Source organism: Streptomyces sp. NPDC017936, from assembly GCF_044328485.1.
GTDB lineage: Bacteria > Actinomycetota > Actinomycetes > Streptomycetales > Streptomycetaceae > Streptomyces.
The window spans coordinates 788,593-845,139 of sequence record NZ_JBIRHK010000001.1 but is presented as its reverse complement, the minus strand read 5'-3'; the positions used below and the strand labels follow the sequence as shown (position 1 = coordinate 845,139).

Genomic DNA, 56,547 nt, shown 5'->3' with positions numbered 1-56,547 from the left:
CCGGCCTCCGCCCCGTCGCCCCACCCGTACGCCGGCCCGTCGCCCCACCGTCCTGTCGGCCCACCTGCCCGCCGCCCCACCGGCACGGTGCTCCACCGATCCACCTGCTCGCCCGCCCGTTCCGAGGAGCCGTCATGACACCGGTCCTGCACACCGAACGACTCACGTTCCGGCCCTACCGCCCCGAGGACGAGGACGTCTTCGTGACCCTGCTGCGCGACGAGGAGGTCTGCCGCTGGATGGGCCAGGAACGCGTGCCCGAGGCCGACATCCGCACGCTGTTCCGCGCCATCCTCACCGACGTCTACCCCCGGCGCAGGTTCGACGTGTGGGGGCTGTGGCGCGAGGAGGTCTACGTCGGCCACGCGGAGGTGAAGAGGACCGGCAACGTCGACGGCCACGAACTGATCACCGCCCTCGCCCCCGCGTACTGGGGCGAGGGCCTGGGCACCGAAGCGGTCCGCGGCCTGCTCCGCCACGCCGCCGACGACCTGGGCCTGAAGGAGGCCTACGGCATGGTCGGCGCCGGCAACACCGCCAGCCTGGCACTCTGCCGCCGGCTCGGCTTCCGCCACGTGCGCGACGTGACCGGCGACGACGGCACCGTGACCAGGATGATGGTGATCTCCACGACGGACCCGGCCTGACCCCGGGAGCGGCTCCGGCGACGTCACGGCGCCCTCCCCGGCCGTGGCCGGACCGGGGAGGCGTCCGGGGGCCGGCCGCGTGACCGGCCGGCCCCCGTCCACCCGGTCACGTGACCGGCCGGCCCCGTGGAGCGGCAGTGGAGGCCGGGCGTCCGGTCAGTCCGCGTCCGTGGCCACGACTCCCGCACCGGGTGGTGCCCCGACACGTCGGAGCCGCGCACCGGCCACGCCTTGTACGGGACGCGCCAGCCGGTGGACGGGTGGGTGAACGGACCCTCGACCTCATATAGCGTTGATAATGCCCGTTCAGGCTCCCTGGGTAATTCCATGTATCATCGCTATATGGCGAAGGAGGCTTCAGCGACCCGGCGAACCCGCGCGCTGATCATCGACGCAGCTGCCGATCTCCTGGCGGCATCGGCCGGCGGAGAGTTCTCGACCCGCGAAGTGTGCGACGCGGCCGGCGTCGCGGCGCCGACCCTGTACCACCACTTCGGCGACAAGGACGGACTGCTGCGGGAGGTGGCGGCGGACAGGTTCAGCCGCTACCTGGCCCGCAAGCAGGCCCTGGAGACGACCGGGGATCCGGTCGAGGACTTTCTTCGCGGCTGGGACATGCACGTGGAGTTCGGGGTGACCAACCCCGCGCTCTACACCATCATGTACGGCCGCCCGATGGACGGCCGTACGGTCCCGGCGGATCACGCCCACGCCGTTCTCGTGACGATGATGCGCGACCTGGAGAGAGCCGGACGACTGCGCATGCCGGCCGGGACGGCCGCGGACGTGGTGGCATCGGCCGCGGTGGGGGTCACCCTGCATCTGATCCGGACCCGCGCGGCGGCCGACGACCCCCTGTCGGCCCTCGTGCGTGACGCCGTCACCGCGGCCGTCATCGGCCCGCCGGCCGTCCCCGGAGCGCCTCCGGTGACGCGGCGGCTTGCGCAAGCCGCCGCGCAACTGGAAGCGGAGATGCCCCACGGCCCCGTCGGCACGCTACGTGCCTCGGAGACCGCCCTGCTGCGCGAATGGCTGCTCCAACTGTCCGTGCCCGGCCGCGCGGCAGGTGGCGACCCGTCCTGAGGGAGCTCTCCGGAGCGACCGGCCGCACCACCGGCCAGTCCCCTCGACCCGCAGGTTCGACATGTTCGACTTGAAGGAGGAGCACGTGAGCACCGTCCCTCAGGAACAGACCCCCGGCGAAGAGGAGATCCAGGGCATCCTGGACGGCATCGCGCAGGGCTTCGGCCGCCCCATGCGCTCGCCGATCCTCAAGACCCCGGGCGACTACGGCCTGGCCTACCAGGAGGTGTCCTTTCCCTCCATGGACGGTGTGCCGCTGGAAGCCTGGTACATCCCCCGCGACGGATCGGACAAGCTGATCATCGCCAACCATCCCCTGTGGTTCAACCGCTACGGCCTCCCCGCCCACCTGGAGCCCTGGAAGTCGATCGGGGCGAGCACCGGCAACGACTTCGAGGTCGACTTCGTGCCCGACTACCGCATCCTGCACGAGGCCGGCTACCACGTCCTCACCTACGACATGCGCAACCTCGGCCACAGCGGAACCGGCAACGGCGGCATCGGCAGCGGTGGCCGCTTCGAAGCCCGCGACGTCGTCGGCTCCCTGCAGTACGTACGCGCCCGCGACGACCTCAAGGACATGACCATCGGCCTGTTCAGCCGCTGCCAGGGCGCGAACGCGACCATGTTCGCCCTGCAGATGTACCCCGAGCACTTCGACGGCGTGCGCTGCGTCGTTTCCCCGCAGCCACTGTCGGTCGGCGTCACCATGCAGCGCGCTCTGGAGAGGCTGGGGCTGCCCGAGCGCGTCGCCGAGCTGGAGGAGAAGGTCCGCCTGATCGTCAGCTTCCCCTTCTCCGAGATGTCGCCGGTCGAGGCCGCCAGGAGCGTCACCGTCCCCACCTTCCTCTACCAGGTCCACGACGACCTGATGACGCGCCCCGACGACGTCCAGGCGATGTTCGACAACATCCCGATCGAGGACAAGAAACTCGTCTGGATCCACGGAACCACCGCCCGCTGGGACGGCTACCTGCACTTCCAGCGCGAGCCCGAGGAAATGCTGGACTGGTTCGCCACCCACATGAAGTAACCCCGGCCCGCGACGGCCGCACCACGGAGGGGGCGGGGGTGAAGCCGTGCGCGCCAGGCTTCGACCGGTGTCGTCAGCACCGTCCGGACGGTCTTGCCGCTGGGCGGGTAGGGGACGCAGTCCCCGTGGTCGGCGAGGGCGGTGACGAGGGCCAGGCCGCGTCCGCCGGTGGGGAGCGGGTCGGGCGCGGTGTCCGTGGGGCGGGGGTGCGGGCGGAGGACGTGAGGCGATCGGCGAGCGCGACGACGAGGTCGCGGAGTTCATCGGGGCGCTCGATGACGAACGGCCGGTCGAGTGAGGCGAGTACCGGCGGCAACCAGTCGAGCCGCTCCGCCCGCAGCTCGACGCGCCGCCAGTGCCCGGCCGCCGGGTCCTGGCCGGCCGCGGGCTCGTGCTCCTCCAGGCTCGCGACGCCGGCGGGCAGGTGCGCGCGGATCTGCTCGACCGTCCCGTGGATCCGCAAGGTCACCTCATGCCGGTACTCGGCCGTGGCGAATCCCGACAGCACGCGCTGTGCCGGGCCGGGACCCGCGGGCGCTTCGAACGAGCCGGCCAGGGTCCGCGCGTCCGCGATGCGGTCGAGCCGGAAGGTCCGGTCCTCGCCGATCCGGGCGTCCTTGCCCGTGACATACCACCGGCCCGCGTGGGCGACGATCCCGTAGGCGTGGAATGTGCGTTCGCTGCGCCGTCCGTCGCGGTCGGTGTAGCGGATCGAGACCGGTCGGCGGTGGCGCACCGCGTCGGCGAGGGTGAGCAGGAGCCCGGCGTCCGGGTGGTCCAACTCGCCGGGCTGATCGGTGAAGGCGAGAGCTTCCAGGAGCGTGTCGAGCCGGCGGGCGATGTGCCTGGGCAGCACCCGCCGGATCTTCGCCGACGCCGTCTCGTTCGCCGTGCGCTCCGTCGTCGTCAGCCCTGCCCGGCGGCCGGCGACCAGGCCGAGCAGCACGGCCAGCGCCTCGTCGTCGCTGAGCATGAGCGGAGGCAGGCGGTACCCGGGAGCGAGCCGGTACCCGCCGTAGCGGCCGCGCACCGATTCCACGGGCACGTCCAGGTCGATCAGCTGGTCCACGTACCGCCGCACGGTGCGCCCTTCGACGCCGAGCCGGTCGGCGAGTTCGGCCACCGTCCGGGTGCCGCCCGACTGCAGCAGCTCCAGGAGGGTCAGCACGCGGCCGGTGGGTCGAGACATATGCGCAGCCTAACGCGCATACAGGACCGATTCTGTCCACTATTTCTCCTAGCCTGCGACGTGCACGCTTCCAGCACAGCCAAGGGGAATTCCATGGACTTCGTCTCGATCCGCATCATCACCGGCGACGTGGCGCGTCTCGTCGAGTTCTACGAGCGGGCCACAGGGGCGCGGGCGACGTGGGCCACCGAGGACTTCGCCGAACTCAGGACCGCGGGCGCCACCCTCGCGATCGCCGGCACCCGCACGGTCCCGCTGTTCGCCCCGGGCTCCGCCCGCCCGGCGGACAACCACAGCGTGATCACAGAGTTCCTCGTCGACGACGTGGACCGCGTTCACCGGAACCTGACCGGCTTCGTCACCGACTTCGTCAACGGGCCCACCACGATGCCCTGGGGCAACCGGTCGCTGCTGTTCCGCGACCCTGACGGCAACCTCGTCAACTTCTTCACCCCCGTCACCCCGGCGGCCGTCGAGAAGTTCGCACGCTGACGCCACGCACAGCCGCTCACGGGGGAGCCCCGAGATCCCAGGGCTCCCCCGAGCACCCGCACACCGACCTGCGCGCGGTCCACCCGCGCATCGACCTCCTGATCAACAACGCAGGGGTGATGCACACCCCGCGGCAGACCACCGCCGACGGCTTCGACCTGCAGTTCGACACCGACCACCTCGGCCACTTCGCCCTGTCCGGCCTGCTGCTGCCCGTCCCCGGCTCCCGCGTCGTGGCGGCCAGCAGCACCGGTCACCGCATCCGGGCCGCCATCCACTTCGACGACCTCCAGTGGGAGCGTTCCTACGGCCGCGTCGCCGCCTACGGCCAGGCCAGACTCGCCAATCTGATGTTCACGTACGAACTGCAGCGCCGGCTCGCGGCGCACGGCACCACGATCGCGGTGGCCGCCCATCCCGGCGTCTCCAACACCGAGCTCGCCCGCAACATGCCCGCCCCGCTCCGCGCACCCGTCACCTTGCTCGCGCCGCTGCTCACCCAGAAGCCCGAGATGGGCACCTGCCCACGCTGCGTGCCGCCACCGATCCCGCGGTCGTCGGCGGGCAGTACTACGGCCCCGGCAACCGGAGCGAGACCCGGGGCTGCCCGAAGCTGGTCACTTCCGGCCCCGAGTCCCATGACCAGGCCGTTCAGCAGTGCCTGTGGACCGTCTCCGAGGAGCTCACCGGGGTGACGTTCCCCGTGCGGTGAAGCGATGGCCCCACGGCGGAGGGATTCCTGGGGCCGCAACCGGACGCGAACCGGTGTGCACCGCTTTGCGGGCGGTTCCCTGACTGCTCGGCCGGCGGGCGGCGTGCTTCCGGAACGGGGATTCCCAAGGGGCTGGGGAACAGGGCCGTGGACCGAACGGGCCGCACCCCGGAGTGGAGTGCGGCCGGGTGCGCGCCCTTGGTGTCAGTCGGCCGAGGACCCGGGGTCCGTCGGTCCTTGGCCGGGGACCGCGGTGTGCTCCGGGCTCTGGGCGGGGGCGGGGACGCGCTTCGTGGAGGAGGGGGCGGCGAAGATCTCGTCGAGGGTGGTGGCGTCGATGGCGCGGTCGAACCAGAGATCCAGGAGCGGCACGTCCGTGCAGGTGGTGACGCGCTGTCGGGTCTCATCCGTCAGAGGGAAGCCGCGGCGCTCCATCAGGCGCAGCAGTCGCTCGGCCTTTTCTTTCACGCGTCCTTCCTCGCGGCCTTCTTCCCGTCCTGCGAGGCGGGCGTCGCCCACGATGGTGCCTCGCCTGGGGGTGAAGCGGGTTTCCATCAGGTTCCTCCAGATTTTCCGGGCGTGTTCGCTGCCCAAGCCGTCCTCGACCAGCCCCGCCAGGTCGTCCCGCGCTTCGCGGTCGGCCGGAGGCGGGGAGGGCGGGGCGAGAGCGAGTGCCGGGTCTGCTCTACGCGCACGGGCAGGGGAGTTCGGGGGCCGCGCGGTTGGGGGAGCACGTGACCACGGCGAGGGAGAGGTACGCGGGGCGTTCGAGGTAGCAGCCGTACGAGACGTCGGCGCCCGCGCGCAGGTGTTCGGCGGCGGCGTCCACCAGGCGGGCCAGGCGTACGGTGTCCCGGTCGGCCTCCGCCGCGAACCGCGGGGCGTACTCGGCCAGTCGCTCGCCGAGCCAGGCCGCCGCCTCCTTCGCCTCGCCCCACGTGCCCCGGACCAGGGAGCGGGGCTTGACGAGCCAGTACGCCGTCTCCAGGGGCGGGAGGTCCGACGTGCGGAACTCCGCGGCGACCTGGCGGTAGCGCTCGATCAGTTCCGGCCTGCTCCCGGCCGGGGGCGGGTCGGGGTGCGGGGGCCGCCGCAGCGCCTCGTCGTCGAAGCGTTCCTTCGGGCCGGTCCAGAGGTAGGCGTGGTGGTGCACGTGCTGCTCCCGCTTCGAGGAGTGCCGGCCGGACGCGGGAGGGCCCGGTCCGGCCGGCGGTGGGGAAGGGAGGGGGAGGGGAGGGTCAGGCGCCGAGGCCGAAGCGCGCCGGGTCGATGCCGGCCGCGTCGAGCTCCTCGGTGGTGAACCGCAGCGGCTGCGCGTCCGGCCGCTTGCTGTCCCCGAGGGCCCAGGCGTCCTCGCCGATCCGGGCCAGGGTCACGCACCCCTCGGTGCAGGGGCCGCCGCACGCCTTGGTGAACGAGGCCCCGCTGATGTCGAGTGCGTAGAGGTGGGTTCCGTTCTGCATGACTGCACCTTCCGGTTCGTCCGATGCGGCCGGGTCCGGCCGCCGCCGCCCGTGGTGGGCGGGAGTGCACGGGAGGGGAGACGGCCGCCCGGGTGTTTCCGCAGGTGAGCGGTGGACGGGGGGCGGTTTCTCCTGGCTCTCCGTGACCTCAGGGTGGCGGTCGGACGGGGGCGGGGACGAGTGTGGCACCCCGTACGCTGAGTCAGCGTACGGACACGAAGAGTGGACGGTGCGTCCGATTCTCCGTCACGCTGAGCGGTGAACGCGGAGCGGCGTGAGGAGCCGTCGCCGGGGGGTCCGGAGGAGAGGAAAGGGGCGGCGGATGGACGTGGTCGGGGTCGAGGGGGAGGCGGCCGGGAGCGCCGGCGCGCGGGCGGTTCCGGCGGGGGAGTGGGAGCGGGAGCCGCATCCGTCGGACAGCCTGCGGACGTTCGGGGCCGTCGTCCAGGCACTGCGCGAGCACGCGGGGCTCAGCCGGGTCGACCTGGGGGCCCGGGTCCAGTACTCCAAGCACACGGTGGAGTCGGTGGAGTTGGGTCGGCGGATGCCGGACGAGGCGTTCGTGGAGCGGGCGGAGGAGGCGCTGGGCAACACGGGTGCGCTGCGGAAGGCCGCGCGGCATCTGACGCGGGGGGAGGCGGGGCTGGCGGCGTGGTTCCGGCGGTGGGCCCGGCTGGAGCGGGAGGCGGTGAGCCTGTGCACGTACGAGTGCCGGTTGGTTCCGGGGCTGTTGCAGTCGGATGGCTATGCGCGGGCGGTGTTCGAGGGCACGATCCCGCTGCGGACCGATGACGAGCTGGAGGTGCAGCTCGCGGCGCGGATGGAACGGCAGGTGATGATGCGGGAGCGGCCGACGGTGCCGTTCAGCTTCATCGTCGAGGAGCACGTGTTCCGGCGGCAGTTCGGGGACGCGGAGGAGATGCGCGGGCTGGTGGACCATGTCCTTGAGCTCACCGCCCCGCGTAACGTGACGCTTCAGGTGGTGCCGGTGGAGGCTCGGTTGCACGCGTGCCTGGATGGGCCCCTCCAGATCCTGGAGACCTCGGAGGGGCGGCGGCTCGGGTACTCCGAGGGACAGAAGAACGGGCGGCTGATCTCCGACGCGAAAGAGGTAACTGTGCTCTGCCAGCGCTATGACACACTGCGCTCGCAGGCCCTGAACCCGACAGAATCCCGGGACCTGCTGGAGCGACTGCGAGGAGAGCTATGAGCAGCGGTACGTCGGAACTCGCCTGGTTCAAGTCCAGCTACAGCGGCAGCGAGGGCGACAGCTGCGTGGAGGTCGCGATCGCCGAACAGGCCGTCCACGTGCGGGACTCCAAGGACGTGACCCGCCCGGCCTTCGCCGTCGGCCGCGAAGGCTGGGGGCAGTTCGTACGGTTCGCGTCGGAGCGCTGAGCGACTTGAGGGCGTGCCGTCCGCTGGAGTGGTGGATGGCACGCCTTCACTGCGTTCTGGAGTCCTTGATCTAGTCCGTGGGGCCGTAGCCGAGAGCGGCGCGGTTGATGAAACGGTCACCGAGGTCGCGCACAGGCGCGGGCTTCGGCTTCTGCGCGGCGCTCTTCGCCGTGGACTTCTTCGGGGCAGGCTTCTTGCCGTCCGCACGCTTGGCCGGTGCCGTCTTCGCCTGCTTGGCGTTCTTCGCGGCCGGCGTGTTGCGCGCCGCGTACTTCTTGCGGAGCGCTGAGAGCTGCTCGCGTTCTTGCAAAGCCACGTTGAGGGGGAGGGCGTTGGCGAGGGCCCGAGCACGGCTGAGTGCGTAACGCGCCTCGTTCCAGTGCTTCGTGCTGATTGCTGCGCGGGCCACCTTGATGGTCTGCTGCAAAGCCTTGATCTTTGCGGGCTGCCGCTTGGGTATGGGGGACTCGGCCCCGCTGCTCCGCCGCTGCCCGGCGGCACGGGTGCCCCAGTCCGTACCCGAGGTCAGGACGACGACCGAACGAGGATTGCTGCTCTGGCTTCGACGTACCACGTGCGTTGTTCCTTGGCTGAACGGTGGGGCATGCCCTGAGGCGGCCACCAGGTGGGACCACCCTACGGGCAGATCAGTCGTGTCGGGGACCCTGACCGGGGGCGGGGTGAGGGTGGGGCGGCAGGGACCGGACTCGCCCTCGGTGAGCGGGTTCTCCAGGGTCAGACCGGCGGAGGCCGTACGGTCGTACTCGGCGAGGATCAGATTCTTGGAGTGGTACTCGCTGTGAGCCTTCATATCGTTGTCGCGGGTGACGATGAAGGTGTCCAGGATGTAGGCGGCATCGTCGCGATCGATCCCGTAGAGGTGGAAGAAGAGGGTGTCCAGTTCGGCGCGGATGACGGTGCGGCGGGTTTCGTCCCAGCGGAACGGGGGGCCGAGGTCGCGGGCGAAGGGAGACATGTCGTGTGCGGTTGGTCCGCGCGAAGTGCCTCGCCGCTTCGTCCGCCCCACCGTTCGCGGACGTCACCGTGAAGCCGGACGTCACCGTGAAGCCGGACGTCAGCAGTGCAACGGCGGTGAGGGCCACCGTCCGGCGCCCCGCGATGACCGGGGAAGAGGGATGCGCGTGCGCATCCCCGAGGTCCGGGCGCAAGGTATCGCGGAAGGGATCGGGGAACGCTCCCGATCCCCGGGACGGGGCTCCGGGCGCGCCGGAGCCCCGCAGGGGTCAGCCGGTGGGGAAGCTGTCGGCGGTGCTGATCCGGCTCTTGACCAGCGCCCCGGACTCGGTCAGCACACCGCTGCTGCGGTAGTCGCCGCCGTTGCAGGTCCCGGGCTTGAACGCCGCGCTGCCCTCGTCGGCGTCGGAGTAGGTCCAGTTGGCATAACTGATCTTCAGCCGGTCGAGCAGGTCCAGCCAGGCGATGCTGCTCGTCCGGTCCACCGCTCCGCCACCGGTGGCGCTCACCGTGCCGAACTCGGACACGAAGAGCGGAAGCTGCGAGGCCGCCCGACTCACCGCGGTGCGGTAGGTGTCCTTGTGGCTCGCGGCGTAGAAGTGGAACGCGTACATGATGTTGGTCGCGTTCACGGGGTTGTTGACGATCTCGCTCTCGTTGGAGCCGTCCGAGACGCCGAGCGAGGACCAGCCGCGGGTGCCGACGATGACGACGGCGTCCGGGTCGGCGGCCCGGATCACCGGGATGACCTGCTCGGCGTAGTTCTTGACGGCCGACCAGCTCACGCCGTTGGGCTCGTTGGCGATCTCGTAGATGACGTTCTTCTTGGCCGCGTTGCGGGCGGCGACGGACGCGAAGAAGGTCTTGGCGCGGGCGAGGTTGTAGTTCGGGTCGCCCGGCGTCAGCGTGTGGAAGTCGATCACCGCGTACATGCCGCGTGCCTCGGCCATGTCGACCAGGCTGTTCACCCGATCGGTGAAGCCGGCCGGGTCGGTCTCGTAGCCCTGCTCCTGCACGTACATGGCGACCCGGAGCAGGTCCGACTTCCAGTCCTCGGCCAGCGCGTCCAGGGACGCGCTGTTGTAGCACTTGCTGAACCACTGGATGCCGTGCGTGCTCATGCCCCGCAGCTGGATGGGGCGGTTGTACTGGTTGCACAGGTTCACGCCGCAGACGTGCAGTTGTCCGTTGACGCTCACGGGGGTGCCGGTGCCCGGGTCGGGCGGCGGCTCCTCCCCGCCGACGGAGCCCGTGCAGGCGACGCCGTTGAGCGCGAACGCCGTGGGCTTCGGGTTGGCGCCCGTGAAGGAGCCCACGAACCCCACGTCGGTGGACGCGCCGGTGGCCAGCGTGCGGTTCCAGTCGACGCCGACGGCGGTGACCGTGGGACCGGAGGACGACCACGTGGCGTTCCAGCCCTGGACGACCTTCTGTCCCGCGTCCGGCAGGGTGAACCCGAGCGTCCATCCGGTGAGGGGGTCGCCCAGGTTGGTGATCTTCACTGCGGCCTGGAAGCCGCCCTGCCACTGGCTGGTGACCGTGTAGTCGACCCTGCAGCCGGTGGCGGCCACCGCCTGGGGGCTGACCAGCGCCGTGAGACCCAGCACCGTCGCGCAAGTCGCCAGTAAGGCCAAAAAGCGTTTCAAGTGTTCCTCCTCGTGCGAACTCGTGCGAAGCGGGAACAGTGCGATGGGAGCGCTCCCAAGGCCCATCGGCCCGAGACCGTACACCGGGGTACCGATGCGCGTACAGGCATCCGACGGCCGGACGATGCGGCGGTACGGCCGACCGTGGCCCGGGCGGACGCCGTCGGGGCCCGCCGGAAGAGAACCGAGCGGCGAACCGGGCCGACCGCCTCGAGCGCCGTCGCCGCGGGAGCGCCGACGTCGTCGCCCGGACCGGCGGGCTCGGCCTTCCGCCGAGCCCGCCCGGGCCGGCACCCTGCCGGGGCCGGACCCGTGTCAGGCCGTCAGCGCTGCAGGGTCAGCAGACCCGGACGGTAGGGCAGGAGGCCGTAGTCGCCGCCCGAGCTGGGGCTGCGCCCCTGGTAGAGCAACTGCAGGTTGCAGGGGTCGACGGTCATGGTCTGATCGGCGCTGGTGCGGATCAGTTCGCCGTGGCTGATGTCGTTGGTCCAGGTGGCGCCGCTGTTGGCCTTGCCGGCGAAGGGATTGCTCTCGGTGGCGGCCTGGGGCGTCCACGAGCCGTTCAGGCTGGTGGCCGTGAACGAGCGGAAGTAGCGGCCCTGCGAGCCGATCGCCTCGACGATCATGAGGTAGCGGTTCTGGCCCTGCAGCTTGTAGACCTGCGGGGCTTCGAACAGGTTGTTCGTCGTGTCGCTCATGACCACGGTCGAGGTCGAGCCGAAGCTGCCCGGGAAGTTCCCGATCGGCATGCTGGCCCGGTAGATCTTGCCGTTGTCGCCGGCGAAGAACAGGTACATGTTCGTGCCGTCACCGATGAGCGTCTGGTCGATGGGCCCCGTTCCGGAGCCGGAGATGCTTCCGGAGAAGAGCACCTGTGGGGACGACCAGCCGTTCGGGTTGGTGGGGTCGCTCGACGTCCGGTAGGAGAAGGCGGTCCCGCCCCACTGGTAGGCGAGCACCCAGATGTTCTTCGGCGCGAAGTAGAAGAGCGTGGGCGCGACGGTGGAGGCCGACATCGTGTTCTGACTGGCCGAGGCCATCTCCGACCAGTTGCCGAACAGGCCGAAGTTCATCGAACCCCAGCTCGTCCCCGTGTCGTGCGTCGTCGCGTAGACGAGCTGCTTGCCGTTGTAGGGGGCGACGGTGAAGTCCTTGAGCGAGACCCACCCCGACTTGGGCTGCGCCAGCGCGCCCGTCGACGTCCAGCGGTAGGCCGACGGAAGGTCGCACGCGCCGGGGGTGTCGGCGCCGACCTTCACGAGCTGCCACTGCTGGTTGGTGCCGCCCCAGTCGTCGTACTGGACGACGTTCGCGTTGTCGGCGGTGGAGGCGCCCTGTACCTCGAGGGCCTTGTTGCTGTGGCGCGAGACGAGCCTCACGTAGCCGTCCGAGCTGTCGGCCAGCCGCCACTGCTGGTTGGTGGCGTTCAGGTCGGTCCACTGGACGATCGAGCCGCCGTTCGCGGTGGACCAGTTGTAGACGTCCAGCACCTTGCCCGAGTGGCGGGACTTGATGCGGTAGTAGCCGCCCCCGGCATCGACGAACTGCCACTGCTGCTGGTTCTGGTCGTTCCTGGTCCACTGGGTGATGCGGGCGCCGTCGCCGGTCGCCATGTTGTAGACGTCCAGGGCTTTGCCGCTGTTGCGGTTGACCAGCACATAGGAGGCGCTGGGGTCCACGGTCGCCGCGGCGGCGGGCTGTGCGCCGAGGAAGGAAGTCACGAGCAACAGGGGCGCGAGGGCGGCGAGCAAGCGTTTCAGACGGACCGGGGACGGGTGGCGAAGCCACATCAGAGGGCCTCCTTGGGGGGCGGGGGTGGGGGACGCCGATGAACCGCGGAGCGGTCGCGCCGGAGGACAGGGGCAATCTCGAAACATTCGAGGTTTTCCCGGAATCTTCGACGCCACAAGCTAGGAATGCGGGGCCCTCCGGTCAAGGTCTGTCGCCGATCTGTCCACAAACAGTTCCTCCCCTTCGGGCTTGACGAGCTGTCACGCCGACCGGGAAGACTCCGGAAAGTCGCGATACGGCTCACCGGCCCAAGAGTTCGTGCGGGAGAGGGAAGCCGGGTGAGCAGCGCCTGCGCACTCCTCCTGCTCCCCGAACCGGGCCCTGCGGCATTTGCCGGTGACGGCGCCGAGAGGCCGACGCCCGGCTCGACGGAATCTCGAAAGTTTCGAGCAAAGAGCAGAAACTTTTCCTGTGAGTAGTGTTGACGATCCACCGTCAATCCCTCAATCATCCCTGTCTGAGGAGCCAACCATGGGCCGAGATTTCGAACCATGCCAGTCCTGAGCACATGACCGCGGTATCCGGTGATGCCGTGCTGCCCGGGTTCCGGCCCGCCCCGTCCGTCTGCCGAGGAGGAGCGGACGACGCTTCTCCTCGCGCTCCGGTCATTCCGTGACGTCTACCTTGGAGGCACAGTCATGGGCTTGTACGCCCTTCCCGGACCCGTTACCCGCGGGAGGATCCGCGGTCTGCTGTTGACGCTGCTCGTCGGCGTCCTCGGCGTGGTCACCGCACTGGTCACGCCGCCGGCCGCACACGCCGCCGAGAGCACGCTCGGCGCCGCGGCGGCGCAGAGCGGCCGCTACTTCGGCACCGCCATCGCCTCGGGCAAGCTGGGCGACTCGGCGTACACGACGATCGCGGGCCGTGAGTTCAGCATGGTGACGGCCGAGAACGAGATGAAGATCGACGCCACCGAACCGCAGCGGGGCCAGTTCACCTTCACCGCCGGCGACCGCGTCTACAACTGGGCGGTGCAGAACGGCAAGAAGGTGCGCGGTCACACCCTGGCCTGGCACTCCCAGCAGCCCGGCTGGATGCAGAACCTCAGCGGCAGCGCACTGCGCCAGGCGATGATCGACCACATCAACGGCGTGATGGCCCACTACAAGGGCAAGATCGCCCAGTGGGACGTCGTGAACGAGGCCTTCGCCGACGGCAGTTCGGGAGCCCGGCGCGACTCCAACCTGCAGCGCACCGGCAACGACTGGATCGAGGTCGCCTTCCGCACCGCGCGCGCCGCGGACCCGGCCGCCAAGCTCTGCTACAACGACTACAACGTCGAGAACTGGACCTGGGCCAAGACCCAGGCCATGTACAACATGGTCCGCGACTTCAAGCAGCGCGGCGTGCCGATCGACTGCGTCGGCTTCCAGGCGCACTTCAACAGCGGCAGCCCCTACAACAGCAACTTCCGCACCACCCTGCAGAGCTTCGCCGCCCTCGGCGTCGACGTGGCCGTCACCGAACTCGACATCCAGGGCGCCTCGTCCTCGACCTACGCCGCCGTGACCAACGACTGCCTGGCCGTCGCGCGCTGCCTCGGCATCACCGTCTGGGGCGTGCGCGACAGCGACTCCTGGCGATCGCAGGACACGCCGCTGCTGTTCAACAACGACGGCAGCAAGAAGTCCGCCTACACCGCCGTCCTCAACGCGCTCAACGGCGGCTCCACCACGCCCACGCCCCCCACGGGCGGCCAGATCAAGGGCGTCGGTTCGGGCCGCTGCCTGGACGTGCCCAGCTCCAGCACCACCGACGGCACCCAGCTCCAGCTGTGGGACTGCAACAACGGCACCAACCAGCAGTGGACGTACACCGACGCCGGCGAACTCAGGGTCTACGGCAACAAGTGCCTGGACGCCGCCGGCACCGGCAACGGCACCAAGGTCCAGATCTACAGCTGCTGGGGCGGCGACAACCAGAAGTGGCGCCTCAACTCCGACGGTTCCGTCGTCGGTGTCCAGTCCGGCCTCTGCCTCGACGCCGTCGGGGCCGGCACCGCCAACGGCACCCTGATCCAGCTCTACTCCTGCTCGAACGGCAGCAACCAGCGCTGGACCCGCACCTGATGAGGCCCGCCACGGACGAAAGGGCGCATCGATGACGGCCCACGGCGCGGATTCCCCCGTCCCTCCACGAGGACATCGCTGATGGTCCCGGGTCGCCGCCGTGATGGCGGCGACCCTTGCGACCGGCGTGCTCGCCGAGGTGCCTACCGGCGCCCGCCGATGTGTCCACCGGCGCCCGCCGATGTGTCCACCGGCGCCCGCCGATGTGTCCACCGGCGCCCGCCGAGGTGTCCACCGGCGCCCGCCGAGGTGTCCACCGGCGCCCGCCGAGGCGGCGACGGTGGACACCCGTGCCTGGTACGTCCTGGTCGACCGCGACAGCGGCAAGGCGCCGGACGCCTCCGGCGCGTCCACCGCCGACGGCTTCCACCTCCTCAGGGCCCGGCACTCGGGCAAGGTTCTCGACGTGGCCGGTGCCTCGACCGCAGGTGGCGCCTCGACCGCAGGCGGTGCCGCGATCCACCAGCGGACCGACCACCACGGGGCCGACCAGCAGTTCCGCCCGGCCGGCGGCTTCGCAGCAGCTCGATGCGCGCGGAACGCGCAGGCGAGGAGCCCGCTCGGGACGGCGCACGACGTTCTCGGAGGCCTTCGGGCCGAATGCGTGCCGGTGTACGGGGAAGACCGCCCTTGACCTGCGCAAAGCTGGCAGGGAGCCGTCTTCCGGGAGTCCGGGGGCCTGGGCGCAGGTGTCCGGCTCCCGCTCGGAAGCTCGCTTCGTGGCTCGACGGCTTGCCCGTGGCGCGGGGTCGATCCTCAAGCGGAGTGATCCCCGGCAGAACCCGTCTTCCCCCGCGGACCCGTCATCGCGGGGAGGCACGTGATCACGTGCCGCTCGTCGGTTCCCGGCGTCCTGGGTCTGCGAGGATGGGTCGCATGGACGTGCGAAGCAGCAGCCAGGTGCGGATGTCCGGGCCGCCGGACGGACCTGTGGTGGTGCCGGCGCACGGGTGCGGATTCCGCGTCACCGGCCCGGACACCGCCCGGGTCCTCTCCCGTGTGACGTTCCTGTCCGACGACCGCACCGACCCGGCGCGGGTGGCGGTACCCACCCTGGTCGCCCGGCGCTCCAGCGACGCCAACGCCCCACCGCAGGGCGGCGCCCTCGCCCGGGCCCGGAGCAAGGGCAGTCGGCTCGTCCCCCTCGACACCACCGGGCACCGCCCCCGGCTCGGCTCCCCCGAGGAGACCACCCGGGCGATCGCCGCGTTCGCAAGGACACTGCGATGACGCGCCGGACCGACGGTGACCAGGACGTCCACCCGGACCCCGAAGAGCGCCCGGACGGCGACCGGACTTTCTCCGCCCTGCTGGAAGACAGCACCGAAGACCTGTACGAGAACGCCCCGTGCGGATACCTCTCCACTCTGCTGGACGGACAGATCGCCAAGGTCAACACCACCCTGCTGAACTGGCTGGGCTACCAGCGCACGGACCTGGTCGGTCGCAGGAACTTCTCCGACCTCCTCACCGTCGGCGGGCGGCTGTACCACGAGACGCACTTCGCGCCGCTGCTGCGCATGCAGGGCGAGATCAGGGGCGTAGCACTGGAGCTGAAAGCGGCCGACGGCAGCCGCCTGCCGGTCCTGGTGACCTCCACCGTGAAGACCGGCGACGACGGACAGCCACTGCTGATCCGCACCACCGTCCTCGACGCCCATGACCGCCGCGCCTACGAGCAGGAGCTGCTGCGCACCCGCCGGGAGGCCGAACGCGAACGCGAACGCCTCCGGCAGCTCACCACCACCCTGCAGAAAACGCTGCTGCCCCCGGCACTGGAGAACGTGCCCGGTCTGGATGTGGCCGCGTACTACCACATCGCCTCCGTCGACGAGGTCGGCGGGGACTTCTACGACCTCTTCCCCCTCACCGCCGGAACCTGGGGACTCTTCCTCGGAGACGTGTGCGGCAAGGGCGCCGAGGCGGCGGCCGTCACCTCCCTGGCCCGCTACACCCTGCGCGCCGCCGCCGTCTACGACCCCGACCCGGCCGCGGTCCTCGGCAACCTCAACACCGTCCTCCACCACGAATACAACGGCACCGACCCACGGTTCTGCACGGTCATCTTCGGCCTGCTCACCCCCGACGACGAGCAGGGCGGCTTCCGCATCACCCTCGCCGGCGGCGGCCACCCTCCGGCCCTGCTGCTCCGCGCGGACGGCACCGCCGACTACCTTCCCACCCCCGGCGGCCAGCTCATCGGTGTCCTGCCCGACGCCCACATCGCCACCACCACCTTCCGCCTCGACCCCGGCGACACCCTCCTCCTGCACACCGACGGCCTCACCGAGGCCCACACCGCCGTCCGCGGCGACCGCTACGGCGATGAAGCCCTCCTCGACCTCGGCCGCGCCCTGGCCCCCGCCACCGCCCAGCGCACCGTCACCGCCATCCGCGACCTCCTCGACACCCTCGGCGCCGGGGTGGACGACGACACCGCCGTCATGGCCGTCCACGTGCCCCGCGCCGGCCGCCGGTCACCGAGCAGCCGATCCTGAACGACGGAGGACCCCGGCGGGTGCCGGGGGCCCGGACCAGGTGTGCCGGAAGGGCTGTCGTGCCGCGTCGGGTCGTCGGCGCGGGAGGGGCGACCGGTATCACGGCGCGGATGTCATGCCTCGTGTTAGCCTCATGCGTTTGCGTGGTCGTCGCGGCGGGCGATCTGCCCGTTCGGTTCCGCTCGTGCGCGGGCCGTTCCCTCCTGCCGGGCCTTCCTCGGTACGTTCCCCTGCGGAAGGCTGTTCATGAAGCATCCCGAAGACTCCGGCATCGCCCACGGCGGTCCCGCCCGGCCCGGGACCACGACCCCGGCCCTGGCCCCGGCCGTCTCCTTCGCCGGCCTGCGACTGCCGGCGGAGGTGCTGCGGACACTGAGCGGACTCGGGGTGCGCGAACCCTTTCCCATCCAGGCCGCCACACTGCCCGACGCCCTGGAGGGGCGCGACGTCCTGGGACGCGGGCGCACCGGATCGGGCAAGACGCTCGCCTTCGGCCTGCCGCTGCTGACCCGCACGGCCGGGCGGCGCGCCGAACCGAAGCAGCCCCTCGCCCTGATCCTCGTTCCCACCCGGGAGCTGGCCCAACAGGTCACCCAGGCGCTGGCGCCGTACGCCGAGGCACTGCGGCTGCGGACGGCCACGGTCGTCGGCGGCATGTCGATCGGCCGGCAGGTCGCCGCGCTGCGCCAGGGAGCCGAGGTGGTCGTCGCCACCCCCGGACGCCTGCACGACCTGATCGAGCGCAACGCCTGCCGCCTGGGACGGGTGAGGATCACCGTGCTGGACGAGGCCGACCAGATGTGCGACCTGGGATTCCTGCCGCAGGTCGTCGACGTCCTCGACCAGGTGCACCCCGACGGCCAGCGGATGCTGTTCTCGGCCACTCTGGACCGCGACGTCGATCAGCTGGTCCGCCGGTACCTCCACGACCCCGTCGTCCACGCGGTCGACCCGCCCGCGGGCACGGTCACGACGATGGAGCACCACGTCCTGGTCGTCCACGGCCCCGACCGCTACGCCGTCACCACGGAGATCGCCGCCCGCGACGGCCGCGTGCTGCTGTTCCTCGACACCAAGCACGCCGTCGACCAGCTCACCCGGCATCTGCGGGCCAGCGGGGTGCACGCCGGGGCCCTGCACAGCGGCAAGTCCCAGCCACAGCGCGCACGGACCCTGGCGCAGTTCAAGAACGGCGAGATCACCGCTTTGGTGGCGACCGATGTCGCGGCCCGTGGCCTGCACGTCGACGACCTCGATCTCGTGGTCAACGTCGACCCGCCCACCGACCCCAAGGACTATGTGCACCGGGCGGGCCGCACCGCCCGCGCCGGTGAATCCGGCAGCGTGGTCACGCTCGTGCTGGCGGGCCAGCGCCGCGAGACGAGCCGGATGATGTCCGAGGCCGGCATCGGGGCAACCGTCACCAAGGTGCGCTCGGGCGAGGCGGAGCTGAGCCGGATCACCGGTGCCAAGGCTCCCTCCGGGACCCCGCTCGACGGCGGGCCCGCCGTCCCCCGGCCCAAGAACACCAACGCTCCCTTCCGCGGCCTCGGCACCAGCAAGGACACCTCCCGCGGCGCCGGCGGCAAGTCCCGGAAGGCGGGCGAGGCCCGCAAGCTCGCCGAGGCCCGCAAGGCCGCCCTCGTGCGTCGCAACGGCTGAGAGGCGCTGCCCCGGCGGTGAACGTCCCGGCCACGGGAACCCGCGGCCGGGACCGAGACCGCCCCGTGCGCCTCGTCTGCGGAGCGAACGCCCTCGGCCGCGAGAGGAATACCCGCCGAAGTGGAGCAGGACGATGGTGCCGGCCCCCCGCACCGCGCCCGGCATGACAAGCTGTGGTGGCCCACCCCCGAACCCAGGAGGTCACCATGACCGCAGAGCCCGTACCCACGGAAGGTTCGGAGCCCGCTGCCCCCGGGACCTCCCCTCTGACGCCGGACGGCGACGGCAACCACGACCTCAAGCGCAAGTTCCGCGAAGCCCTGGCGCGCAAGCGCGGTGCGCAGGCGGACGCCGCCGACGTCGCCGCCAGCCCCGACGCGTCGAAAGTGCGCGCGGCGCACGGCCCGGCCGCGAGCCAGCGGTCGTTCCGGCGCAAGAGCGGCGGCTGAGCCGGTCGGCCCCGCGACGGACGGCGGATGAGCACGCCGCCCGGCGGCACCGGGCGTCGTGGCCGGCGACCGGGGCGGCTGTCGTCCGACCGGCCTGCGAGTCCCTCCTGGCGCCGGGGGAGCCGGCCTCGGTGGCCCGGGAGCCGGGCCGGTACGAGTCCGTCGACGGCTTCACCGCCGCCACCCGGCCACCGGTCGTGTTCTGCGCGTACGCCGCCGGGACCGGAACCCCGATCGTCGTCGAGGCGACGTCGGTGAGCAGCCCCGACCCGGACGCGAAGGGAGAGCGGGGGGGGAGAGAGGGACGGCCCCCTCCTCGACGGCTGGTCCCGGTTCGCCGTACGCCGCCTCCTCGACGAGACCGACGCCCCGCGGCGCGGATCCCGGAACCGGCACCTCGAACCGCGGTCGTACGACATGCCCTGGCCGGCCCGCTTCCTCCACGACCGGCACCGGCGCACGGCCGGGAAGAGGACCTGGAACGCGCCTCCCGCATCGCCGACCCCCTCGCCGACGACCAGGACCGGCACCTGGTCCTTCGGCTGCGCCACCACGAGGACTGCGCCACCACGAGGACTGCGCCACCACGAGGACTGCGCCACCACGGGGACTGCGCGACGGGCGCGGGACAAGCCGCTCGTGGCCCCGGCAACGGGCGGGACCCGTGCCTCCGGAGCGGAACTCCGCTTCTGATCGACGCCACGCGGTCCCCGGGACGGGTCCACGGCTCCCAGCGTGGGGATCGACCCGTCCCGCGCGCTAAGGCGAGGTGGGCGGGTGCGGGCTGCGGAGCACGAGCAGGGTGATCTCGCTGGGGGCGAAGACGCGGAACGGGGGGCCCCAGAAACCGGTGCCGCGGCTGGTGTAGAGGAGGGTGCGGGTGCCGTGGCGGCTGAGGCCGGCGAGGGCGGGCTGGTCGAGGCGGACCAGGTGGTGGAAGGGCCAGATCTGGCCGCCGTGGGTGTGGCCGGAGAGCTGGAGGTCGATGCCGGCGGCGGCCGCCCGGTCGACGAACTTGGGCTGGTGTGCCAGGAGCAGGACGGGCAGGTCGGGGTCGGCGCCGTCCAGGGCTCCGGCGAGATGGGCGCGGTGGCCTGCCAGGCCGGAGGACGCGGCGGTGACGTCGTCCACGCCGGCGACCACGAGGGTGTCGCCTCCGCGTTCGAGCAGCAGGTGGCGGTTGCGGAGCGGCTCCCAGCCCAGCTCGTCCATCAGGTCGACCCAGCCCTGGGCCTCACTGTAGTACTCGTGGTTGCCGGTGACGTAGACACGGGCATGGGTGGCCCGCACGGTACCGAGTGGGGCGGCCTGGGCGCGGCGGCGTTCGGCCGTGCCGTCCGCGATGTCGCCGGTGTGGCAGACCAGGTCGGCTTCCAGGGCGTTCACCGTCTCGCACACCCGTGCCGACCAGCGGGCGCGATCGAGCGGGCCGTAGTGGGTGTCGGTGATGAGGACGACACGCAGCCCGTCCAGCCCGGCACCCAGGCGCGGGAGCTGCACGTCGAGCCGGCGCACGCGTGGCACGCGGCGGGCCTCGGCGTATCCCCGGGCGAGCAGTACGGCGGTGACGCCGAGGACGGCCCACGTGACGATGCGGGCCCGGTCCTGCCCCTCGCCGACGCCGGCCACGGCCAGGGCGAGCCGCCCCAGGACACCGAGCAGAACGGACCAGGTGAACAGGACCCAGCCGGTGCCCAGCAGGGTGTCACCGACGATCGCCGCCCGGTCCTGCTGGCGCCGTCCGTGGCCGCGCACCATCGCGAGCGGCATGGTCACGAGGCCGAGGGCGAACAGGGCGGTGCCGACCAGCGTGACGGGCAGCGGCCAGTGCTGGCCGGTGTACAGGAGCACCCAGCAGGGCACGGCCCACAGCAGGACGGGGGCGATCAGGGGGACGAAGCGCATCAGACGGTGCAGCAGCCGGCTCGGCCGCGGAGTTCGCGCCTCGCTCCCGGCGGACCGGGTGTCGCTGGTGTCGGTCACGCGTCCCCTTCCTGGCCGGGCTGCCGTACCGCGTACTGTATCCGGTCGCCCTCGGGCCGGCCGGACCGGTGCTCCTGGGCGCGGCCCCTGCGGGCGAAGGGGTCTCCGCGGGATGGCAGTGCCCCTTTCACGTCCCTGACGTCTCGTCGGTCGAGTCGGCTCGTCGGTCAAGCCGGCGTTTCGTCGGCATCAGTCCTGCGCATTCCGCGAAGAGTGCCCGAGCAGGTGCGCGGCCGGCGGTTCCACAACCGACCTGGTTCGTGCGAAGGCCCAGCCAGGGAGCCTGCTCGCCGGAGTGGAGCGATGTCCCTCACCATCGTCGACTCCGACGCGTGCCGGTGTACGGTGACGAACGCCCTCGACCCGCGGAAAGCCGGCGGGGAGCCGTCTTCCAGGAGTCCGACATGCTGCGCGCCGTGTTCAGGTCCAAGATCTAGAATTTGGACGTTTGTTCAGGTCAGAGGCATGAATGCGGCTTCCTGGTCAGCAAGTGGTCAGCACCGCACCGGACGGTGTCCGGAATGCCGGCCGCGGCCGGCATCGAGCCGACCGTCACCAAGGTGCGCTCGGGCGAGGCGGAGTCGAGCCGGATCGCCGGCGCCCAGGCCCCTCCCGCACCCCGCTCGACGGCGGGCCCGCCGTCCCCGGCCCGAGAACACCAACGCTCCCTTCCGCGGCCTCGGCACCACCGAGGGCTCCTCCCGCGGCGGGGGACGAGGCGAGATCGGACATCGCTCCAGAGAGCTCCGCGGCGGCCGCAGACCCAAGAGCTCCGACGCGGCTGCAGTAGGGGGCCACTGACCGGACCGCTCCGACCGATCGCGCCAAGCTCGGTGTCGCAGGTCCACCTGTTCACCGACCGGAACGTGCTGCTGCTGTCCCTGGACGGTCTCTGGACGTCTCCCGGCGCAACCGCGCGCCGACAAGGGCTACGAGTACGACCGCCCGCGCGTCGACGGTCCCTCGTGCGCCCGGCCCACTCGCCGGTGGGGATGCCCAGCCGACGCGTTCCAGCGTGACCTCGGCGACGGGCGTGTCGGCGCCGACGCCCGCGACCGGCCTGGTCCCGCCGAGACCGTTCTGCGCCGCCTCACCTACGGCCCGGAAACCCGGCAGCGCACCCGACGGGCACCGCATGGCCGAAATCCGATCGGGATCCGCTTCCTCCTGAGACGCGACGTCGAGAAATCGCGGACGCGACGTCAATCCGGCGCCGAGCCGACGCGGCATGATCGAAAGGCACCCGCCCCGGCGCGCGGCCCGCCGCACAGCCCGCTGCGAGCGACACACCACACCGGACCGGCAGCCCGGCGGCCGCCCCCGGACAGCGGCCCGGGCCACGGCCCCGGCCCCCATGGCCGTGTCCGCGCGCAGCCGTACCCCTACCCGTAGCAAGGACGCTCATCATGGACCGACTGGACGTCATCGACATCTGCAACCGCATGGCCTGGTACGCGGACCAGCGTGCCTGGGACACGCTGGCCGGGGTGTTCGCCGACAAGGTGACGCTCGACTACACCAGCCTCAACGGCGGCGAACCCGTCACCCTCACCCCCGCGCAGATCGTCGGCGGCTGGCGGACCGGCCTCGGCGTGTACACCGCCACCCACCACCTCCTCGGCAACCACCTGGTCGCCGTCGACGGCGACCACGCGGTGTGCACCGCCACCTTCCAGGCCACCCACCGCAAGGCGGACGACTCCCTGTGGACGCTGGGTGGCACCTACCGGTTCGACCTGGCCCGCACCCGCGACGGATGGCGCATCACCGGCGTCGTGATGACCGCGATCTGGAACGACGGGGAGCGATGAGCGCCCGGAGGGGCGCCGGCGCCGTTCGCCCCGATGCACCGACCACCCACGCACACAGGAGCACGCATGACACGCAGGACCGACGTCGTCTTCGCCGGCGAGGGCGCCACCCTGACCGGCACCCTCTTCCTTCCCGAGCACACGGACATTCCCGGACCGCTGCCCGGGATCGTGGTCGCCGGCACCTGGACCAGCGTCAAGGAGCAGATGGCCGACCGGTACGCGGAACGGCTCGCCGAGCGCGGATACGCCGCGCTGTCCTTCGACTTCACCGGCTTCGGCCGGTCGGAAGGCGCGCCGCGTGACGTCGAGGACCCGGCCCGCAAGGTCCGCGACATCCACCACGCGCTCAGCTTCCTGGCCGCCCACGAGGCGGTCGACGGCGACCGGATCGGCGCACTCGGCATCTGCGCGGCCGCGATGTACATGTCGGACAGCGCCGCCGGCGACGCCCGGGTCCGCTCCCTGGCCCTCGTCGCCCCCTGGCTGCACGACGCCGCCGTCTGCGAGGACGCCTACGGCGGCGCGGAAGCCGTCGCCGAACGGATCAAGGCCGGCCGGGAGGCCCGCGCCCGCTACCAGGAGACCGGCGAGGTCGCGTACGTCCCGGTGGTCTCCGCGACCGACGAACGCGCAGCGATGCCGTACGCCATCGACTTCTACCTCAACCCCGCGCGCGGCGGCATCCCCGCCTGGCCGAACCGCTTCGCCGTGATGGCGTGGGCGGACTGGCTCACGTACGACGCCATCGCCCTCGCTCCCCGCATCGAGCAGCCCACCCTGCTGGTGCACAGCGAGGACGCCGCGATCCCCGACGGCGCCCGCCGCTTCCACGCGGGGCTTGCCGGTCCCAAGGACATCCTGTGGACGCAGGGCACCCAGTTCGACTTCTACGACTCCGAACCCCAGGTCACCGTCGCCGTCGACACCGTGGCCGCGCACTTCGCCCGGACGCTGCGATGATCCTCGTGACGGGAGCCACCGGAAACGTCGGCGGCGAGGTCGTCCAGGCGCTCGCCCGCGCCGGAGAGCCCGTACGCGCCCTGGTCCGCAAGCCCGCAGACGTGCCCGCGGACCAGGTGGTCGGAGACCTGAACGAGCCTGACTCGCTCGGTCCCGCCCTCGACGGTGTGCGGGGCGTGTTCCTGCTTCCCGGCTACCGCGACATGCGGGGGCTGCTCGCCCGGATGCGCGGTGCCGGGGTGGAACGCGTCGTCCTGCTCTCCAGCTTCGCGGCCGTCGCCACCGACACCGACAACGTCCTGTCCGAGTTCATGATCGACTCGGAGACCGCAGTCAGGGAATCGGGCCTCGCCTGGACGGTCCTGCGGCCGAACGCCTTCATGTCGAACGCGCTGCGCTGGCTGCCGCAGCTCCGGGCGGGCGATGTCGTCAGGGACGCGTTCGGCGCGGTGCCGGTCGCGTCGGTCGACCCGTACGACATCGCCGCCGTCGCCGTCCGCGCCCTGCTCGACCCCGGCCACGAGGAGCGGATCCACCCGCTCAGCGGCCCCCGACCGCTGCTGCCGGCCGAGCGGTTGGCCGTCCTGGCCGAGGTCCTCGGGCGCGACCTGCGCTTCCACGCGCTGTCGGACGAGGAGGGCCGGGCCGACATGGCCGCGGCGGGCGTGCCGGAGCCGTACATCCGGGCGTTCTTCGGTTTCTACGGCGACGGCACCCTCGACGAATCGCGGGTCTACCCGACCGTCGAGCGGCTGACCGGCAGCCCGCCCCGCACCTTCCACCAGTGGGCGACCGCACACCGCTCGAAGTTCACGGCTGTCCGGGAGCCGTGAAGCCCTCGGGAGCCCGGTCGAGGAAGACGGCGACGGAGCTGATCCGGCCGTCCTCGTCGAGGTGCAGGATGTCCGTGCCGGTGGCGAAGCACGTGTCGTCGCCGGTGCGGATCTCCCAGGCGAGGCGCGCGCGGGCGTGGTGGCACTGGGCGCGCTCGCGCAGGCGGAACTCGGCGGTGCCGGTGTGGCCGACGAACTGGTCGCGGAAGCCCTTCAGGGCCTGCGTACCACTGAGGACTCCGACCGGGGCACGGTACTCGACCTCGTCGGTGAAGGCCGCCACGGCGGCGCGGTGCCGCTCGTGCTCGGTGCCGGCGTTCCAGAACCGCACGTACGCGTCGGCGAGTCGGGCGAGGTCGAAGGGCTGGAGGGTGGGCGTCTCGGTCATGGCCGCTGTCCTTTCGACCGTGGGTCTTCCGGTGGGTCACCGGCGAGGGAGCGTGTCGTGCTCCCGGTTCGTCACCGTGCGGGGTGCCCGTGCGGCGCGTCGATGACCTCCGAGGTCATTGCCGTCGCGCGGGAGGGAGGAGAGCCTGAGGGGCATGACGACCACCACCGAACCCGTCGGAGCGCTGCTGCGGCGCTGGCGTGAGCGGCGCCGTCGTTCCCAGCTCGACGTGTCGCTCGCCGCGGAGCTGTCCGCCCGGCACCTGAGCTGCGTCGAGACGGGACGCGCGCATCCGAGCCGGGACATGATCCGGCGGCTGTGCGACGAGCTGGAGGTGCCGCTGCGGGAACGCAACGCGCCCTACCTCGCCGGGGGTTACGCACCGGTGCACGCCGAGCGTCCCCTGGCCGATCTGGGCGCGGCGCGCGAGGCGGTGGAGGCCGTCCTGACGGGGCACGAGCCCCATCCGGCACTCGCGGTGAACGTGCACTGGGAGTTGGTGGCCGCGAACCGTGCCGCGCGGCTGTTCCTGAGCGGCGTGGGCGACGGCCTGGAAGAGGGCGTAAGGGGAGGGGGCAGCCGTTCAACGTGCTGAAGGTGACGCTGAGACCCGACGGGCTGGCGGGGCGCATCCGGAACCTCGCGCAGTGGCGGGCCCATGTGCTGCGCCGGGTCCGGCGCCGGTGGGAACGGACGGCGGCCGACGGACTCGCCGAGCTCCTCGCCGAGTTGGAGAGCTGTCCCGCCCCGGTGGCCGGGGCGGCCGTGGCCGGTCCGGAGGACGGGCTGGTGGTTCCACTGCGGCTGGCGAGCGAGTACGGCGAACTCGTACTGCTCCACACGACGACGGTGTTCGGCTCGCCGGGGGACGTGACGCTCGACGAGATCGCCATCGAGACGTTCTTCCCGGCCGATCCGCGCTCCGCGGAGTTGACGCGGGCGGCGACCGCCTGGTGTCCCGGTCGTCGTGGCCTGGCACGCGTTGCGCGTGGAGCCCCTCGCTTCGGGCGAAGGGCTCCGTCGTGGGTGCGGGTGCCTTCAGCAGGCGACCGGACGGTCAGCAGCAGGCGGGGTCCGCGAGGACCGACTGCTGCGCCTGCGTATCGGCGGTCGCGGTCGCCACGGTGATGCCGAGGACGCTCAGGGCGAGGGCCGAGGCGACGAGGATCTTCTTCATCGGTGTCTTCTCCATCTCCGGGAGGGACCGGCGTGCGGACGGTGCCTTCGAGAATGCCGACGGCCGGTGCGTTCGACCGCTGTGTACGGCCGGGGTCCTCAGACGTCGAAGTCGGTGCTGCGGCTGACCGACTCCCAGGCCCGGGCCTCTTCTCGGGCTGCCTCCGTGTGGGCAGTGATCGCGTCGAACGCGTCGTTGCCCAGGGCGAGCCGGAGCGGGGTGTGCTCGCTGCCGAGCGCCTTCAGGACGGCGGCGGCCGCCTTCGCCGGGTCGCCTGCCTGCTTGCCGTCGCTGTCCGTCAGGCCCCTGCGGACGGCACCGACGGTCTCGGCGTACTCCGGCATCTCGGCCGTCTGCTGCAGCGTGCCGCCGTCGGCGAACGAGGTGCGGAACGAGCCGGGCTCGACGATGAGCGCCTTGATGCCGAACGGGGCGACCTCGGCGGCGAGCGCCTCCGTCAGCCCTTCCAGGGCGAACTTGGTCGCCGAGTAGGCGCCGACACCGGGGAAGGACAGCCGCCCTCCCATGCTGCTCATCTGGACCACGGCACCGGACTTCTGGCCGCGCATGTACGGCAGGACGGCGCGGGTGAGGCGGGCGGGGCCGAAGAAGTGCAGCTCCATCAGGTCCCGGAGCTCCTGGTCGCTGGTCTCCTCCACGGCGCCCACCAGTCCGCGCCCCGCGTTGTTCACCAGGACGTCGATCCGGCCGAATCGCGCGACCACGTCGGCGACGGTCGCGTCGATGCCGGTGGCGTCCGTGACGTCCAGAGCCACCTGGATCAGCCGGTCGGGGTACGTCGTGGCGAGGTCCTCCAGGACCGCCGGTCGGCGGGCCGCCGCGACGACCGTGTCACCGGCGGCGAGCGCGGCCTCGGCGATGCTGCGGCCGAACCCGGAGGTGGCCCCGGTGACGAGCCACACCCTCGTGGACGCGGCCGTGGCCGACGTCGGATCCTGCGTGTTCAATCCCCCTCCTCCACTTTCGCGCCCTGCCCTCGAAACGGCGCACCGCGACACTGCCCGATCTTCGTCGGGCCGTGTTGCCGTTCCGTCCACACCGTCTTCTCACTTCGTGTCGGGCCCCCTCCTCGCCTGCTCGCTCCGGCAGGCCGTCCCGCGGTAGTCGCGCGGGGAGAGCCCGTACGCGGCGCGGAAGGCCCGGGTGAAGTGGGAGGCACGGGGCATGCCCCACCGGGTGGCGAGCGCGTGGATGGGCAGGTCGCGCAGCGCGGGGTCCGCGAGGTCGGCGCGGATCCTCTCCAGCCGCTGGGTGCGGATCCAGGCGGCGACCGTCTCGCCCGGGGCCTGTTCGCCGAAGACGCGGTGCAGGTGGCTGAGGGAGATGTGGTGCGCGGCGGCGACCGTGCCCGGGGTCAGCTCCGGGTCGGGCAGGTGCTGCTCGATGAAGGCCCGGATGCGCCGGCCGAGGACCTCGTACCGGGTTTCCGCAGGCAGGACAGCCTCGGTGTCCAGGGCGTGGGCGAAGAAGGCCGAGACGAGGTCCAGCGTTACGGTGCCCAGACGGGGCCCGTCGACCGGCCGCAGAGCTTCGGCCTGCCGGTCCATTCCGGTGAGGAAGTCGGCCAGGAGCGCCCCCGGGCCGGTCCGCGCCGACAGCCCGTGCCCGAGCAGCCGTTCCACCTGCCGCGGCGGCAGCGGCAGCAGATCCTTGGGAAGGTCCACGCCCACACCGGCCACCACACCAGGCCGACCCTCTGCCGTGGCGGCCGAGGCTGCGGAGGCGTACGCATGCGATGTGCACGCCTGCCGACTGGCGTCCACGAGAACGCCACCGGCGCCTATCGTGGCCGTCCCCCCGCGCTCATGGAGCAGCGTCAGTCTGCCGTCGGTCAGCAGGGACAGATGGTAGAGCTCGGCGTCGTTCCGCCGGATCCGCCGCCGGGTTCGCCGAAACGTCGCGGGCGAGAACGCCGTCCGCCACACTGTCACCGGCCCCAGTTCCATCACCCGCAACTCGGCCCGGAAGTCGGCGGCATGGGGACTGCTGGCATCGTTGGCCCGGCTCTGGTCGATCAACTCCCTCCAACGGTCGAACCGCTCGCCGACGGGTACGTCCTCGCTGCGGAATACGGTACCGATCACTGCTGCGCTCTCCGTCCTCCCCGATGGGCTCGCGTCATGGGGGTGTCGATCGCCATGACGGACTCCAGGATGAGGCCGTGCCGGACGAGGAGGTCCTCCCACCGGTGTGGCGTCCATACCCACGTGTGCACCAGGCGCTCCTCCCCGAGCCTCTGCGCCCCAAGGCGGCCAGTCTCCTCGGGCAGGGCCGGCGCCTGGCGCAGGAACGGGTCGGACACCGCCACCTCAGCAGGACAGACGACCGGCACAGCGATGTCACCTGACGGCGCAGCTGCTCTGCGGGCAACAGCCCCACTGCCGTGCACCGGCCGGGCGCGAAGGTCCATGGCGCTTCGCACAGGGAACCTCCCGCCTTCCGGGAGCCGATCCGGGGACGGGCCGCGCACAGCCGGCCCCGGTCCCGTCTCCGCCGCGACAGGGCGTGCTCGCTCAGCCGATCGGCTCGACGCATACCACCTGGCAAGGACTGATGCCCCACGAGCGGCTGCCGAGCGTCAAGAAGCTCACAGCGGAGATCCGTCACGTCCGGACGCAGGGCGGGAACACCGTCCGCGAGTCCGCCGCGTTCCTTCACGGCAACGCCGAACAGCTCGCGCGGTACGGCTCCGTGGAGGACCTCGCGACAGCAGTGCGCGACGAGGACGTCCTCGCTGGGCCGCCGGGCGCGTTGAACTCCTTCAAGGTCGACACGGAGAGGGGCTCCATGCTCGACGAAGCGCGTACCTGGCACGTCGTCAGGTAAGTCGGCATGTGGTCAGCATAGGTTCCCGAACATCCTGAAGGGTTGTCCGACCAGGTACCTGGTCGGTGGCGCCACCACTGCCTGGTCGGCGCGGAAGTCCCGGCAGGGAGCCCTGTCCCCGATGAGAAGCGATGTTCCTCACGACCATCGACTCCGAGGCGTGCCGGTGTACAGTGAAGGCCGCCCTTGACCTGCGCAAAGCAGGCAGGGAGCAGACAAATCGGGAGTTTCCTCGTGCTTCGTACCATGTTCAAGTCCAAGATCCACCGCGCCACCGTCACCCAGGCCGACCTGCACTACGTGGGATCGGTGACCATCGACGCCGACCTGCTGGACGCGGCCGACCTGCTGCCCGGTGAGCTCGTGCACATCGTCGACATCACCAACGGCGCGCGACTGGAGACGTACGTCATCGAGGGCGAGCGCGGATCGGGGGTCGTCGGGATCAACGGAGCCGCCGCGCACCTCGTGCACCCCGGAGACCTGGTGATCATCATCAGTTACGCTCAGGTCACCGACGCCGAGGCCCGGTCCCTGGTGCCGCGGGTGGTGCACGTGGACGGCGACAACCGCGTCGTGGCCCTGGGCGCCGACCCGTCGGAGCCGGTGCCGGGCTCGGACCAGGAGCGCAGCCCGCAGGCCGTGTCCGCCTGACCGTCCCGGCCGGGGCGCCCGCGGCGGCCACCGCGTGCCGACCGCACTCACCGCACCCGTCACACCAGGAGCATGCCCATGAGCGACATCCGGATCCGCGACGACCGGGCGGCCGGCCGCCTCGAAGCCCTCGGCGAGGACGGCGAAGTCGTCGGCCGCATCGAGTACTTCGTGCTGGAGTCGCCCGGGCGCGCCCTGGTGCCGGTGCACACCGTCGTCGAACCGGCCCACGAGGGCCGGGGCATCGCGGGCTCCCTCGCCCGTGAGCTGTACGCCGTCGCCGCGCGCGAGGAGACCCCCGTCGCGCCGCTGTGCCCGTACGTCGTGAAGTGGGCCGAGCGGCACCCCGAGGAGGCGCCGGCCGCCGATCCCGGGCTGCTCGCCGCCGCCAAGGACTGGCTGCGCGCCCACCCCGGCCGGTTCTGATCCCGGCGGGACCACGAGCGTTCCGCCCCGTGCCCGGCCGGGCACGGGGCGGTCGCTCCGCGACCGGAGGGGCCCGGGCGGGCGCACCGGCTGCCACCACCGGGTGACTGTCCGCGCCGCCGCCGGGTACGCGGGGGAGTAGTCCAGAGCCACGCTCGACCACTGGCCGGAGGACACGATGACGAACCCCTATCCCGACCCCGTCCAGCCGCCGCCGACGCCGGGACCGGAGCCGTACCCCACCCCGGTGCCGCCCCCCGAACCGCCGCCCGGCCCGGACCCCGCGCCGCCCCCGGCTCCGCCGCCCCCCGAACCGCCGCCCGGCCCGGATCCCGTACCGCCTCCCGCTCCACCGCCCCCGGACCCCTCCCCGTCGCCGGTCCCACCGGGACCGGAGCCCGTCCCGAACCCCGAGCCGGGCCCTCCGCTCACCTGACCCACGACGGCGGGCGCGGCGCCGCGGACCGTGCGCCCGCCTCGCCCGGCGGGCGTGATGCGCGCGCCCCCTCACCCGGCGGGCGCCACGATCCCCGCGTCCGCGTCGCCGGGCGGGGTGCTGCGAAGCCCCACCCGCCCGGCGGTGCCACGACACCCGCCGCGCAGTGCCGCGACGCCGGCCGGGCGGGCCGGGCACCATGACGCCGACTCCGCCCAGCGGGCGCTACGACGCCGGCCCGCCCGGCGGGCGCCACGACGCCGACCCCGCCCGGCAGGAGCCGCGCCACCCGCCCCGTCCGGCAGGCGTCACGCCTCCACCTCCGACCGGTCCCCGCCCCACAGCGTGTGGAACGCGCCGTCCCGGTCCACCCTCCGGTACGTGTGCGCGCCGAAGAAGTCCCGCTGGCCCTGCGTGAGCGCCGCGGGCAGCCGCTCGGCGCGCAGGGCGTCGTAGTACGCGAGCGCCGCCGCGAAGCCCGGCGTGGGCACGCCCTGGAGCGTCGCGGACACCAGCACCTCGCGCCACGCGTCCTGCGCGGCGGCGATCTCGGAGGCGAACGTCTCGTCGGACAGCAGGCTCGGCAGGTCCGGCCGCGCGTCGTACGCGGCGCGGATCCGGTCGAGGAAGGCGGCCCGGATGATGCAGCCGCCGCGCCAGATGGCGGAGACGGCGCCGAGGTCGATGTCCCAGCCGTACTCCTCGCTGCCCGCGGCGATCTCGTGGAAGCCCTGCGTGTACGACACGATCTTGGAGGCGTACAGCGCCTGTTCGACCCGGTCCGCGAACGCCTGTGCCTCCGCCCGGTCCAGCGCGGCCGGCCGCGGCCCCGCCAGCTGCCGCGACGCCTCCCGCAGCCCCGCGTGGCCCGACAGCGAGCGCGCGAAGACGGCCTCCGCGATGCCCGACACCGGAACGCCCAGGTCCAGCGCGATCTGCACGGTCCAGCGGCCGGTGCCCTTCTGCTCCGCCTGGTCCACCACGACGTCCACGAACGGCTCGCCCGTGGCCGCGTCCACGTGCGACAGCACCTCCGCCGTGATCTCGATCAGGTACGAGTCCAGCCGGCCGGTGTTCCAGGTGCGGAAGACGTCCGCGATCTCGGCGGGGGAGTACCCGCCGACGTCCCGCAGCAACTGGTAGGCCTCGCCGATCAGCTGCATGTCCGCGTACTCGATGCCGTTGTGGACCATCTTCACGAAGTGCCCGGCGCCGTCGGGGCCGACGTGCGTCACGCACGGCGCCCCGTCCGCCGCCTTCGCGGAGATCTTCTCCAGCATGGGGCCGAGCGACTCGTACGACTCCGTGGAACCGCCCGGCATGATGCTCGGCCCGTGCAGCGCGCCCTCCTCGCCGCCGGAGATGCCCGTGCCGACGAAGTGGATGCCCTGCTCGCGCAGTTCGCGCTCCCGGCGCCGGGTGTCGGCGAAGTGCGCGTTGCCGCCGTCGATGATCATGTCGCCGGGTTCCAGGAGCGGGGCGAACTCCTGGATCACCGCGTCCGTCGGCTCCCCGGCCTTCACCATGATCACCAGTCGGCGGGGGCGCTCCAGCGCCGCCACGAACTCCTTGGCGGTCTCGGCCGCGACGAAGTCGCCCTCCTGCCCGAACTCCTCCAGCAGGGCGTGCGTCCGCGCCGCCGTCCGGTTGTGCACCGCGACCGTGTAGCCGTTGCGCGCGAAATTGCGGGCGAGGTTGCGGCCCATGACCGCGAGTCCCGTGACGCCGATCTGGGCTGACGTGCTCATACCGTTGGCTCCTCAGGGGTCCTGTGCTGGTCCTGTACTCGATGGTGCCGGTCGTTCCCGCCAGTCTCACCCCGTCGGCCCCGCGGACCGCCCTGGCGCGCCGGTGGGCCCGGCCCGCGGCGTCCGTGTCCCGGCCCGCGGCGTCCGCGCCCCGGTACGCCCGGCCCGCGCCCCGGTGCACCGCGGCTGCCCGCCCCGCGAAGCCTCCCCCCTCCCGGCGCCGCGCAACAGGCGTCGCCTCCCGGTCGAGTTGAGACAGGGCGGCCGATTGTCGTCTTGTCCCGGCCGGTCGGCGGCCCTTACTTTTGCCCCTCCTGACGCATGTCGAGGGGGATCTCCATGGCCGTACGCGGCCGGCACCGCCGGTATCAGCCGAACAGGATCAACCGGGCCTCGCTCACCGTCACGGCGGGCGGCGCCGGCATGGCCCTCCCGCTCATCGGCACCGGCGCCGCCCAGGCGGCCGACGTGGACACCTGGGACAAGGTCGCCGCGTGCGAGTCGAGCAACGACTGGGACATCAACACCGGGAACGGCTACTACGGCGGCCTGCAGTTCACCCAGTCCACCTGGGAGGCGTTCGGCGGCACGCGGTACGCGCCGCGCGCCGACCTCGCCACCAAGGACCAGCAGATCGCCGTCGCGGAGAAGGTGCTGGAGGGCCAGGGGCCCGGCGCCTGGCCGGCCTGCTCGGTGCGCGCCGGACTCACCCGGGGCGGCGACACCCCCGACATCCACCCGAGCGGCACGTCGAGCGGCACGTCCGCCAAGCAGGCCAAGAGCTCGCTGAAGGACGTGCAGCCGCAGACCACGCCGCAGTCACGCGCGGGCACCGCCGAGATGTACACGGTGGTGCGCGGCGACACCCTCTCCGGCATCGCCGACGAGCAGGACGTCCGCGGCGGCTGGCAGCGGCTGTACGCCGCCAACCGGGCCACCGTCGGCGCGGACCCCGACCTGATCGTGCCCGGCCAGCGGCTGAGACTGCGCGGGCAGGCCGGCGCGACGACGGCCCCGGGCGGCGCCTCCGGCTCCCGCACGGAGAAGACCTCCTCGGACAAGGACGAGAAGGCCGACGACGAGAAGTCCACCGGCAGGAAGTCGTCGAACGGCCGCTCGCTCGTCGCGCCCGTCGCCGCCGGCACGGGCACGCCCTACCACGCGACGGGCTCCTCCTGGTCGAAGGGCTACCACACCGGCGTCGACTTCCCCGTGCCCACCGGCACGTCCGTGCAGGCCGTCGCGGCGGGCCGGGTGGTGACCGCGGGCTGGGGCGGCTCCTTCGGCTACCAGGTGGTCATCCGGCACGCCGACGGCCGCTACTCGCAGTACGCGCACCTCTCGGCCATCTCCGTGAAGGACGGGCAGTCGGTGGGCGCCGGGCAGCGTATCGGCCGGTCCGGCTCCACGGGCAACAGCACGGGCCCGCATCTGCACTTCGAGGTGCGGACGGGGCCCGGTTTCGGTTCGGATGTCGATCCGGTGGCCTATCTGAGAGCCGGCGGCGTCAGGATCTGACCCACTCGTGGCGCCGGTCCGCGACGGGCGCCACCGTGACGTACGGGCCGTCGTGGAACGGCCCGTACGGGAGCAGGGGGCCGACGGCGGCGGACGCGGGCGACGCGGCCGCCACCGGCTCCGGCCGCTGCGGGGACCGGGCCGCCACGAGGATGTCCATGACGCGTTCGCGCAGGGCGTCCCGGACGTCGTCGTGGAGGTGGTCCTCCCGGGCGCCCGCCCGGACGGCCTCCCCGGCGTCCTCCCGCCGCGCCGCGACCCGCTGCCGCGGGAACGCGCCGGACGGTTCGGCGACGAACACCGTCTTCGGCGCGAACGCCGTGCCGGGCGCGAACGCCGTGTCCGGGGCGGACGCCGGCTCCGGCACGGACGCCGGCTCCGGCTGCGAGCCCGTCAGCCGCTCGGTGGTCAGCAGGATCAGGCCACCGGCCGCCACCACACCACAGCTCAGCGCGAGCGCGGTGCCCGTGCTGCCGTAGCGGAAGGTCTCGCCGAACATCGTGATGCCGACCGCGGCCGCCACCACCGGGTTCACCACGGTCAACGTCGCCAGCGGGGCCGTCAGGCCGCCGCCCCGGTAGGAAGCCTGCGACAGCAGCATGCCCGCCGTGGCGAGCACGCCGATCACGGCGAGCGAGGGCAGGCCGGCGGCCGAGACGCCGCCGGTCCAGTCGACCGCGACGGTCTTGGTGAACACCGACGACATGCCGAAGGCCACGCCGGACGCGGTCGCCAGCAGCATGCTGCGCACCGCCGGGTGCCGGTGCGCGGCCCGCCCGGCGATCATCAGGGCCACCACCGCGCCGCCGGTGACGAGCGCCGCCGCCACCCGCTGCGGGGTGCTGAGCGACTGCGCCTCGGCCGCGCCGACCAGCGACAGCAGACCGGCCAGGCCGACGGTCGCCATGACGGCGCCGCGCCAGGCCGTCGCCCCGGCCCTGCGGCCGACGAACAGCGCGGCCATCGGCAGCGCCACCACGATGGTCAGGGCGCCCAGCGGCTGGACGAGGCTGAGGGGACCGTACGCGAGCGCCACCACGTGCAGCAGGCCGCCGAGACCGTTCAGCGCGACCGCCGCCCACCAGCCGGGCCGGCGCAGCGGCGCGTACTGCTCGCCGGAGGACACCGCGACCTGCTCCTGCACGATCGCCCCGCCCGCGTAGGCGACGGCGGAGACGAGCGACAGGAGCACGGACAACGCGAGGGCGCTCATCGGCTGCTCCTCTGCGGGAGGCGGGGGCCGGGGGCCCGGCGCGGCGAACGGTCGGCTCTCATGCATAACACGATGCCGTGCCGAACTGTTCCCGTCGTCGTCCCTGAGCACTCAATGCGTCCTACTGCCGATGGAGTACGACGCGCCCGGACTCCTCCCCAAGGGGGGTGCCGCCCGACGGACACCGGCGGTCCCGCCTCCCGCCGGCCCTGGTACTACTGCCCTTCGTGGACCTCGACCCCGATCTCGCCGCCCTCCGCCCGCTCGGTGGCTTCTTCGCCCTGCGCACCGCGTCACCCGCGGCGGGAGAGCCGCCCGTCGCGCTGCCGACCCTCGCCCGGACATACGCGCACGAGCCCTCGAGCGTTCACGGGGATCCCCTGGGGTCCCGGATCCGCAAGGTCGCCGGCGCCCTGCGCGCCCCCGAGGCGCGGATCGCCGCCTCCGTCGCCCACCAGGGCCTGGCCGCCCGCCTGTGGTCGGTGGCGCTCGGCTGCGCCGCCCTGTACGGCGCGCTGCCCGACCTGGACCCGCGGCTGCTGCGCTGGGACCCGGACGGCAGCGCCCCGGACGACCTGTGGCTGACGGAGGTCCGGGCCCGGCCCGGGGACGCGGCGGCCCTGGCCGAGGCCGTGCTCCACGGTCACCTCGAACCCCTGGCCGGCGCCCTGCGCGGCCGCCGTCCGCTCGCCCCGGGCCTGCTGCGCGGCAACGCCGCGTCGGCGCTGGCCGGCGCGGCCCGGCAGCTGGACCGGTGGGCGCGGGAACACGGCCGTGCGGACGTCCGCGCCCGCTCGCACGCCCTCACCGCGGAACTGTTCACCCACCCCCTGCTGGCCGGCGCCGGCACGTTCGCCGGCACCGCCTTCCGCCGCCGCAGCTGCTGCCTGTACTACCGGGTGCCGGGCGGGGGCGTCTGCGGCGACTGCTGCTTCGTACGGCCCCCGCGCTCTTCCCCACGCGCCCCGTCTGGGTGACCATGAGGGAACCGGCCACGGCGAATGGGGGATTCCGGGTGCGAGTGGGACTGCTGAGCCGGGAGTATCCCCCGGACGTGTACGGCGGCGCGGGCGTCCACGTCGAGTTCCTCGCCCGCGAGTTGCGGGGGCTCGTCGACCTGGAGGTGCACTGCTGGGGCGAGGTCTCCTCGGCGGAGAGGGCGGCCGGCGTCCTGCGCCACCGCCCCTGGTCCGCCCTGGACGGCGCCAACGACGCGCTGCGCACCTTCTCCGTCGACCTCGCCATGGCCGCCGCCCTGGAGGGCCGGGAACTGGTCCACTCCCACACCTGGTACGCCAACCTCGCCGGCCACCTCGCCAAGGAGCTGTACGGCGTCCCGCACGTGCTGACCGCCCACTCGCTGGAGCCGCTGCGCCCCTGGAAGGCCGAGCAGCTCGGCGGCGGGTACGCGCTGTCCGGCTGGGCCGAGCGGACCGCCGTCGAGGCCGCCGACGCGGTGATCGCGGTCTCCGGCGCGATGCGCGAGGACGTCCTCGCCTGCTATCCGGCGCTGGACCCGGACCGGGTGCACGTCGTGCACAACGGCATCGACACCGCCCTGTACCGGCCCGACCACGGCACCGACGCCCTCGCCCGGACCGGCCTCGACCCGTCCCGCCCGTACGTGCTGTTCGTCGGCCGGATCACCCGCCAGAAGGGCGTCCCCCATCTGCTGCGCGCCGTGCGGGACATCGACCCCGCGGCGCAGGTCGTGCTGTGCGCCGGCGCGCCCGACACCCCGGAGATCGACCGGGAGTTCCGCGAGCTGTTCGAGCAGGTGAGCCGCGTCCGGGACGGCGTGCACTGGATCCCGCGCATGCTGCCGCGTGCCGAGGTGATCCAACTCCTGACGCACGCGGCCGTGTTCGTCTGCCCGTCGGTGTACGAACCCCTCGGCATCGTCAACCTGGAGGCGATGGCCTGCGGCACGCCCGTCGTGGCCTCCCGGGTCGGCGGCATCCCCGAGGTCGTCGAGGACGGGACGACCGGTCTGCTGGTCCCGCCGGGCGAAGAGGGCGAGGAGTTCGAGGCGGGCCTCGCGCGGGCGCTGGACTCCGTCCTCGGGGACCCGGAGGCCGCCCGCCGCATGGGCGAGGCCGGACGGGCCCGCGCGGTCGGCGAGTTCGGCTGGGACGCGGTGGCCCGGCGCACGGTCCGGCTGTACGAGGAGATCCTCAAACAGGCGTAGGACGCCCCGCGCGGGGCAGTGTTGGGTCAACCAGGGTGAGGGGAGCGGCCGTGCGTGGTGGGGGACCTTCGGTGCTCGGGATCGTGCTGGCGGGCGGGGAGGGCAAACGCCTGATGCCCCTCACGGCGGACCGCGCGAAACCCGCGGTCACCTTCGGCGGCACCTACCGCCTCGTCGACTTCGTCCTGTCCAACCTGGTCAACGCCGACATCCTGCGCATCTGCGTCCTGACGCAGTACAAGTCGCACTCGCTGGACCGGCACATCACCACCACCTGGCGGATGTCCAGCCTGCTCGGCAACTACGTCACCCCGGTCCCGGCCCAGCAGCGGCTCGGCCCGCGCTGGTACCTCGGCAGCGCCGACGCCATCCTCCAGTCGCTGAACCTGGTCTACGACGAGCGGCCCGAGTACGTCGCCGTGTTCGGCGCCGACCACGTCTACCGCATGGACCCGCGCCAGATGCTCGCCCAGCACATCGACAGCGGGGCGGGCGTGACGGTGGCCGGCATCCGGGTGCCGCGCACCGAGTCGTCGTCCTTCGGCGTGATCACGCCGGGCTCGGACGGGCGGACCGTCGAGCGCTTCCTGGAGAAGCCCGCCGACCCGCCGGGCCTCGCGGACGACCCGGAGTGCGTGTTCGCCTCGATGGGCAACTACCTCTTCACCACCAAGGCCCTCATCGAGGCGCTCGAGCGCGACGCCGAGGACGAGGAGTCCGTGCACGACATGGGCGGCTCGATCCTGCCCCAGCTCACCCGGCGCGGCGAGGCCGCGCTGTACGACTTCGGCGACAACCACGTGCCCGGCGAGACCACCCGCGACCAGGGCTACTGGCGGGACGTCGGCACGCTGGACGCGTACTACGACGCCCACATGGACCTGATCGCCGAGCGCCCGGCCTTCAACCTGTACAACCGCAGCTGGCCGATCTACACGCACTCCAACCAGCTCTCCCCGGCGCGACTGGGCGCCGGCGGCATGGCCAGCGAGTCGATCGTCAGCGCGGGGTGCCTGATCCGCGGGCAGGTCACCCGGTCCGTGCTGTCGCCGGGCGTGCGGGTCGACCCGGGCGCGGTGGTGCAGGGCTCGATCCTGCACGACAACGTCCACATCGGCCGGGGCGCGGTGGTGCGCGGGGCGGTCCTGGACAAGAACGTCGAGGTCCCGCCCGGTGCCACCATCGGGGTGAACCCGGAGCGCGACGCGGACCTGTACACGGTGTCCAAGAACGGGGTGATCGCCCTCGGCAAGGGCCGGCAGGTGACGTGACCGGGCCGTCCGGCGACCCGGGACGGCCGAGTCGCGTCGATCCGGGACGGCGGGTCACGACGACCCGGGACGGGCGAGTCGTGATCGATACCGCTTGCCCGACTCGATGGTGCGTTCGACACGCTTGATCGACAGTTAACTGTACGTAGCCCGACCGTGCTTGACCGTAATCGCCCGGAGGCGATTGACTGCTGCCTCACCCCGTCGACGACGCGAGGCAAGCCCGTGACTGCTGATGATCTGCTGGCCCCTCTCGACCTGGCGTTCTGGAACATCGAGTCCCCCGAGCACCCGATGCACCTCGGCGCGCTCGGTGTCTTCTCGGCGCAGTCGCCCAGTGCCGCCGCGCACGCTGCCGACCTGCTCGCCGCCCGTGCGGCCGCCGTCCCCGGCCTGCGCATGCGGATCCGGGACGTGTGGCAGCCACCCGCCTTCGGCGGCGCCGTACGCGAGCCCGACCCCCGCTTCGACCCCCTGAACCACGTACGGCTGCACGTGCCCGCCGCCGACTTCCAGGCCGAGGCCGGCCGGCTCATGGAACGGCCGCTGCGGCGCGGCCGGCCGCCGTGGGAGGCGCACGTCCTGCCGGGGCCGGAGGCCGACCGGTTCGCCGTGCTGTTCAAGTTCCACCACGCCCTCGCCGACGGCCTGCGCGCGCTCGCGCTCGCCGCGGCCGTCCTGGACCCCATGGACCTGCCCGCGCCCCGGCCCCGGCCGGCCGAGCCGGCCCGTCCCTCCCTGCCCGACGTGCGCCGGCTGCCCGGCCTGCTGCGCGGTGCGCTGTCCGACGTGGGCCGCGCCCTCGACATCGGCGCCTCCGTCGCCGTCCACACCCTGGCCCGGCAGTCGACCGCCGCGCTCACCGCCGGCCCCACCGGCACCCGGCGCACCGCCGGCGTGATGATCGACCTCGACGACGTGCACCGCGTCCGCAAGGTCGTCGGCGGCACCGTCAACGACGTCCTGATCGCGGTGGTGGCCGGCGCCCTGCGCCGCTGGCTCGACGAGCGCGGCGACGGCAGCGAGGGCGTCGCGCCGCGCGCGCTCATCCCCGTCTCCCAGCGCCGCCCGCGCACCGCCCACCCGCAGGGCAACCGGCTCTCCGGCTACCTGATGCGGCTTCCCGTCGACGACCCGGACCCGCTCGGCCGCCTCGCCGCGGTCCGGGCCGCCATGGACCGCAACAAGGACGCCGGGCCCGGCCGGGGCGCCGGCGCCGTCGCGCTGCTCGCCGACCACGTCCCGGCCCTCGGCCACCGCCTCGGCGGACCGCTGGTCGGCCAGGCGGCCCGGCTCTGGTTCGACATCCTGGTCACCAGCGTGCCGCTGCCCGGCCTCGGCCTGAAGCTCGGCGGGAACCCGGTCACGGAGGTGTACCCGTACGCCCCGCTCGCCCGCGGCCAGTCGCTGGCGGTCGCGGTCTCCACGTACCGCGGCCGCGTCCACTACGGGCTGGTCGCCGACGCCGAGGCGGTCCCCGACCTCGACCGGTTCGCGCGGGCGCTGTCCGAGGAGGTGGAGACGCTCATCACGGCCTGCGGCCCTTGACCCCCGCGCGTTTGGAGGTGTGCCCCGGCGCTCCGTAGACTTCCGCGTTCGAAAGCGGGCGCGGTCGGAGCGCCGCACGGTGAGCAGGGAAACGGCAGCGCGATGACGGTGACAGAGGACGGCTCGGCGATCACGGGCGAGACCGTGGACGAGATCGTGTACGGACCGGGCATCGACCCCGAGCGGCTGGCCGTCTGCCTCAGCGTGCTCGAGGAGCTCGACAGGCTGGAGGTCGACCACCCGGACGCGATCGCCGTGCGCCGCGCCACCGCCGGCGTCTACCGCACGGTCAAGCAGCGCCGCCGCCAGGAGCGCCGGGCCGCCAAGACCGCGCACGACAAGGCGGTCACCGAGGCCACCGCGACCGGCTCGGCCCAGCGCATCGACGACGAGACGGAGGGCATCCTGCCGTCGTCGGTCACCGAGGCGGGCAAGATCGCGGGCATCCTCCAGCGCCCCCGGTCCTGCTACACCTGCAAGACCCGGTACGTGGAGGTCGACTACTTCTACCACCAGCTCTGTCCGGACTGCGCGGCCCTGAACCGCGCCAAGCGCGACGTCCGCGCCGACCTCGGCGGCAAGCGCGCGCTGCTCACCGGCGGCCGCGCCAAGATCGGCATGTACATAGCGCTCAGGCTGCTGCGCGACGGGGCGCACACCACGATCACCACGCGCTTCCCGAAGGACGCCATACGCCGCTTCAAGGCCATGGACGACTCGGCCGACTGGCTGCACCGCCTGGAGGTCGTCGGCATCGACCTGCGCGACCCGGCGCAGGCCGTGGCCCTCGCCGAGCAGGTCGCCGAGGCGGGCCCGCTCGACATCCTCATCAACAACGCGACGCAGACCGTGCGCCGGCTGCCCTCCGCCTACGCCGCCCTCGTCGACGGCGAGAGCGCCCCGCTGCCCGCCGGCGAGCTGCCCGCCCACCACGTCATCGGCGCCTTCAACTCCGGCGCCGTCGACGGGCTGGCCGCGCTCCCCGTGGGCACCGGCGGCCTGGACGCGCAGAAGGTCGCCGACCTCGCCCTGGTCGCGGGCAACGCCAGCGTGGCCCGGCACCTCGACGGCACCGCCATCGACGCGGGCGGCCTGGTCCCGGACGTCGTCGACACCAACACCTGGGTGCAGACCATCGAGCAGATCTCCCCGGTGGAACTGCTCGAGACCCAGCTGTGCAACTACACGGCGCCGTTCATCCTGATCAGCAAGCTCCGCCCGGCCATGGCCGAGGCGGCGAGGAGGGCGGCGAGCGGACGCGCCCACGTCGTGAACGTCTCCGCGATGGAGGGCGTCTTCGGCCGCGGCTACAAGGGCGCGGGCCACCCGAACACGAACGCCGCCAAGGCCGCGATGAACATGGTCACCCGGACCAGCGCCCAGGAGATGTTCCAGACCGACGGCATCCTCATGACCTCCGTCGACACCGGCTGGATCACCGACGAGCGCCCGCACTTCGACAAGCTGCGCCTCGCCGAGGCCGGCTTCCACGCCCCGCTCGACCTGGTCGACGGCGCGGCCCGCGTGTACGACCCGATCGTGCGCGGCGAGGCCGGCGAGGACCTGTACGGCGTCTTCCTCAAGGACTACGCACCCGGCAAGTGGTAGGCGCCGGGCGGGCGTCGGCCCGCGTCCGCCGGGCGGCCGGGGGTCCCCGCAGGCCGCCGGCGCCGTCGCGGCGGATGCCGGGAGGGTCCCGCCGACGGCCCGCCGCCCACCGGCGGCTCAGTCGACGGCGCCGAGGCGCGCGTTGCGCGCCGACACCAGCTCCAGCACCGTCCGCCAGTCCTCCAGCACCCCCGCGTCGACCCCGGCGACCCGTCCGTCCGCGTCGGCCTGGCGCAGACCGAGCAGGTCGTCGTCGGCCGTCGGCCCGTGCCAGGGGTGCCGGCGCAGCAGCCGCGCCACCCGCTCACCGAGCAGCGGCCGTACGGCGTCGGCGGCGCACCGCGCCCGGCCCGCGACGTCGGCGGGCCGCAGCAGCCGGCCTATGGGATGGACGAGGCCCGTGACCTGCAGTTCCTTGTCGGCGGGGCGGCTCCGGCGCAGCAGGGCGGCGGTCTGCAGCGCGTGCTCGTGCAGGTCGACCCCGTGCGCGCACTGCTCCGGGACGTCCCACACGCCCCGCCCCGCGTACAGCAGGTCCATCAGCTCCTCGACGCTGCGCAGCTCCATGCGTCAGTCCTCCCGCGAGACAGCCGTAGTGGTCCCTCAGCAGACCATGGCGACCTTGCGACCGGACCAACGGCACCTGAACTGCGCGGCGACGGGGCGGCGGCGGGCGCCGCCGTGTCCGGCCGTAGGCCGTCCGGGTGAAGTCCGCCGGGCGCGCGCACCGGCGGAAGGGTTCACTTCACGTGCGGGGACATGTACGCGAAGTGCCATTGTTACCCCAAATTTTCGAGCCCTATCGAGCGACCCCTTGCTCATTTGGTTAATCTGTAGCGGACGGACAGCAGTACGGAGTGCCACCCACACCCACGGTCCGTCATGGGAAAGCCGGTTCACCACGGCCTGCTCTCCTCGGAGTTACCGGCGCCACCGCGTCCGAACAGCTTTCGCAGACAGACCCGAGGACGCGTCGAGCGACGGGACCGCAGACCGGCCGGCACGCCCGAGGGTGACCGACACATAAGGAGTGCGCGGTGACACCGGAGAAGACGAATCGCGAACAGCGCCCCAAGGAACGCACGGAGCGCGCGGGCCGAAGGCCCGGGGAACTCGGCAGTCTCGACGTGTGGGCCCGCTCGGCCCCCATCCGTCTGGCCGGCTACGAGGACGACCTCGCCGAGCCCCACATCCTGCCCAGCGTGGACTGACACCCCGGGCGTGACCCGGCGCGATCGCCTGCCGCACGGGCGTGCGTGTGACACGCCCGTGTGAAGCCCTACCCCGCGGTCTCAGGTCAGCGGCGCCGTCCGCCGCCACGGCCGCAGCTCCTCCAACTGCTCCGCCAGCCGCAGCAGTTGCGCCTCCGATCCGGGCGGCCCCACCAACTGGACGGCGGTGGGCGCGCCCGACGGCAGCGTCCCGACCGGGACCACCGCCGCCGGCCAGCCGGTCAGGTTCCACGGCGGTGTCAGCGGCGAGCAGGCGGTGTTCGCCAGGACGTTGCGCAGCCAGCCCCGCTCGTGCCACGGCGCCGATGTCGGCGAGCGCCGCGCGAGCGCCGGCGTGAGGAGCACGTCGTGCTCCGCGAAGAACGGCTCCAGCCGGCGGCGCAGCGCGTCGCGCGCGGTGCCCGTGCGGACCGACGGCAGGAAGCGCCGGCCGAGGGCGGCGTGCACCCGGGTGCGCCGGGCCAGCAGCCGCGCGTCCAGGCCCCGGGCGTCCACGGCCGTGCCCGCCGTCCAGTGCGCGAGCGAGGTGACGCCGATCGACAGCGGATACGGCGGATCGGCCCGCCGCACCCGGTGCCCGGCCCGCGCCAGCGCCCCGGCGGCCTCGCGCGCCGCGCCGACGTACGGCTCGCTCACCGTCACCCCGGCCAGCGGGCTGCGCACGGAGACGGCGATCCGGTGGACGGCGGGCTCCTCGGGCCGTACGACCTCGGTGCCGGCCAGGACCGACAGCATCAGGCGGGCGTCCTGGACCGTCGTCGCCAGGGGACCGTTCTCGGACATGCCGAACCAGTCGCCCTCGCCGATCCCCGCGGGCACCACCCCGGACCCCGGCTTGAGGGTGACCAGGCCGCAGGTGGCCGCCGGTATGCGCAGGGAGCCCATGCCGTCGTTGCCGAGGGCGATCGGCACCAGCCCGGCGGCGACCGCGGCGGCGCTGCCGCCGGACGAGCCGCCCGCCGTGCGCGAGGTGTCCCACGGGTTGCGGGCGGTGCCGTGCACGCCCTCGGTGGTCCCGAAGACGCACAGCTCCGGCACGTTGGTCAGTCCCACGACCACGGCGCCGGCCGCCCGCAGCCGGGCCACCGTGACGTGGTCGGCCCCCGCGGGCGTGTCCGGGGTCGCGGCCGAGCCGATCCGGGTGCACTCGCCCCGCACGGCGAGGTTGTCCTTGACGGCCACCGGCACGCCGGCCAGGGGCAGCCCGGCCAGGTCCGCGCGGGCCCCCACCTCGTCCGCCTCGGCGAGCGCCGCCCGGGCCCGCACCGCACGGAACGCCCCCACCCGGCCGTCCAGCCGCTCGATCCGCGCGAGGTGCCCGGCCACCACCTCCCGGGGGGAGACCCGCTTCTCGCGTACGGCGGCGGCGATCTCGACGGCGGTCCGGCCGACCCACTCGGTCACGGGGGCTCCTCGCTGCAGTGGTCCTCCTGGTGAGTACGCAGGGAGAACTGTGCCCTCGCGGAGCGCTCCGCGTCGAGGGGCGGGACGGACCGGGGCACGTTCACGCGCCGGGCCGCGCGCCCAGCCACTCCTCCACCGCGCCCACGTGCGCGGCCGCCGCCGCCCTGGCCGCCTCCGGATCCCGGGCGGCCAGGGCGCGGTGGATCGCGGCGTGCTCGCGGCGGGTGCGCTCGAAGGCGCCCTCCTCGCGGTGGCCGCGCCGGACGCGGGCCCGGAAGGTCCGCGAGGACAGGCCCTCCAGGATCGCCGCCATCGTCCCGTTCCCGGCGGCCGCGGCGATCTGCCGGTGGAAGGCCAGGTCGTGGGCGAGGATCTCCTCCGGGTCGTCGGTGGCGTTCATCGCCGCCAAGTGGCCCTCGACGACCGTGAGTTCCTCCGGGGTGATGCGGGCGGCGGCCAGCGCCGCCGCCGTCGACTCCAGGATCCGCCGCACCTCCAGGAGCTCCCTCAGGCGCGACCCGCGGGAGAGGTCGGCCACCACCCCGAACGTCTCCAGGAGGTCACCGGCCTCGAGCCGCGTCACGTAGATGCCGGAACCGTGCCGGGCCTCCAGGACGCCCAGCACGGTGAGCGCCCGGATCGCCTCGCGCATCGAACTGCGGGAGATGCCCAGCAGCGCCGCGAGATCACGCTCGGCCGGCAGCCGCTGGCCCGGCTCCAGCCGGCCCTCGGCGATCATCGCCTTGATCCGCTCGATGGCGCGCTGCGTCACCGTGCCCCTCGGGGCGGCGGGCCCGCCCGGCGGGATCTCGTCGGCCTTCCCCACGTCACCTCTCCCGTCACCGGTGCGCCGCCCGCGACCAGGTGCGACCGGGGTGTCCGCGTCACCGGTGCGCCGCAGTCTAGCCACCCCGGTGGTCGGACCACTTCGGTCGCATCACGGCGATCCGGCGTCCGAGGGGTGTCCTGGGCCGGAAGTGGTCTGATAAATAAGCGGCATGGCGCCCCCGTCCCCCGCCCGCGTCATCGCGGTCGACACCCATGACATCCGCTTCCCCACCTCGCGCGAGCTCGACGGCTCCGACGCGATGAACCCGGACCCCGACTACTCGGCGGCCTACGTCGTCCTGCGCACCGACGCGCCCGACGGCCACGAGGGCCACGGGTTCACCTTCACCATCGGCCGGGGCAACGAGGTGCAGGTCGCCGCGATCGGGGCGCTGCGCGAGCACGTCGTCGGCCGCTCCGTCGACGAGCTCTGCGCCGACCCCGGCACCCTGAGCCGCGACCTCGTCGGGGACAGCCAACTGCGCTGGCTGGGGCCCGAGAAGGGGGTGATGCACATGGCGATCGGCGCGGTCGTCAACGCCGCCTGGGACCTCGCCGCCAAACGCGCCGGCAAGCCCCTGTGGCGGCTGCTCGCCGACGCCGACCCCGCATGGCTGGTCCGCCAGATCGACTTCCGCTACCTCACCGACGCCCTCACCCCCGACGAGGCCCTCGCCCTGCTGCGCCGCGGCAAGGAGGGCGCGGCGCGGCGCGCCGAGGACCTGCTGTCCCGGGGCTACCCCGCCTACACCACCTCCCCCGGCTGGCTCGGCTACGACGACGAGAAGCTGACCCGCCTCGCGGCCGGGGCCGTCGCCGACGGCTTCCGGCAGATCAAGCTCAAGGTCGGCGCGGACCTCGACGACGACGTGCGCCGCTGCCGGACCGCCCGTGCGGCGGTCGGCCCGGACGTCCGGATGGCGATCGACGCCAACCAGCGCTGGGACGTCGGGGAGGCGATCCGCTGGACCCGCGCCCTCGCGGAGTTCGACCCCTACTGGATCGAGGAACCCACCAGCCCCGACGACATCCTCGGCCACGCGGCCGTCCGCGAGGCGGTCGCCCCCGTCAAGGTGGCCACCGGCGAGCACGTCCAGAACCGCGTCGTCTTCAAACAGCTCCTCCAGGCCGGCGCACTCGACGTCCTCCAGCTCGACGCGGCCCGCGTCGGCGGGGTCAACGAGAACCTCGCCGTCCTGCTGCTGGCGGCCAAGTTCGGCGTCCCGGTGTGCCCGCACGCGGGCGGGGTCGGCCTGTGCGAACTCGTCCAGCACCTGGCGATGTTCGACTACGTCGCCCTCTCCGGCACCACCGAGGACCGCGTCATCGAGTACGTCGGCCATCTGCACGACCACTTCCTCGACCCGGTGGTGATCCGCGACGGCCACTACACGGCGCCCACCGCGCCGGGCTTCTCGGCCGCGATGCGGCCCGAGTCGATCGCGCGGTACACCTACCCCGGCGGCGCCTTCTGGGCCGCCGACCCCGCGACGAACCCGCAGACGGACCCGCAGACGAACCGGAAGGAACGGACCGCGTGAGCGACTTCGAGGGACTGAGGGCCCTGGTGACGGGCGGCGCCTCCGGCATCGGCCGGGCCACCGCCGAGCTGCTGGCCGAGCGCGGCGCCCGGGTGGCCGTCCTCGACCTGGACCCGTCGGGCGTCCGCGCGCCCCTGCTCGCCCACCGCGCCGACGTCAGCGACGACGCGTCCGTCCGCGCGGCCGTGGCGGCGGCCGTGGCCGGCCTCGGCGGCCTGGACGTGCTCGTCAACAACGCGGGCATCGGCGCGCAGGGCACCGTCGAGGACAACGACGACGCCGAGTGGCACCGCGTCTGGGACGTCAACGTCGTCGGCATGGTCCGCACCACCCGCGCCGCCCTCCCGCACCTGCGCCGCTCCCCGCACGCGGCGATCGTCAACACCTGCTCCGTCGCCGCCACCGCGGGCCTGCCGCAGCGCGCGCTCTACAGCGCCACCAAGGGCGCCGTGCACTCCCTCACCCTCGCCATGGCCGCCGACCACGTCCGTGAGGGCATCCGCGTCAACTGCGTCAACCCGGGCACCGCCGACACCCCATGGATCGGCCGCCTCCTCGACGCCGCCGACGACCCCGCCGCCGAACGCGCCGCCCTCCAGGCCCGCCAGCCCACCGGCCGGCTGGTCACCGCCGCCGAGGTCGCGGGCGCCGTCGCCTACCTGGCGAGCCCCCTGTCCGGCGCCACCACCGGCACCTCCCTCGCCGTCGACGGCGGCATGCAGGGGCTGCGGCCGCGTCCGGCGGCGGACCGGTGAACCGGCTCGGCCGCAGCGGCGTCGAGGTCACCGCCCTCGGTCTCGGCGCCGCCGGCATCGCCGGCCTGTACACCGAGGTCGACGACGAACAGGCGCACGCCGCCGTGTCCGCCGCCTGGCGCCGGGGCGTCCGCTACTTCGACACCGCGCCGCACTACGGCCTCGGCCTGTCCGAACGGCGCCTCGGCGCGGCCCTGCGCGCGCACCCGCGCGCCGCGTACACGGTGTCGACCAAGGTGGGCCGCCGCCTCGAGCCGGCCGACGGCGCCGGCGACGACCTCGCCCACGGCTTCGCCGTCCCCGCCACCCACCGCCGCGTCTGGGACTTCACCGCCGACGGCGTCCGCCGCACCCTGGAGGCCAGCCTGGAACGCCTCGGCCTGGACCGCGTCGACGTCGTCTACCTCCACGATCCCGACGACCACGCCGAGGAGGCCTTCCGGGAGGGCTACCCCGCCCTGGAGCAGCTCCGCTCGGAGGGCGTGGTGGGCGCGATCGGCGCCGGCATGAACCAGACGGCGATGCTCACCCGCTTCGTCCGCGACACCGACGTCGACGTGGTGCTGTGCGCCGGCCGCTACACGCTCCTCGACCAGGGGGCGCTCACCGACCTCCTCCCGGCCGCCGGGGAACGCGGGGTCTCGGTGGTGATCGGGGGCGCCTTCAACTCCGGCCTGCTGGCGGACCCGGGGCCGACGGCGACGTACGACTACGCCCGGGCGCCCGCGGAGCTGGTCGAGCGCGCCCTGCGGCTCGCGGCCGTCGCCGCACGGCACGGCACCACCCTGCGCGCCGCCGCCCTGGCCTTCTGCGCCGCCCATCCGGCGGTCGCCAGCGTCCTGGCCGGGGCCCGCTCGGCGGCCGAGGCCGAGGACTGCGCCGAGCAGTTCGCGGCCCCCGTCCCCGCCGCCTTCTGGCGGGAACTGCGGGAGAGCGGCCTCCTGCCGCCCGAGGCGCCCGTCCCGGCCGGGGAACTGCCGTGACCGTGGACGCGCACCACCACGTGTGGGACCTCTCGGTCCGCGACCAGGACTGGCTGACCGGCCCGGAACTGCGGCCGCTGCGCCGGGACTTCACCCTGGCCGACCTCCTGCCCGAGGCCCGCGCCGCCGGCGTCGACCGCACGGTCCTGGTGCAGACGGTCACCGTCGCCGAGGAGACGCCCGAGCTCCTCGCCCTCGCAGCCTCCCACGACCTGGTCGCGGGCGTCGTCGGCTGGACCGACCTCACCCGCCCGGACGTCGCCGACGAACTGGCCCGGCTGCGCGCACTCCCCGGCGGCCGGTACCTGAAGGGCGTCCGCCACCAGGTCCAGGGCGAACCCGACCCCGACTGGCTGCTGCGCGCCGACGTCCGCCGGGGACTGTCCGCCGTCGCCGACGCCGGCCTGGTCTACGACCTCGTCGTCCTCCCGCACCAGCTGCCGGCCTGCGTGCGGGCCGCGGCCGGGCTGCCCGGCCTCACCTTCGTCCTGGACCACCTGGGCAAGCCGCCGGTCGCCTCCGGCGCGCTGGAACCCTGGGCCTCGGACGTCGAGGCGCTGGCCGGGCTGCCCAACACGGTGGGCAAGGTGTCGGGCCTGGTGACCGAGACGGACCGGACGCTGTGGGGAGGGGGCACCCGGCTCCTCGCGCCGCTGCGCCCGTACTGGGACACCGTGCTGCGCGCGTTCGGCCCCGGCCGGCTGATGTTCGGCTCGGACTGGCCGGTCTGCACCCTGGCGGCGTCGTACGCCCAGGTCCGCTCCCTCACGGCCGGCCTGGCGGGCGGACTGAGCCGGGACGAGCGCGACCAGCTCCTCGACGGCACCGCCACCCGCGTCTACGACCTCTGAACGACGGTCGTCAGCCGCGTCGGCGGCAGGTACTCGCGCACGTACGTCCGCTCCCAGCACGCGCCCGTCTCCCGCAGCTCCCGCCAGGTCGTGTACCGGTAGCGGAAGAGGCGGGCGCGCACGTAGCGCGGCGGCCGGCCGGGCGGGAAGGGGGAACGGCGCAGCAGCCTCAGGGTGGCGCGGTCCTCCTCCAGGAGCCGTTCGACCAGGGCGCCGAACCAGGCGCCGGCGTACGCGGGGGAGAGGGCGGCGAACCACATCATCCAGTCCAGCCGCAGGTGGTAGGGGGCGAACTGGCGCGGCCAGCGGCGCGGGTCGCCCGGTTTGCCCCGGAACTCGTACTCACGCCAGTCGGAGTCCTCCCGGGCCACCTCGTCGAGGGTGCCCTCGACCACCACCTCGTGGCGGACCCGGCTCACGCTGCCGAACGCGCCGTAGGTGTTGACCAGGTGCAGCGGGTCGAAGGAGCGGTTCATGACCTGGCCGCGGGAGAGCATGTTGAGCACCGGCCGGTGGCTGAGGAACAGCAGGAACGCGGCCACCGCGAGGACCACCACCACGTACCACAGCGGCGCGTCCGGCACGGACGGCGGGCCGGCGGGCAGGGCGAGCGCGGGCACCGCCAGCACGATGGTGATCCAGTTCAGCCAGGCGAAGTTGCCCGACAGCACCAGCCACAGCTGGGTCAGGATCATCAGGGAGGCGGCGGCCGTCGCGACGGGCTGCGGGGCGAACAGCAGGAACGGCACCACCAGCTGGGTGACGTGGTTGGCGGCCACCTCCACCCGGTGCAGCGGCTTCGGCAGGTGATGGAAGAACCAGCTCAGCGGGCCCGGCATCGGCTGCGTCTCGTGGTGGTGGTCCAGGCAGGTCAGGTTCCGCCAGCAGGGGTCTCCGCGCATCTTGATCAGACCCGCGCCGAACTCGACCCGGAACAGGATCCAGCGCAGCAGGAACAGCACGACGACCGGCGGGGCCACCTCGTCGTTGCCGAGGAACACCGCGAGGAAGCCGGTCTCCAGCAGCAGGGACTCCCAGCCGAAGCCGTACCAGGTCTGGCCCACGTTGACGATCGACAGGTACAGCGCCCACGGCACCAGCCACAGCAGCATCGCCCCCCACAGCGGCAGCAGGCCGTCCAGCCCCGCCAGCAGCGCCGCCGACACCGCGCAGCCCGTCCAGGCGCAGCCCGCGAAGAAGCGGTCGGAGTAGTGCCAGTGGAACAGGCTCGGCGCCCGCCGGAACGGCACCCGCGCGGTGAAACGCGGCACCGGCAGCATCCCCCGCTCACCCATCAGCGCGCGGAACTGCAGGGCCGCCGCCAGGAACGAGACCAGGTACACACCGGCCAGCGCCCGCTGGAAGACCAGCCGGCTCGTCCAGTACTCGGGTGCGGTGAACCAGTCCACGGCGTGCGCTCCTCAGTCCATTCTGGCGCGGTCACGGTGCGTGTTCCTCGTTGCGGCCCGGACAACCCGGCCGGCCGGAGCAGTCCGTGCGGGGAGGACCACCGGTCGAAGAATCGGACGAATGCTGGCAAGGTGGCTCCATGGCTGATCGGGGCGCGAGCGCGCTGTCCCTCCCGGCCGACTGGCCCGCCCATCCGGATCCGATCCTGGCGCTCAACGGCATGGGCAGTTTCGACTGGGACCTCGACGCCGGGCTGTTCCACATGGACGCCCGCGCCCACGAGATCTTCGACCTGCGCCCCGAGGAGTACGACGGCCGCCCCGAGAGCCTGTCCCCGCGCGTCCCGAAGGCGGAGGCCGTCCGGCTGGACGCCCTGGTCGCCCGGGCCATCAAGGACGGCAGCGAGAACTACGGCGCCTACTTCCGCGTCCGCCGCCGCGACGGCGCCCTGTGCTGGACCCACACCCAGGGCTACATCCGGCGCGACGGGACCGGACGTCCCCGCCGGATCATCGGCATCGTCCGCGACGCCACCGACGAGCTCAGGGACCTCGCCGCCCGCCGCGAGGCGTCCGCCGTCGACGACGCGCGCCGCCGGCAGACCAACGTCGTCCAGCTCACCACCGCGGCCCTGGCGCACGCCCGGACCGTGCAGGACGTCATCGACGTCCTCAAGGACACCCACGGCCTCACCCACCTGGGCGCGACCAGCCTGGTCATGGGCCTGGTCGAGGCCGGCCGCATCCGGCTGATCGCCGAGGGGCCCGCGGGCAGCTTCGTACCGGGCACCCTGGTCACCCGGATCGACGAGCCGTACCCGATGAGCGAGGTCGTGCGCACCCTCACCCCCCGCTTCATCGAGTCCCCGGACGAGTTCGCCGCCGGCTACCCCGTGCTGTGGCCGCACCTCACCGATCTGAAGATCACCTCGGCGGCCTATCTGCCGCTCATCGTCCAGGCCCGCCCGATCGGCGCCATGGGCCTGCTCTACAGCGACCGGCGCGGCTTCACCCCCGAGGAACGCAACATCCTCGTCGCCCTCGGCAGCAGCATCGCCCAGTGCCTGCAGCGGGCCATGTTCTACGAGCAGGAGAAGGACATCGCCCAGGGCCTCCAGCAGGCCATGCTGCCGCGCGCCATCCCCGGCGTCGCCGGCGCCGACGTCGCCGTCCGCTACCGCGCCGCCGCCACCGGCGGCTCCCTCGGCCGGGACATCGGCGGCGACTGGTACGACCTGATACCGCTGCCCGGGGGCGACCCCTCCGGGGGAGGGCGTGTCGGCGCCGTCATCGGCGACGTCCAGGGCCACGACACGCACGCCGCCGCCGTCATGGGCCAGCTGCGCATCGTCCTGAAGGCCTACGCCGCCGAGGGCCACACCCCGGCCACCGTGATGGCCCGCGCCTCCGTCTTCCTGCACGAACTCGACACCGACCGCTTCGCCACCTGTCTCTACGCCGAGGCCGACCTGTCCACCGGCGTGGTCCAGGTGGTCCGGGCCGGCCACATCGACCCGCTGCTGCGCGGCCCCGACGGCACCTGCCGGCGCGTCACCGTCCCCGGCGGGCTGCCGCTCGGCCTGTCCGCCGAGTTCGGCACCCTCGAGTACCCGGTCACCACCCTCGAGCTCGATCCCGGCCACACCCTGCTGCTGTGCACCGACGGACTGGTCGAGCAGCCCGGCACCGACCTCGACGACGGCATGCGGGCCCTCGCCGACCTCGTCGCCGCCGGCCCCGACGACGTCCGCGCACTCGCCGACCGGCTGATCGACGTGGCCGAGGAGCGCGGCGGCGACGACGACGTCGCCCTGCTCCTGCTGCGCCGCCGCGGCCTCGGCACCCCGCGGACCGTGGGCCGGCTCCAGCAGCACGTCGCCCCCGGCGACCCCGAGGCCCTCACCGGCGCCCGGCACATGATCCGCGCCACCGTCCGCTCCTGGGGCGCCCGCGACCGCGCCGACGAGATCGAACTGGTCGCCGACGAACTCGTCACCAACGCCCTCCTGCACACCGAGGGGGCCGCGATCGTCACCGTGCGGGCCCTGGAGGGCTCGCAGCGCCGTCTGCGCGTCGAGGTCGAGGACTCCTCCAGCGCCCTGCCGCGCCGCCGCGAGGCGGGGGAGTCGGGCGTGTCGGGGCGGGGCCTGCTCCTGGTCGACCTGCTCACCGACGTGTGGGGCGTGGAGGCGCGCGGCGGCGGCAAGTGCGTGTGGTGCGAGTTCGAGGTGCCCGGCCGGACCTGACCACCGCGTCCCCCGACGGCACGTCGGACGCGGGCCGGAACCGCCCGGGCCCGGAGCGCTCGGGGACTTCCCGGCCGGGCGCCCGGCGGGCCGCGGGACCGTGCGCGTCCCGCCCGCCGCCGTCGGCGTCCCGAAGACCCGCGCCCGGCCCCCGACGGTCCCCGGGGGCCGGGGGGCCACCGCGGCGCGCCGGTGCGGCGGGTTCCCCGGCCCGGGGGTCACCGGGGCCACCCCCTCGTCAGCACCCGGCCCGGGCGGGCCGGCCGCACCGGAGGACCGCCTCCCCGACGGGGTGATCCGGGCCGGTCACCACACCTCGCGCGCCACCAGGTAGGCGACCACCGTCAGCACGCCGAGGACCAGGGCCGGGACCGCCAGGCCCTTCGTCACCGTCGTCATGGTCTCCGTGGCGCTCGCCGCGGCCGGCGGGCAGCGGTGCCGCCGGGCCGTCAGTTCGTGCCGCGCCACCGCGCCGAGCGTCAGCGCCACCCCCGCGGTGACCAGGGACACGATCAGCGGCGGGAAGAGTCCCGCCTCCTGGACGTAGTACGGGAGCCGGCCTCCCGTTCCCGCGGCGCGCCGGCCGGCGACGGCGTCCACGGCCCGCTGGACGGCGATCACGACGGTGACGAGCGCGGTGACGGCGAGGGCGAGGGCGGCGCCCGCGAGGACGGGGGCGCGCCGCGACCGGGACGGACCCGGTCCGCCCGGTGCCGGCCCGGTCGGTGTCCCTTCGGCCGGGATGCCCTCGGTCGGTGTCCCCACGACCGGCGTCCCCTCGAGCGGCGTCCCCTCGAGCGGTGTTCCCCCGGCGGGTGTTCCTCCGGCCGGTGTCCGCCGGGATCCGGCCCGCCCGGCCGGTTCCGGCCGGGACCGAGCCGGCTCGGCCGGCGCCGGCCGGGCGGCTGCCGGCTCGGTGGGTGTCCGCCGGGGCGCGGTCCCGGTGCCGGGCGGTTCCTGGGTGATGCCGGGCGGCTCCCGGGGAGGGGCGCTCGGGGGTCCCGGGTGGACGACCACGGTGTCCGGTCCGGCGCTCGGTGGAGGCCGGGACGGCGGTTCCGGGGCGGCGGGAGGCCCCGAGACCTCACGGGGCCTCTCCTGGTTCCGGGGAGCCTGCGAGGTCCCGGGCGTCCCGGGGGCCCTGTCGGGCGGCGGCTGCTCCGTCTCCTGGTCCGGCTCGCGTGCCGGAGCCACCACCGCCTCCACGTGGACCACCGCGTCGTCGGCGACCCCCTTCAGCAGGATGTCGCCGGACAGATGACCCTCGGCGGGCGTCTCCACGCGCACGTGCACCCCGTCCTCGCAGGGTTCGACGCGCAGCCAGGACCGGGTGGACTGGGCCACGCAGTGCCGTGCCAGGGGAGGGCCGCCCAGGGTCACCGACTGCTGCTGGGGCGTCGCCCCCTGCGGCACCAGGCCGAAGTCCAGGTGGTCGGGGGAGGGCACCGGCCGGATCTCGCGCAGGGCACGGCACGCCTGGTCGGCGATCTGCCGGATGTCGTTGCGCGCGATCTCCTCCAGTCCCTGCCGCGCCCCTTCGGCGATGCCCAGGTCCCCGTCGTGCAGCCGCGCGCGCAGCTCGACGACGGCCCCCTGCCGGGTGAAGGCGTTCTCGCTGCGCATGGCGGCCAGCAGGGAGGGCGGCGAGGGGACCACGGGGATGTTGATCCGGCCCCGCCGGCTGTGCGCCAGGTACAGGTCGCCCTGCATCTCCACGGTCCGGCTCGGCGTCTGGTTCGGGTTCTGCTCCCGTACGTGGTCGAAGACGTAGTCGTACAGGTCGTCGAGCGAGACCTCGCCGTCCGCGTCGAGATCGGCCTCGCCGGTCTGCAGGCCCTGCACCACCGCGTGCGTGAACACCGAGGGCTGCGGGGCGGAGCGGTCGGCGAGTTCGGGGCCCTCGAAGGCGTACTCCATGGAGTTGGACGCCGTGATGACGGCCCAGCCGCGTCCGCCGGGCGGCTTGTCGCCCGTGAAGGACTCCAGGGCGTTCACGTCCCCGGTGGCGCGCACGGAGGACGAACCCCGGGAGAAGGCGCCGCCGTAGCAGCAGTCGAGGAACAGGACGGTGCTGCCCGCCCGCGTGCGGCGCATGCACCGGTGCACGAACTGGGCGGGGATCGCGGTGGCGTCCAGCAGCCGCGGGTCGGTGTCGGTGGCGGCGAAGTACAGCTCCCCGGACTCGCTCTTGAGCCCGTGACACGAGAAGTGGAGGACGAGGGTGTCGGCGCGCCGGCGGTCGTGGAAGAAGCCCTGGATGCGGCGGCTGATGACGCTGACCGGTTCGTTGCGCACGACCTCGACCTCGAAGTCGCCGATCTTGGGATCGTGCAGCACCTCGGCGAGGGCCGAGGCGTCCTGCACCGGTGCCCTGAGCTTCTTGAGCCCCCGGTCCTCGTAGCGGTCGTTGGCGATGATCAGCGCATGCCGGGAGTCCGTCATGGTTCAGGTCCCCGCCGGCGCGTGGCGGCTCACGAAGAGGTCGAACGCCTCCGTGACCTGTTCGTCGCTCGCCTCGGAGATCTCCAGGACGTCGTCGTCCAGCGTCAGGCGCAGCGACGGGCGCTCGTCGCGGCACCGGCCCAGCCAGCCCCGCAGCACGGTCACCACCTGGTTCAGCGCGGTGGCCGAACCGCCCAGGGCCACCAGCAGGGAACCGATCTGGGTGACGTCCACGGCCCGCGTTCCGGGCGGCGCCTGGCCGCCGGGGACGGCCCGGACGTCGTCGACGTCGAGATCGAGCAGTTCCTCGCGGAGATAACCGGTCAGCTGCGCCACGCGTTCGGCTTCCGCCCCCTCCTCGGAGAGGAGGATCAGCAATTGGTTCTCCACCGGCTCAGCCCCTTCGTGCGTGCTCCCAGGGGCGGCGCGGAGCGGGCCCGTCACCAGGCTCCACGTCGGTGATATCAGTCTCCGTCCGCGGCCGGGCGAGGGCAAGTCAGGGCCGTGTCACGGCACATCGGCCCGCCGGGACGCCCGGTCAGCGCGGCTCCAGCGTCACCAGCACCTCCCCGGACCCGGTGCGCACCTCGTACCGTGCGATCTCGTCCGGGTGCAGGGCCGCGCCGCCCGTCATCGTGTTGGGGCGCGCGTCGTGGTGGGCGACGTTCCAGTTGGTGACCGTCAGTTCCGAGCCGTCGCGGCCGACGGCGATCAGACGGCAGGCGCGGGGGCCCGCCGCGTCCTTGACCTCCAGCTCGACCTGGCTGCCCCAGATCTCGTCCTCCGTCGTCACCTGCGCCCAGACGCCCGACCTCTCGTCCGTCGCGGTGACGCGCACGGCCTGTTCGCCGGTGTCGGCGTCCGCCGTCATCACGAGTGCCGGCCCGGCCAGGGCGATCACCACGGAGGCGGCCACGGCGTACAGCAACCGGCGCCTGACGGCCCGCCGCCGCGTCGCGACCTCGGCCAGCAGCCGGTCCAGCAGCCGCGGTCCGGGGCCGGCGAACGGGTGCACCGTACGCGGCGTCGCCCGCCGGTAGAGCGTCAACTGCCGGGTGGTGGGACCGAACTCGGTGACCTGCGCCGTGCACCGAGGACACTCCATGAGGTGGTCCTCGAAACGGAAGGCCTCCG

General features: G+C 73.2%; 51 protein-coding genes and 3 pseudogenes (1 of these 54 only partly in view). 33 read left to right on the top strand and 21 right to left on the bottom strand.

Going from position 1 to position 56,547, the window contains the following annotated elements; translation table 11 throughout:
• Positions 1–134: 134 nt before the first annotated feature.
• The 3 genes from ACH4F6_RS03565 (at position 135) to ACH4F6_RS03555 (ending at position 2,763) form a co-directional block, all read left to right on the top strand.
• On the top strand, positions 135–647 hold the full coding sequence (locus ACH4F6_RS03565; RefSeq protein ID WP_397958174.1) for a GNAT family N-acetyltransferase: 513 nt from the start codon (positions 135–137) through the stop codon (positions 645–647).
• A gap of 342 nt (positions 648–989) precedes the next feature.
• Positions 990–1,730, top strand: a complete 741-nt coding sequence (locus tag ACH4F6_RS03560; protein WP_397958173.1) for a TetR/AcrR family transcriptional regulator — start codon at positions 990–992, stop codon at positions 1,728–1,730.
• An 85-nt stretch (positions 1,731–1,815) separates the two neighbouring features.
• Positions 1,816–2,763: an alpha/beta hydrolase family protein gene (locus tag ACH4F6_RS03555; protein WP_397958172.1), complete on the top strand. Its 948-nt coding sequence runs from the start codon at positions 1,816–1,818 to the stop codon at positions 2,761–2,763.
• Positions 2,764–2,836: 73 nt separating this feature from the next.
• On the opposite strand, the gene ACH4F6_RS03550 is transcribed toward ACH4F6_RS03555, so the two are convergent.
• On the bottom strand, positions 2,837–3,952 hold the full coding sequence (locus tag ACH4F6_RS03550) for a helix-turn-helix transcriptional regulator (protein WP_397958171.1): 1,116 nt from the start codon (positions 3,950–3,952) through the stop codon (positions 2,837–2,839).
• A gap of 93 nt (positions 3,953–4,045) precedes the next feature.
• On the opposite strand from ACH4F6_RS03550, the gene ACH4F6_RS03545 reads away from it, so the two are divergent.
• Entirely contained in the window at positions 4,046–4,444 is a 399-nt protein-coding gene (locus ACH4F6_RS03545) for a VOC family protein (protein ID WP_397958170.1), read from the top strand.
• A 65-nt stretch (positions 4,445–4,509) separates the two neighbouring features.
• Positions 4,510–5,156, top strand: a pseudogene (locus tag ACH4F6_RS03540) (oxidoreductase); the annotation flags it as partial.
• Positions 5,157–5,360: 204 nt separating this feature from the next.
• Here the strand turns inward: ACH4F6_RS03540 and ACH4F6_RS03535 are convergent.
• The 3 genes from ACH4F6_RS03535 to ACH4F6_RS03525 all read right to left on the bottom strand — a co-directional run bounded on the left by ACH4F6_RS03535 (position 5,361) and on the right by ACH4F6_RS03525 (position 6,619).
• On the bottom strand, positions 5,361–5,624 hold the full coding sequence (locus ACH4F6_RS03535; protein WP_397958169.1) for a hypothetical protein: 264 nt from the start codon (positions 5,622–5,624) through the stop codon (positions 5,361–5,363).
• Positions 5,625–5,841: 217 nt separating this feature from the next.
• Positions 5,842–6,309, bottom strand: a complete 468-nt coding sequence (locus ACH4F6_RS03530; protein ID WP_397958168.1) for a hypothetical protein — start codon at positions 6,307–6,309, stop codon at positions 5,842–5,844.
• Between the two features lie 85 nt (positions 6,310–6,394).
• Positions 6,395–6,619, bottom strand: coding sequence for a DUF397 domain-containing protein (locus ACH4F6_RS03525; RefSeq protein ID WP_397958167.1), 225 nt, complete (start codon positions 6,617–6,619; stop codon positions 6,395–6,397).
• Positions 6,620–6,941: 322 nt separating this feature from the next.
• On the opposite strand from ACH4F6_RS03525, the gene ACH4F6_RS03520 reads away from it, so the two are divergent.
• Both ACH4F6_RS03520 and ACH4F6_RS03515 read left to right on the top strand, forming a co-directional pair.
• A complete protein-coding gene (locus ACH4F6_RS03520; protein ID WP_397958166.1) occupies positions 6,942–7,829 on the top strand; it encodes a Scr1 family TA system antitoxin-like transcriptional regulator in 888 nt (295 codons plus the stop codon).
• Positions 7,826–8,017, top strand: a complete 192-nt coding sequence (locus ACH4F6_RS03515) for a DUF397 domain-containing protein (protein WP_107476688.1) — start codon at positions 7,826–7,828, stop codon at positions 8,015–8,017. The genes ACH4F6_RS03520 and ACH4F6_RS03515 overlap by 4 nt, the downstream gene beginning before the upstream one ends.
• A 70-nt stretch (positions 8,018–8,087) precedes the next feature.
• Here the strand turns inward: ACH4F6_RS03515 and ACH4F6_RS03510 are convergent, their stop codons facing one another.
• From ACH4F6_RS03510 to ACH4F6_RS03500, 3 genes are all read right to left on the bottom strand, one after another.
• Positions 8,088–8,993: a hypothetical protein gene (locus tag ACH4F6_RS03510; RefSeq protein ID WP_397958165.1), complete on the bottom strand. Its 906-nt coding sequence runs from the start codon at positions 8,991–8,993 to the stop codon at positions 8,088–8,090.
• Between the two features lie 268 nt (positions 8,994–9,261).
• Complete coding sequence (locus ACH4F6_RS03505; RefSeq protein ID WP_397958164.1) at positions 9,262–10,638, bottom strand: cellulase family glycosylhydrolase; 1,377 nt, start codon at positions 10,636–10,638, stop codon at positions 9,262–9,264.
• Positions 10,639–10,961: 323 nt separating this feature from the next.
• Entirely contained in the window at positions 10,962–12,428 is a 1,467-nt protein-coding gene (locus tag ACH4F6_RS03500) for a non-reducing end alpha-L-arabinofuranosidase family hydrolase (protein ID WP_397958163.1), read from the bottom strand.
• A gap of 639 nt (positions 12,429–13,067) precedes the next feature.
• Here ACH4F6_RS03500 and ACH4F6_RS03495 point away from each other — a divergent pair.
• The 6 genes and pseudogenes from ACH4F6_RS03495 to ACH4F6_RS03470 all read left to right on the top strand — a co-directional run bounded on the left by ACH4F6_RS03495 (position 13,068) and on the right by ACH4F6_RS03470 (position 19,110).
• Positions 13,068–14,501: an endo-1,4-beta-xylanase gene (locus ACH4F6_RS03495; RefSeq protein WP_397958162.1), complete on the top strand. Its 1,434-nt coding sequence runs from the start codon at positions 13,068–13,070 to the stop codon at positions 14,499–14,501.
• Between the two features lie 181 nt (positions 14,502–14,682).
• Positions 14,683–15,009: pseudogene (locus ACH4F6_RS03490) on the top strand (RICIN domain-containing protein); the annotation flags it as partial.
• A 368-nt stretch (positions 15,010–15,377) separates the two neighbouring features.
• Positions 15,378–15,731, top strand: a complete 354-nt coding sequence (locus ACH4F6_RS03485) for an alpha/beta fold hydrolase (RefSeq protein ID WP_397958161.1) — start codon at positions 15,378–15,380, stop codon at positions 15,729–15,731.
• Complete coding sequence (locus tag ACH4F6_RS03480; RefSeq protein ID WP_397958160.1) at positions 15,728–16,999, top strand: SpoIIE family protein phosphatase; 1,272 nt, start codon at positions 15,728–15,730, stop codon at positions 16,997–16,999. Before ACH4F6_RS03485 ends, ACH4F6_RS03480 begins: the two co-directional genes overlap by 4 nt.
• Positions 17,000–17,245: 246 nt before the next feature.
• Entirely contained in the window at positions 17,246–18,661 is a 1,416-nt protein-coding gene (locus tag ACH4F6_RS03475; RefSeq protein WP_397958159.1) for a DEAD/DEAH box helicase, read from the top strand.
• A 206-nt stretch (positions 18,662–18,867) separates the two neighbouring features.
• Positions 18,868–19,110: a DUF5302 domain-containing protein gene (locus ACH4F6_RS03470; protein WP_397958158.1), complete on the top strand. Its 243-nt coding sequence runs from the start codon at positions 18,868–18,870 to the stop codon at positions 19,108–19,110.
• 759 nt (positions 19,111–19,869) lie between these two features.
• On the opposite strand, the gene ACH4F6_RS03465 is transcribed toward ACH4F6_RS03470, so the two are convergent.
• Positions 19,870–21,093: a metallophosphoesterase gene (locus tag ACH4F6_RS03465; protein ID WP_397958157.1), complete on the bottom strand. Its 1,224-nt coding sequence runs from the start codon at positions 21,091–21,093 to the stop codon at positions 19,870–19,872.
• 1,406 nt (positions 21,094–22,499) lie between these two features.
• Here ACH4F6_RS03465 and ACH4F6_RS03460 point away from each other — a divergent pair.
• From ACH4F6_RS03460 to ACH4F6_RS03450, 3 genes are all read left to right on the top strand, one after another.
• On the top strand, positions 22,500–22,904 hold the full coding sequence (locus ACH4F6_RS03460) for a nuclear transport factor 2 family protein (RefSeq protein ID WP_397958156.1): 405 nt from the start codon (positions 22,500–22,502) through the stop codon (positions 22,902–22,904).
• Between the two features lie 66 nt (positions 22,905–22,970).
• A complete protein-coding gene (locus tag ACH4F6_RS03455) occupies positions 22,971–23,867 on the top strand; it encodes an alpha/beta hydrolase (protein WP_397958155.1) in 897 nt (298 codons plus the stop codon).
• On the top strand, positions 23,864–24,700 hold the full coding sequence (locus ACH4F6_RS03450) for an NAD(P)H-binding protein (protein WP_397958154.1): 837 nt from the start codon (positions 23,864–23,866) through the stop codon (positions 24,698–24,700). The genes ACH4F6_RS03455 and ACH4F6_RS03450 overlap by 4 nt, the downstream gene beginning before the upstream one ends.
• On the opposite strand, the gene ACH4F6_RS03445 is transcribed toward ACH4F6_RS03450, so the two are convergent.
• Entirely contained in the window at positions 24,678–25,088 is a 411-nt protein-coding gene (locus tag ACH4F6_RS03445; RefSeq protein WP_397958153.1) for a nuclear transport factor 2 family protein, read from the bottom strand. The two genes, ACH4F6_RS03450 and ACH4F6_RS03445, sit on opposite strands and share 23 nt — an antisense overlap.
• Positions 25,089–25,242: 154 nt before the next feature.
• Between ACH4F6_RS03445 and ACH4F6_RS03440 the strand changes: the two genes are divergently transcribed.
• Complete coding sequence (locus ACH4F6_RS03440; RefSeq protein WP_397958152.1) at positions 25,243–25,683, top strand: helix-turn-helix domain-containing protein; 441 nt, start codon at positions 25,243–25,245, stop codon at positions 25,681–25,683.
• Positions 25,677–25,964, top strand: a pseudogene (locus tag ACH4F6_RS03435) (transcriptional regulator); the annotation flags it as partial. The gene ACH4F6_RS03440 and the pseudogene ACH4F6_RS03435, both read left to right, overlap by 7 nt.
• Before the next feature lie 181 nt (positions 25,965–26,145).
• Here the strand turns inward: ACH4F6_RS03435 and ACH4F6_RS03430 are convergent.
• The 3 genes from ACH4F6_RS03430 to ACH4F6_RS03420 form a co-directional block, all read right to left on the bottom strand.
• Positions 26,146–26,280 (bottom strand): hypothetical protein, encoded by a 135-nt coding sequence (locus ACH4F6_RS03430; protein ID WP_397958221.1) that lies wholly within the window; start codon positions 26,278–26,280, stop codon positions 26,146–26,148.
• Between the two features lie 83 nt (positions 26,281–26,363).
• Positions 26,364–27,233: an oxidoreductase gene (locus ACH4F6_RS03425; RefSeq protein ID WP_397958151.1), complete on the bottom strand. Its 870-nt coding sequence runs from the start codon at positions 27,231–27,233 to the stop codon at positions 26,364–26,366.
• Positions 27,234–27,332: 99 nt separating this feature from the next.
• Positions 27,333–28,370, bottom strand: a complete 1,038-nt coding sequence (locus ACH4F6_RS03420; protein ID WP_397958150.1) for a helix-turn-helix domain-containing protein — start codon at positions 28,368–28,370, stop codon at positions 27,333–27,335.
• Positions 28,371–28,839: 469 nt separating this feature from the next.
• Between ACH4F6_RS03420 and ACH4F6_RS03415 the strand changes: the two genes are divergently transcribed.
• The 3 genes from ACH4F6_RS03415 to ACH4F6_RS03405 all read left to right on the top strand — a co-directional run bounded on the left by ACH4F6_RS03415 (position 28,840) and on the right by ACH4F6_RS03405 (position 30,192).
• Complete coding sequence (locus ACH4F6_RS03415; protein ID WP_397958149.1) at positions 28,840–29,112, top strand: hypothetical protein; 273 nt, start codon at positions 28,840–28,842, stop codon at positions 29,110–29,112.
• Positions 29,113–29,346: 234 nt separating this feature from the next.
• The gene (gene panD, locus ACH4F6_RS03410) at positions 29,347–29,766 is read left to right on the top strand and encodes an aspartate 1-decarboxylase (RefSeq protein ID WP_397958148.1); all 420 of its coding nucleotides are present in this window, start codon (positions 29,347–29,349) and stop codon (positions 29,764–29,766) included.
• 78 nt (positions 29,767–29,844) lie between these two features.
• Positions 29,845–30,192 (top strand): GNAT family N-acetyltransferase, encoded by a 348-nt coding sequence (locus tag ACH4F6_RS03405; protein WP_397958147.1) that lies wholly within the window; start codon positions 29,845–29,847, stop codon positions 30,190–30,192.
• Positions 30,193–30,936: 744 nt separating this feature from the next.
• Here the strand turns inward: ACH4F6_RS03405 and gndA are convergent.
• Entirely contained in the window at positions 30,937–32,376 is a 1,440-nt protein-coding gene (gndA, locus tag ACH4F6_RS03400) for an NADP-dependent phosphogluconate dehydrogenase (protein WP_397958146.1), read from the bottom strand.
• Positions 32,377–32,715: 339 nt separating this feature from the next.
• On the opposite strand from gndA, the gene ACH4F6_RS03395 reads away from it, so the two are divergent.
• Entirely contained in the window at positions 32,716–33,894 is a 1,179-nt protein-coding gene (locus ACH4F6_RS03395; protein WP_397958145.1) for a transglycosylase family protein, read from the top strand.
• On the opposite strand, the gene ACH4F6_RS03390 is transcribed toward ACH4F6_RS03395, so the two are convergent.
• Positions 33,884–35,107 carry a DMT family transporter gene (locus tag ACH4F6_RS03390; protein ID WP_397958144.1) on the bottom strand — a complete coding sequence of 408 codons (1,224 nt, stop codon included), beginning with the start codon at positions 35,105–35,107 and terminating at the stop codon, positions 33,884–33,886. The two genes, ACH4F6_RS03395 and ACH4F6_RS03390, sit on opposite strands and share 11 nt — an antisense overlap.
• A 227-nt stretch (positions 35,108–35,334) precedes the next feature.
• On the opposite strand from ACH4F6_RS03390, the gene ACH4F6_RS03385 reads away from it, so the two are divergent.
• The 5 genes from ACH4F6_RS03385 (at position 35,335) to ACH4F6_RS03365 (ending at position 41,722) form a co-directional block, all read left to right on the top strand.
• On the top strand, positions 35,335–36,084 hold the full coding sequence (locus ACH4F6_RS03385; RefSeq protein ID WP_397958143.1) for a (2Fe-2S)-binding protein: 750 nt from the start codon (positions 35,335–35,337) through the stop codon (positions 36,082–36,084).
• 38 nt (positions 36,085–36,122) lie between these two features.
• Positions 36,123–37,295, top strand: coding sequence for a glycogen synthase (gene glgA / locus ACH4F6_RS03380; protein ID WP_397958142.1), 1,173 nt, complete (start codon positions 36,123–36,125; stop codon positions 37,293–37,295).
• Between the two features lie 50 nt (positions 37,296–37,345).
• Positions 37,346–38,566, top strand: coding sequence for a glucose-1-phosphate adenylyltransferase (gene glgC, locus ACH4F6_RS03375; RefSeq protein WP_397958141.1), 1,221 nt, complete (start codon positions 37,346–37,348; stop codon positions 38,564–38,566).
• Positions 38,567–38,791: 225 nt separating this feature from the next.
• Positions 38,792–40,114: a wax ester/triacylglycerol synthase family O-acyltransferase gene (locus tag ACH4F6_RS03370; RefSeq protein WP_397958140.1), complete on the top strand. Its 1,323-nt coding sequence runs from the start codon at positions 38,792–38,794 to the stop codon at positions 40,112–40,114.
• Between the two features lie 102 nt (positions 40,115–40,216).
• On the top strand, positions 40,217–41,722 hold the full coding sequence (locus tag ACH4F6_RS03365) for an SDR family NAD(P)-dependent oxidoreductase (protein ID WP_397958139.1): 1,506 nt from the start codon (positions 40,217–40,219) through the stop codon (positions 41,720–41,722).
• A 117-nt stretch (positions 41,723–41,839) separates the two neighbouring features.
• Here ACH4F6_RS03365 and ACH4F6_RS03360 read toward each other — a convergent pair whose 3' ends face one another.
• Positions 41,840–42,289, bottom strand: coding sequence for a hypothetical protein (locus ACH4F6_RS03360; protein WP_397958138.1), 450 nt, complete (start codon positions 42,287–42,289; stop codon positions 41,840–41,842).
• A gap of 470 nt (positions 42,290–42,759) precedes the next feature.
• On the opposite strand from ACH4F6_RS03360, the gene ACH4F6_RS03355 reads away from it, so the two are divergent.
• Positions 42,760–42,933, top strand: a complete 174-nt coding sequence (locus ACH4F6_RS03355) for a hypothetical protein (RefSeq protein WP_106980896.1) — start codon at positions 42,760–42,762, stop codon at positions 42,931–42,933.
• Positions 42,934–43,014: 81 nt separating this feature from the next.
• On the opposite strand, the gene ACH4F6_RS03350 is transcribed toward ACH4F6_RS03355, so the two are convergent.
• Positions 43,015–44,358 carry an amidase gene (locus ACH4F6_RS03350; RefSeq protein ID WP_397958137.1) on the bottom strand — a complete coding sequence of 448 codons (1,344 nt, stop codon included), beginning with the start codon at positions 44,356–44,358 and terminating at the stop codon, positions 43,015–43,017.
• A 100-nt stretch (positions 44,359–44,458) separates the two neighbouring features.
• Positions 44,459–45,184, bottom strand: a complete 726-nt coding sequence (locus ACH4F6_RS03345; RefSeq protein WP_397958136.1) for a FadR/GntR family transcriptional regulator — start codon at positions 45,182–45,184, stop codon at positions 44,459–44,461.
• 172 nt (positions 45,185–45,356) lie between these two features.
• Between ACH4F6_RS03345 and ACH4F6_RS03340 the strand changes: the two genes are divergently transcribed.
• Genes ACH4F6_RS03340 through ACH4F6_RS03325 form a run of 4 tightly spaced genes read left to right on the top strand, consistent with a single transcriptional unit; the run spans position 45,357 to position 49,316 of the window.
• Positions 45,357–46,727, top strand: a complete 1,371-nt coding sequence (locus ACH4F6_RS03340; protein ID WP_397958135.1) for an L-fuconate dehydratase — start codon at positions 45,357–45,359, stop codon at positions 46,725–46,727.
• Entirely contained in the window at positions 46,724–47,482 is a 759-nt protein-coding gene (locus ACH4F6_RS03335) for an SDR family NAD(P)-dependent oxidoreductase (RefSeq protein WP_397958134.1), read from the top strand. The genes ACH4F6_RS03340 and ACH4F6_RS03335 overlap by 4 nt, the downstream gene beginning before the upstream one ends.
• Entirely contained in the window at positions 47,479–48,465 is a 987-nt protein-coding gene (locus ACH4F6_RS03330) for an aldo/keto reductase (protein ID WP_397958133.1), read from the top strand. The genes ACH4F6_RS03335 and ACH4F6_RS03330 overlap by 4 nt, the downstream gene beginning before the upstream one ends.
• Positions 48,462–49,316 carry an amidohydrolase family protein gene (locus ACH4F6_RS03325; protein WP_397958132.1) on the top strand — a complete coding sequence of 285 codons (855 nt, stop codon included), beginning with the start codon at positions 48,462–48,464 and terminating at the stop codon, positions 49,314–49,316. Before ACH4F6_RS03330 ends, ACH4F6_RS03325 begins: the two co-directional genes overlap by 4 nt.
• Here ACH4F6_RS03325 and ACH4F6_RS03320 read toward each other — a convergent pair.
• Entirely contained in the window at positions 49,304–50,725 is a 1,422-nt protein-coding gene (locus tag ACH4F6_RS03320; protein ID WP_397958131.1) for a lipase maturation factor family protein, read from the bottom strand. The genes ACH4F6_RS03325 and ACH4F6_RS03320 overlap by 13 nt on opposite strands.
• Positions 50,726–50,865: 140 nt before the next feature.
• Here ACH4F6_RS03320 and ACH4F6_RS03315 point away from each other — a divergent pair, with 140 nt between their 5' ends.
• A complete protein-coding gene (locus ACH4F6_RS03315; protein WP_397958130.1) occupies positions 50,866–52,971 on the top strand; it encodes a SpoIIE family protein phosphatase in 2,106 nt (701 codons plus the stop codon).
• Between the two features lie 306 nt (positions 52,972–53,277).
• On the opposite strand, the gene ACH4F6_RS03310 is transcribed toward ACH4F6_RS03315, so the two are convergent.
• From ACH4F6_RS03310 to ACH4F6_RS03300, 3 genes are all read right to left on the bottom strand, one after another.
• On the bottom strand, positions 53,278–55,413 hold the full coding sequence (locus ACH4F6_RS03310; protein WP_397958129.1) for a caspase domain-containing protein: 2,136 nt from the start codon (positions 55,411–55,413) through the stop codon (positions 53,278–53,280).
• 3 nt (positions 55,414–55,416) lie between these two features.
• Positions 55,417–55,803 carry a hypothetical protein gene (locus tag ACH4F6_RS03305; protein ID WP_397958128.1) on the bottom strand — a complete coding sequence of 129 codons (387 nt, stop codon included), beginning with the start codon at positions 55,801–55,803 and terminating at the stop codon, positions 55,417–55,419.
• 148 nt (positions 55,804–55,951) lie between these two features.
• Positions 55,952–56,547: the 3' portion of a zf-HC2 domain-containing protein gene (locus ACH4F6_RS03300; protein WP_397958127.1), read on the bottom strand. The gene runs 61 nt beyond the window's last position; only the last 596 of its 657 coding nucleotides appear in the window; its start codon lies beyond the right edge, outside the window; the stop codon is at positions 55,952–55,954.

Coding starts and splice junctions, on each gene's coding strand:
- ACH4F6_RS03565 (WP_397958174.1), top strand. CDS start 135: ATGACACCGGTCCTGCACACCGAACGACTCACGTTCCGGCCCTACCGC.
- ACH4F6_RS03560 (WP_397958173.1), top strand. CDS start 990: ATGGCGAAGGAGGCTTCAGCGACCCGGCGAACCCGCGCGCTGATCATC.
- ACH4F6_RS03550 (WP_397958171.1), bottom strand. CDS start 3,952: ATGTCTCGACCCACCGGCCGCGTGCTGACCCTCCTGGAGCTGCTGCAG.
- ACH4F6_RS03545 (WP_397958170.1), top strand. CDS start 4,046: ATGGACTTCGTCTCGATCCGCATCATCACCGGCGACGTGGCGCGTCTC.
- ACH4F6_RS03525 (WP_397958167.1), bottom strand. CDS start 6,619: ATGCAGAACGGAACCCACCTCTACGCACTCGACATCAGCGGGGCCTCG.
- ACH4F6_RS03520 (WP_397958166.1), top strand. CDS start 6,942: ATGGACGTGGTCGGGGTCGAGGGGGAGGCGGCCGGGAGCGCCGGCGCG.
- ACH4F6_RS03515 (WP_107476688.1), top strand. CDS start 7,826: ATGAGCAGCGGTACGTCGGAACTCGCCTGGTTCAAGTCCAGCTACAGC.
- ACH4F6_RS03510 (WP_397958165.1), bottom strand. CDS start 8,993: ATGTCTCCCTTCGCCCGCGACCTCGGCCCCCCGTTCCGCTGGGACGAA.
- ACH4F6_RS03500 (WP_397958163.1), bottom strand. CDS start 12,428: ATGTGGCTTCGCCACCCGTCCCCGGTCCGTCTGAAACGCTTGCTCGCC.
- ACH4F6_RS03495 (WP_397958162.1), top strand. CDS start 13,068: ATGGGCTTGTACGCCCTTCCCGGACCCGTTACCCGCGGGAGGATCCGC.
- ACH4F6_RS03485 (WP_397958161.1), top strand. CDS start 15,378: ATGGACGTGCGAAGCAGCAGCCAGGTGCGGATGTCCGGGCCGCCGGAC.
- ACH4F6_RS03480 (WP_397958160.1), top strand. CDS start 15,728: ATGACGCGCCGGACCGACGGTGACCAGGACGTCCACCCGGACCCCGAA.
- ACH4F6_RS03475 (WP_397958159.1), top strand. CDS start 17,246: ATGAAGCATCCCGAAGACTCCGGCATCGCCCACGGCGGTCCCGCCCGG.
- ACH4F6_RS03470 (WP_397958158.1), top strand. CDS start 18,868: ATGACCGCAGAGCCCGTACCCACGGAAGGTTCGGAGCCCGCTGCCCCC.
- ACH4F6_RS03460 (WP_397958156.1), top strand. CDS start 22,500: ATGGACCGACTGGACGTCATCGACATCTGCAACCGCATGGCCTGGTAC.
- ACH4F6_RS03455 (WP_397958155.1), top strand. CDS start 22,971: ATGACACGCAGGACCGACGTCGTCTTCGCCGGCGAGGGCGCCACCCTG.
- ACH4F6_RS03450 (WP_397958154.1), top strand. CDS start 23,864: ATGATCCTCGTGACGGGAGCCACCGGAAACGTCGGCGGCGAGGTCGTC.
- ACH4F6_RS03445 (WP_397958153.1), bottom strand. CDS start 25,088: ATGACCGAGACGCCCACCCTCCAGCCCTTCGACCTCGCCCGACTCGCC.
- ACH4F6_RS03440 (WP_397958152.1), top strand. CDS start 25,243: ATGACGACCACCACCGAACCCGTCGGAGCGCTGCTGCGGCGCTGGCGT.
- ACH4F6_RS03430 (WP_397958221.1), bottom strand. CDS start 26,280: ATGGAGAAGACACCGATGAAGAAGATCCTCGTCGCCTCGGCCCTCGCC.
- ACH4F6_RS03415 (WP_397958149.1), top strand. CDS start 28,840: ATGCCCCACGAGCGGCTGCCGAGCGTCAAGAAGCTCACAGCGGAGATC.
- ACH4F6_RS03405 (WP_397958147.1), top strand. CDS start 29,845: ATGAGCGACATCCGGATCCGCGACGACCGGGCGGCCGGCCGCCTCGAA.
- gndA (WP_397958146.1), bottom strand. CDS start 32,376: ATGAGCACGTCAGCCCAGATCGGCGTCACGGGACTCGCGGTCATGGGC.
- ACH4F6_RS03395 (WP_397958145.1), top strand. CDS start 32,716: ATGGCCGTACGCGGCCGGCACCGCCGGTATCAGCCGAACAGGATCAAC.
- ACH4F6_RS03390 (WP_397958144.1), bottom strand. CDS start 35,107: ATGAGCGCCCTCGCGTTGTCCGTGCTCCTGTCGCTCGTCTCCGCCGTC.
- ACH4F6_RS03365 (WP_397958139.1), top strand. CDS start 40,217: ATGACGGTGACAGAGGACGGCTCGGCGATCACGGGCGAGACCGTGGAC.
- ACH4F6_RS03360 (WP_397958138.1), bottom strand. CDS start 42,289: ATGGAGCTGCGCAGCGTCGAGGAGCTGATGGACCTGCTGTACGCGGGG.
- ACH4F6_RS03340 (WP_397958135.1), top strand. CDS start 45,357: ATGGCGCCCCCGTCCCCCGCCCGCGTCATCGCGGTCGACACCCATGAC.
- ACH4F6_RS03315 (WP_397958130.1), top strand. CDS start 50,866: ATGGCTGATCGGGGCGCGAGCGCGCTGTCCCTCCCGGCCGACTGGCCC.
- ACH4F6_RS03310 (WP_397958129.1), bottom strand. CDS start 55,413: ATGACGGACTCCCGGCATGCGCTGATCATCGCCAACGACCGCTACGAG.